Consider the following 54,250-nt stretch of genomic DNA (forward strand, 5'->3'; position numbering starts at 1 on the left):
GACCACCCGTGCTTAAAATCACAACGACCAAAATGTTCCCTCTCCAGGGGTGCCCACGATCGCCAGAATCGGTGCCCACGATCAACAGAATACGCACGCATGGACATAATCGTTGTTATCGACCTGCACCGCGTGGTCAATGGAACGGACCGTATCGGCATGGGCCAGCAAGGGCAAACCGGCAAGAATGATACTGATCAAGGATGAAACGCTGCTTCGGTGCTTGGGCTGTAATTTGTGAATCATGTTGATTTGGCTCCGCAGGAGTGGGTGTGGCCAGATATTTATTCGCTATTACCAAGCACTTTATCAGAAGAATATGACAGTTTGATGAAAGCTGATCGGATCCGCCCAATTAAAGGACCCGTTTTGCACATTCAGGTCAGGATAGCTTGGGATCAATGGGTAGGTAGGCAAAAACGCCATAGGGGCGGGAGTAATTCAGCAGCAGCCGGGCCTGACTGAGGGCGTTTTCGCTCCCTTGAGGCAAAGAGGAGGCAAGGCTGGCCAGCGCCCAGGAATGGAATTGGGCAAAAGGTGACTCTCCCTCGGGGCGAGGCAGGTAATCGAGCTGGTAATGACCGTTTTTGAGATGGGCGAGCCGGGCCACGGCTTTTTCCGCCTCAGCCATACCACCCAGACCATCCACCAGACCCAGGTGATACGCATCAACACCACTCCAGGCGCGGCCCTGGGAGTCTTTCTCCACCTGGGCCACGGGCAAATGTCGGGCTTTGGCTACCAAATCCACGAAATGCCCATAAATGTGGTTCACCACCGCCTGGAAAGCCTGTTGCTCAGATTTGCTCAGCGGGGCATAGGGGGAGATGGAGGGTGCATCGGGTACACTGCTGACACCGGAATAGCCAATACCCAGTTTCTGCAGCAAGCCGGAGAAATCAGGGAAAAGCACGAAAACACCAATGTCGGCGGCGATGGTGGTGGGTTCGGCATAGATCCGGTCTGCGCCTGTGGAGAGCCAGTAGGCGCCCGAAGCGCCCAGAGTACCCATGCTGACCACCACCGGCTTGCCCGCCTCGCGCAGGCGGACAACGGCCCGGCGGATGGCATTGGCGGCATTGACATCGCCGCCGGGGCTGTTGACCTGGAGGATGACTGCTTTGACCTCGTCATCATGGCGGAGGCGATCCAGTTGGCGAACGGTGGGTCCCGAGGCTACGACGCCCTGCTCTTCATTGTTGCCAGGGACCAGCATGCCATCGATGGGAACCACCGCAATCTCCGGCCCATGTTGGTGCTTGTGTTTGGCAAAACTCTGGTAATAACGACGATAACTGATGGTATGCAGTTTTTTGGGTTTTTCACCCATGACCTTGGCCACGGCGTTGCGAAAATCTTCGGCATCACCCAGTTGGGTAACCAACTTCTTACTGACCGCCAACTGCGCGGCATTCCCCTGATACTGCTGCAGCAGTTGCGGCAACTGCGCGGCGTAGTTCTGCAAATCGGCGGTCGAAATGCCACGCCCCTTGCTGATGGCCTGCCCATAGGACTGCCACCAGGTAGCCAACCAGGCCCGGTTTTCTTCCTGGGCCGCCGCCGACATGTCCGTGCGGGTAAGGGGTTCGACGGCAGACTTGTATTTTCCCTGGCGAAACGCTGCTACCGTCACCCCGATTTTGTCGAGAAGGCCCTTGAAATACAAATGATGGTCGGAGAAAGGCGTGACCAGCGCCATACCCAGAGGCGGCAAAAAGACCTCATTGGCCTGAGCAGCCAGCACATAATTGCCATTGGCGTATTCGGGAGCGTAAGCGTAGATGAGTTTACCCTGGGCCCGAAAATCCTGCAGAGCGTGGGCCACACTGAGCAATTGCGTCAAGCTGCCGCCGTTGAATTTGCTCAGATCCAGGGCGAGAACGCGAATATGCGGGTCTTTGGCCGCATGATCGATGCTTTCGACCAGATGACGGAGTAGGATGGTATTTTGACTGGGATGAATTTTTTGCAGCAGATGGTTTTCCCAGGTATTGCTGCGGCTATAGACCAGGCTTCCCTGGGGTTCCAACCAGAGCACCGCCTTATCGGGGACGGAAATCGTTTTCTGGGTAAAGTAGCCGATCAGGCCAATGATGATGGCTGCCAGCACCAGCAGGGTCAGCAGATTGAGGACGCCCAAGCGAATCCAGTGCAGCAGCCTTCCCAACCAGATAAAGGGTAAAAAGAGAAAACGCATGTCTCAGTCTCCGCTGGGTACCCCGCAAATCATTGGTTTTGAGCCTAGCAGAGGCTGCAGCGCGGGGCAAATCCCAGCAATGGCTGATTGACTCGGGCTGCTCATCAAGGCAGCAGCGGCAGACCGAGTTCCTTGAGAAAGGCATTGTGTTCGGCGGTTGCGCTTTTGATGGCCTGCTCGATGTCCATCAGGCAGGCATGGGTGGCCGCGAGGTCGATCTCTTCCTCGGCCACCGCCGTGCTGATGTAGCGCGAGATGTTCAGGTTGAAATCGTTCTTCTCGATCTCCGCCATCTCCACCCGGCGTGAGTAGCGCGCTTCTTCCTCGCGGTACTGGTAGGTCTTGATGATCTTGGCGATGTGCTCGGGCGCGAGTTGGTTCTGGCGCTTGCCCTTCACGAAATGCTCCGCCGCGTTGATGAACAGCACATCGTCGGGCTTCTTGCACTTTTTCAGCACCAGCACGCACACCGGAATGCCGGTGGAATAAAACAGATTGGCAGGCAGGCCGATGACGGTGTCGATGTGGCCGTCCTTGAGCAGCTTGCTGCGGATGCGCTCCTCGGCGCCGCCCCGGAACAGCACGCCGTGGGGCAGGATGATCGCCATCACGCCTTCGTCTTTCAGAAAGTGGAAGCCGTGCAGCAAAAAGGCGAAATCGGCGGCGGACTTGGGCGCGAGGCCGTGGCTCTTGAAGCGCACGTCGTCGGCCAGCGCGTCGGTTGGCTCCCAGCGGTAGGAAAACGGCGGATTGGCGACGATGGCGTCGAAGCCCGGCTTCTTCGCCGGGTTCTGCTCGCGCAGCATGTCCCACTCGTTGAGCAAAGTGTCGCCGTGGAAAATTTCGAACTCGGTGTCCTTCACCCCGTGCAGCAGCATGTTCATGCGCGCCAGGTTGTAGGTGGTGATGTTCTTTTCTTGCCCGTAAATCTTGCCGATGCTGCCGTCCGCCTTGCTCACCTTCTTGCGCACATTGAGCAGCAGCGAGCCGGAACCGCAGGCGAAGTCCAGCACGCTCTCCAGCCGCTTCTTGGTGCCGGTTTTCGGCTCCTGGCTGTCCAGCGTGACAATGGCCGAAAGAATGTCGGAAATCTGCTGCGGGGTGTAGAACTCCCCCGCCCCTTCTTGCCGCTGCCTGCCGCAAACTGGCCGATCAGGTATTCGTAGGCATCGCCCAGCGCGTCGATGTCGGTGGAAAACGCCGCCAGCCCTTCGGCGATTTTCTGGATGATGGTACAGAGCTTGGCGTTGCGGTCAGCGTAGGTCTTGCCCAGCTTGGGCGAACTGAGATCAATCTCGGAGAACAGCCCCTGAAAAGTGCTCTCGAAGGATTCCGTCTCGATGTATTTGAATCCCGCCTGCAGCGTGTTCAAAAGCTCCGGGTTCTGGGTGCGCGCCAGGTTGGCGATGCTGTTCCACAGATGCTGGGGCTCGATGACATAATGCACCTTGCGGCGCATCTGCTTCTCGAACTCGGCGATGTCGGCGGCGTTGTCGGCATACCAGCGCGCCAGCGGCACGGCGCGCGCATCGCCGCACACATCGGGATAATCCCGCCCCAGCTCCTTCTTCGCCGCCGTTTCGTAGTTGTCCGAGAGATAACGCAGGAACAGGAAGGACAGCATGTAATCGCGGAAGTCGTCCGCATCCATCGCCCCTCGCAGTTGGTCGGCAATGGCCCAGAGGGTGTTGCCCAGTTGTTTTTGGTTGGCTACGGTCATGCGCCTTTCTTACTCCACCTGCTGCATGTGTTTTTGCAATTTGGCATCAAAACTAAATACATCCCGCCTTTCGATTTTGTGATAGGCCCAGAGCAGGCAATCGACAAAATCCAGCGTGCTGTCGGCATAGCATCCGAGCGCTTTCACGAAAATATCGGGCTTATCCATGCTCACCAGCCCTTCTTGCAGCAGGTCAGTGAGCTGTTGCCGAATATCCCGGCGCGCCACGGCGTACACCTTCTGCAGTACATAGACCACTTCGCAAGCCACCTCGACAGGCAAGGTCACAGACTGCCGTTCGAGAATGTCCGCCGCCTTGGCGGAAAGCGTCTCATGGTCATCCAACAGGTAGCGAAGAATGACATTGGCATCAACGAGGCTCATATTTTGTTCCAAGTGCCAATACCCACGCATCGTCTTCCTGTGCCATCAGCCCGGGATTGGCATACGCCTTCAAGCCGCCGCGCAAACTCCGCTTGGCGGGGAAGGCGGATTCAGCGACGCGGGGTGCGGACAGAACAATGATCTCAACCTCCTGCCCCCAGAAGCGCTGCGGTAGCCGAAGGTGAATCTCGCCGTTTTCTACGGATTGAATATGACGAATGGCTTCCATGAATGAAATCCTCTTGCAACGTGGACGACAGGTGCCTGATGTAACATCGTAATCTTGAACGCTTGCAAGACATAAAACCAGAGGAGCCCCCATACGCTCATACCGCCAACGCCTCCGGGGATGGGAAAAGCTGCTGGATCAGCCCTTGCTTGTGGGTCTTGAGGGCGTCGAGCATGTAATCGCGGAAGCCATCCGGCATCCATCGCCCAGTGCAGTTGGTCGGCCATGGCCCAGAGGGTGTTACCCAGTTGTTTTTGGTTGGTTTCAGTCATTTTGTGTGGGACTATCCTCTTGCATGTTTCGGCGAAGTTCCTCGGGGGAAATCCGCAGCAATTGTCCGTTTTTCATAATCACAAGATTAGTGTTGGTCTGAATGGCCGTATGACGGGCAATCAATGCGGCGCGCTGCATCGCAGCCACAGATGCGCGTAAATCAGGATCTTTAGCCTCGGCAATGTTTTTCATAGTCATTGATTTTCTCCCCACGCCAAAAGTAGCGGAATGTCACCGACGCAATCATATCGTCGAAGTAATCCGGGCGGCTGTCAGGGTTCTTCAGCCGCTCGTCGTCCATCACGAAACCCTTGGTCAGGAATTCCTTCAGGATGGTCGAGGCCCAGCGGCGGAACTGCACCCCGCGCGGCGAGCGCACCCGGTAGCCCACGGCCAGAATGGCGTCGAGGTTGTAGAGCGTGACGGGGCGCTGCACCTCCCGCCCCCCTTCGGTTTGAACTACCGAGGATTCCTCGGTAGTTGCCTCCCTGCTCAGTTCCCCGTCCTCGAAGATGTTCTTGAGATGCAGCCCCACGTTGTCGGTGGTCACGTCAAAGAGCTGGGCCATCTCCCGCTGGGATAGCCAGACGGTTTCGTCCTTGGCCCGCAGCTTGATCTGGCTGTGTCCGTCTTCGGTGGTGTAGAGAATGAGGTTGTTCATGTTTCAACCGCCTCCGGGGAGGGGAAAAGCTGCTGCATAAGCCCTTGCTTATGGGTCTTGAGGGCGTCGAGCTTTTGGGTTTCGGCCGTGATGAGGGCGTCGAGGCTGCTCAGGCACGAGGCGATTGATCGTTCCCACGCTCCAGCGTGGGAACGCCGCCTTCGACGCTCCAGCGTTGAATCCTCAGGAACGCCGCCCCTGCTGCGCCAGCGACTCAGCACCATGAATCAATCTCCATCAGTCCGCACTGTCCGGCATAGTCGCGCGCGCTCGAATAGCGCCAATGCTCCGGCAAATCCACATACCCGCGTTTCACCGGGTTCTGGTGGATGTAATCCAGCTTCTGCCGCATCACCGCTTCGCTGAACACCATTTCCGCGTGCGAGCCTTCCTGCCAGAACTGGTATTCGCGATCTGTTTTGTGGGCGCGTTTGGCAAAGCGCAGGCGCGCCAGCAGCCGCTCAGCCTTGCTCGTCTCCAGCAGATCAATCAGCCGGGCCGCCGTAAAGGATTTGAAGCTGCTCACACACTTGTCCAGACGCGGGGCTTGCGCCACGAAATGCAGATGATTTTCCAGAACCACATAGCCATAAAGCCGCAAGCCGTCATGGGCGCGCTGGTGGCGCCAGCTATCCAGCAGAATCTGCACCGCATCCGGGCGGGTGAAAACCGGCAACCATTCCACCACCGTACAGGTCAGGAAATGCGGTTTGTCAGGTTCCAGAATCACATAGCGGCTGCGGCCCATGGGTCAGGCTCCGTCATCACGGGACGCTGGAGCGTCGGGGGCGGCGTTCCCACGCTGGAGCGTGGGAACGATCATTCCCGGCCACCTCATCGCTCCCACGCTCCAGCGTGGGAGCGCCCAGCGTGCGCGCATTCCGCGCGGGCAGAGCAGAGCAGGTCTCGCCCGGGCTCATGCGGAGGCCGCCTCCGGGGAGGGGAAAAGCTGCTGCATCAGCCCTTTCTTGTGGGTCTTGAGGGCTTCGAGCTTTTGGGTTTCGGCGGTGATCAGGGCGTCGAGGCTGCTCAGGCAGCCCACGACTACTTGTTGTTCATCTGCGCTGGGTAGTCTCAGAGGGAGCGCTTTAATTTGAACCACAGAGACAACATTTTGAATTGCACCACCGGCCGATTGCGAAAGAAGCTTGTGCTGGACGTTTGGTAATTCGAGGAGCTCTTTAAGAAACTTTGTATTACAGAAGCCATTGGGTGTCAGTTTCAGGAGCGCTTGATTGATTACGCCAGGCGCTGCGCCGTCTGGGATTATCGCGAATTTTCCCATCGTTCCCGAGCAACTCATGATGATGTCATTGGCAGCAACTGCGAACCGTCTTAGCTCGTGAAACTTCTCTGCGGTGATGTGGTATCTGAAGGAGCTGAAGTCAGAATAGATAGCGTGCTGCTGCTCGTAAACTGCATAGCCGCTGGCGACGAATATCTCCTTTTTGAGACTGCCCCCAAATGGCCCACGAACCAGTTTGGCGAGTTGACCAAGAGTTGTTTCCTCCCACTCCCCGGCGTTTTGGAATTCGGGGAAGCGGAGGCGGGGTTGGGTTTCGCCCTCGGTGGGGAAAAGCTGCTGCATCAGCCCTTTTTTATGGGACTTGAGCGCGTCCACTTTCCGCGCTTGCGCGGCGATCAGCTCGTCCACCGAACTCAGGCACTCGGCGATTTTTTGTTGTTCGGCAAGGGAGTGCGGCAGCGGCAAGCGAAGGTTCCTCATCCGATTGGCAGAAATGCCCAAGACCTTCGCCCCTTGAGCCTCCTTCTGAATCTGAGTGCGAACCCATCCCGATTTGAAGATGTGTCCGCCAAACCCCAAAGCGATTCGTTCTCCTATCCGTCGGGCGAGAATCGTGTGCAGTCCCGAAACCACACGCTCCCCGTTCAGGCGGACAATCTCGATACTCTTGCCGATGTCTGCCAAATCCTCGGAAGCGTCTGCAAAAATCATGTCGCCCTCGACGCACAGGTTTTCAGCGCGAACGATGGCTTCCTCGGACTCATTGATGAATGGAACAAGCTCCTTCGTGATGTCGAAGTGGGTCGAGAACTTGGTGTGAATGTCGCCGTAATGGATGTTCTTCACTGAACCAGCCACATAGTTCAGCTTGTCGCGTGAGAGTGAGTTGTTGCCCTTGAACGAATAGACTTCGCCCATCGGCTCGGGTGCCCAACCCTCCGCCCCCCGAAACTCCGGAAACCGCAGCTTCGGCACCCGCGCGGGTCTTGCCCCTTCCTTCGTGGCGGTGGTTTCCTGATCGTTCCCACGCTCCAGCGTGGGAACGCCGCTGGAGCGGAAGGGCGCGGGCTCCCACGCTGGGGCGTGGGAGCCATCGGCGGCGGGGTTACTGCTCATAGGCGCTAAGCCCTGAAATGTCGCGGCCAGCGGCGCGTCGGGTGAGCAGGGGGTGCAGGTCGGCCATCAGGTCGGTTTCTGCGGCGGCGCGGGCTTTCCAGCCCAGTTCCAGCGGCGCGAACAGGTCGCTCAAGCGTTCGCCGTCGAAGATCATGCGCTCCAGAATGCCGTCCACAAAGGCTTGCAGGGCGGCGGTGGCAAGACCATGTTTGGCGGCGAGGGCGGCGATTTCCTGCGCGTTCTTCTCGGCCTTGAAACGGGTGTAGCCCTCGCGGATGGCGGCCTCGGACAGCCCCGCGCCGGCCTGGAGGGTGCCGATGTAGGCGGCGATGTCGTCGCGTTCGTCCATGAACTTGGCGTCGCTGCTGATGAGGCCGATGAGTTGCTCGCGGGTCATCCTGGCCTTGCCGGGTTCCTTGGCGGAGAAGCTGGCCATCAGCTTCATGATGTAGTCGTAGTCGATGACGGCGGAGGCAAAGAGCACGAACTCGAAGTCGAGCTGGTTGGCCGGGTCGTCGCCGGGTTTTTTGTCTGCGGGCGGGCGCGGCTCGCGCAGTTGGCGGGCGGTTTCGAGATATTGCCCCTTGAAGCCGCGCAGGGCTGCTTCGGGCAGCACCTGTTCGATGGCGGCCTGGTTGTCGGCGCTGAGGTCGGTGTATTGGTCGAGCTGGGTCTTGAGGCGCTGCACTTCCTTGAAGCGCTCGATGAACACGGTTTTGGCCGCGTCGCCTTTCAGATTCGCCACGGCGGAGGGGGTGCAGTCGAGGTCTTGGGACTGTAGGAAGGCTTCGAGCTTGCGCATGGCGGTTTGCAGCTTGTCGATGACCACCGGGGCTTTGTCCACCAGCCAGATTTGCCGCGCCTGCTCGCCGGTTTTCTCGCCGGAGAACAGGGCGATGGCGGCATCGACGGAATCTTGTTGCTGGCGGAAGTCGAGGATGTTGCCGTAGGGCTTGCTGGCGTTGAGCACGCGGTTGGTGCGCGAGAAGGCCTGAATCAGGCCGTGATGCTTGAGGTTTTTGTCCACGTAGAGCGTGTTCAAAAACTTGGAATCAAAGCCGGTGAGCAGCATGTCCACGACGAGGGTGATGTCGATTTTCTGCGCGGCGGGCAGGTCGGCATTCGGCCACTGCTGGTCCTTGATGCGCTTTTGTACGTCCTGGTAGTAGAGGTCGAACTCAGCGATGCGGTGATTGGTGCCGTAGCGGGCGTTGTAGTCGGCGAGGATGGTTTTCAGCGCGGCCTTCTTGCCCTCGGGGTCTTCTTCGTTGTCGGCCTGTTCCTGCGGCAGGTCTTGCTGCAGTTGCTTCACATCGGCATCGCCCTCGGCGGGCGGCGAAAACACGCAGGCGATGTTCAGCGGCTTGAAGTCGGGGTCGGCGGCCAGCTTCTCGGCCTGCACGGTCTTGAACAGCGCGTGGTATTCGATGGCGTCGTTGATGGACGCGGTGGCGAGCAGGGCGTTGAAGCGGCGGCCGCCGGTGGCGGTGTCGTGCTTGGCGAGGATGGCCTCGATGACGGCGCGTTTGGCGATCGGCTCGCCGGGCTTGGGTGGGTTCTTTCCTTCCGGCTTGAAGTAATCGACGTGGAAGCGCAGCACATTGCCGTCTTCGATGGCGTGGGTGATGGTGTAGGCGTGGAGCTGCTTCTGGAACAGGTCTGCCGTGGTGCGCATCGACGCGGTGTTGTCTTCGATTTTCTGCTGCGCGGCGTTGGCGTCGAAGATGGGCGTGCCAGTGAAGCCGAAGAGCTGGGCGCGCGGGAAGAAGGCTTTGATGGCCTTGTGGTTCTCGCCAAACTGCGAGCGGTGGCATTCGTCGAAAATGAAGACGATGCGCTGGTCTTGCAGGGCTGCGAGTTGCTCTTTGTAGGTGGCCTGCCCGGCTTTGCTGCGCAGTTTGTTGCGCGTGCTGTTTTCGTCGAGCGCGAGGCCGAGCTTCTGGATGGTGGTGACGATGACCTTGTCGGCGTAGTCCTCGGAGAGCAGGCGGCGCACCAGCGCGCCGGTGTGGGTGTTTTCTTCCACACAGCCTTCCTGGAAGCGGTTGAATTCCTCGCGGGTCTGGCGGTCGAGGTCTTTACGGTCCACCACGAACACGCATTTGTGGATGTGCGGGTTCTCCTTGAGCAGGGTGGCGGCCTTGAAGGAGGTGAGCGTCTTGCCGCTGCCGGTGGTGTGCCAGATATAGCCGTTGCCGTTGTCCTCGTCGATGCACTTGACCATGTGCTGCACGGCGTAAACCTGATAGGGCCGCATCATCATCAGCTTCTGCTCGCCGGCGAGCAGCACCATGTAGCGGCTGAGGGTCTGGCCGAGGGTGCATTTGGCGAGGAATTTTTCGGCAAAGGCGTCGAGCTGGGTGATCTTGCGGTTGTCCTCGCCCGCAAATTCGTAGATGGGCAGAAAGCCCTCGTCGGCATTGAAGGCGAAGTGGCGGGCGTTGTTGTTGGCGAAGTAATACGTGCGGTCGCGGTTGCTGACGATGAACAACTGCATGAAGCAGAGCAGCGTCTTGGTGTAGCCGTTGCCGGGGTCGTGCTTGTATTCGACGATCTGCTCCATCGCGCAACGCGGATTCACACCGAGCGTTTTCAGCTCGATTTGCACGCAGGGGATGCCGTTGACCAGCAGGATGACGTCGTAACGGTGGTGGCTGTAGTCGGTATTGATGCGCAGCTGATTGACCACCTCGAAGGTGTTTTTGCACCAGTCCTTGAGGTTGACCAAGCTGTAGTTCAGCGGCGTGCCGTCATCGCGGGTGAAGCTGTTGATGCTGCGCAGGGTGCGCGCGGCGGTGAACACATCGGGGCTGACGATTTCTTCCAGCAGGCGGGCGAACTCTGCATCGGTGAGGCGCACGCGGTTGAGCGCCTCGAACTTCTCGCGGAAATTGGCCTCCAGCGTGGCACGGTCGCGGATGTCGTCGCGGTAGTCGTACTTGAGGTTTTGCAGCGTGCCGATGAAGCCGTATTCGATGGTGTTCTCGCGCACGGCGGACTGCGGGCGATCAGCGGGCTGACTGTAGGTGCTTGGGACATTGACTTGTTTCCGCGTGCGGCCTACCGTTTTCATGGATTCTCCAGCGAGATTTTTTTGAGCATTCTACGCTGCCGGGTTTAAAGGGCAAAATTTCAAGCCATTCCGGTGCGCTGTTGGTCGCCCATAGCGTGATATTGGCATTGCCAGCAAATTTCATCTATGCCAAGGTCTATGCCTCTAAAATATCCGAGTGCCTCCATGCAGATCTGGGTCGATGCCGACGCCTGCCCCAATGTCATCAAGGAAATTTTGTTTCGCGCCAGTACGCGTCTGAAACTACCCTTGATTCTGGTCGCCAATCAGCCTCTGCGCGTGCCCCCATCGGCACATATTCGCAATATAGTGGTGCCGGGCGGCTTTGATGTGGCCGATGATGAAATTGTGCGCCGAATTGAAGCCGGCGATCTGGTCATCACCGCTGACATTCCTCTTGCCGCTGCCGTGCTGGAGAAAAACGGCCATGCGCTCAGCCCACGCGGCGAGCGGTACTCTCCCGAAACCATCCGCGAGCGCCTGCGAATACGAGACATGATGGAACAGCTTCGGGATTCCGGCACACATACCGGCGGTCCCGCCACCCTGAACCAAGCCGACCGCCGGGCCTTTGCCAATGCTCTGGACCATTTGTTGTCCCGCGCTTGAGTGTACAAGGCATGACCATCCAGCTTAACCGACTACTCGTTATGATGTTCGAGAATCTTTTCCTGGGCATTCTGCGCAACAAAATCGCGTTGCACATAATGATTGAATAGATCGTTGACGATCTGCAAATCTTCGGCAATAACGGCCCTCGGCTCACTGAACTGTATGACGGTTTCACGCGACTTAATCACTTCAGCAAACAGGGTCTCAGCAAATCTTTTTGGCGTTTTTATTAATTTTTCAGCACGCACAAAAACAATGCTAAGGCGCTCCAGTTCGTCATGCAAATTTTTCATTGTGGCTATATAAGCTGTCGTATCGAATGGCTCGAAAAAATTTGTGACCCGATCATATTCCTGCAATAGTCTAAACCCAAAAAGCATCTTTTCAGGTGCAAACAACACAATACCCACATTGGCAAACTCACCTGTTTCCACAAAGGGCGTGAAGCGAACGATAGCGTATATACAGGTAAATTTCTTCATTTCAAACTCCAAAATCCATTTTCCTGGTAGCGCAGCAACGTTTGCTCACTGTCCAAAAACCACCACTCAGCAGGAACAGTACTACAGATGGCATCCCATTCTGACATTGCCTGAGCAAAACGTTGCTCATATTCTTGTTGAAGCACCTTGTTCTGGAGAAGCTCATCGGCGCGGCCCCAGAAGACATGCCCAGAAAACTTCTCCGCTGAAAAATTAGAATCAAAGGCGGGGTTGTGGTCAATAACGACAAGCTGTTTTTGGCTATTGTCCCATAGAAGATTAGGATTACCACAAAGCTCGTTCAAATTCCGATCAGCATTGCTCACCCACCAGTCGAAAACCAGCACATCACGCTGTACCTGCTCAGGGACAAGAGCAAGTTGACTGATAGTCAATTCAATTCCCGGCAATTTCCGCGAACCAAATGCGGGCCCGGCACCCAACTCACCCAGATCATCCCGAAAATCAATAGATACAAGCTCTGTGGCAATATTTAACAGATCAAAGGGTGCAATCGGCAATTCCAGTCGCAAGGCCAACTGTCCAGCGATCCATTCGCAAATTTGACTGCGCCTACCAGCACCACGCCCCTTTACGAAATAGATAAAACCATTTTCAGCACGACAAATAAATGGTTGAGTCATGCCTTGTACAGAACGACCAATGATTTCGACAAGTTCAATGGTCACACGCCCACCTCTTCACCATTGTGAATGCTATATGAATGCACCACGATTCTAAATGTCAACCAACGGTCAGATGCCGTTCAGTCATTTTCAAAATCAGTATGATACCATAGCTGAGACCAATCAACTGCTTCCCCAGTACTGACTACTGACCACACCCCGAAAATAATCGCCTTGTCCTCTTGCGTTAATAGACTGATAACGCTATCCTTGCGAACTTTTCCGGGCAGTACCGGGTAAAATCCTTGCTGGAGGTTGGTGATGTACGCGGTCATTGAAAATGGTGGCAAGCAGTATCGAGTGGCAGTGGGCGACAAGCTCCGGCTCGAAAAGATGGAAGCAGAGCCGGGTGCGGAACTCGCGCTGGACCGGGTACTCATGGTCGGCGTTGGCAGTGACGTAGTGGTCGGTCAACCGCTGGTAGCAGGTGCCGCCGTCAAGGCCACCGTGCTCAGTCAGGGACGGGCTGCCAAGGTGCATATTTTCAAGATGCGTCGGCGCAAGCATTACCGTAAACAGCAGGGACATCGTCAGTATTTTACTGAAGTCCGCATTACCGGCATTGAAGCTTAAGGAGCACAGTCATGGCACATAAGAAAGCGGGTGGTTCTTCGCGCAACGGACGCGACTCCGAATCCAAGCGCCTGGGCGTGAAGCGTTACGCCGGACAGGTGGTCATTCCCGGCAACATCATCATTCGTCAGCGTGGCACCCAGTTTTATCCGGGCAGCAACGTCGGCATCGGCAAGGATCATACCCTCTTTGCCACTGCAGAAGGCGTCGTCAAATTCGAGCGCAAGGGACCGCGCCAGGTACGTACTGTCAGCGTCGTAGCCGTGGCCTGAACCGGCCTCTGCGTAGAGGGACCCCGCCCCGTTTTTGCGGGAGCGGGGTTTTTTTATGAAGTTTATTGACGAAGTACGCATTCATGTTGCTTCGGGAACCGGCGGCCATGGTTCCCTGAGTTTCCGCCGGGAAAAATTCATTCCCTTTGGTGGTCCCGATGGCGGCGACGGCGGACGCGGCGGCAGCGTTTATCTGGTCGCCCAGGCCAGTCTCAACACCCTGATCGATTTCCGCTATCAGCGCCGCTACCGGGCGGAAACCGGACATGGCGGGGCGGGACGGCAAATGACCGGCCGCGCGGGACTGGACAAGGAAATTCACGTCCCGGTGGGCACCCTGGTTTATGACGATGATACCCGCGAGCTGCTGGGCGATCTCCGCGAAGACGGCGAACGTCTGCTGGTGGCCCAGGGCGGGCGCGGCGGTCATGGCAATTTGTATTTCAAGTCCAGCGTCAACCGGGCGCCCCGCCAATATGAAAAAGGCACCCCCGGCGAAGAACGCAATCTCCGCCTGGAACTGCGGGTGCTGGCCGATGTCGGCCTGTTGGGTCTGCCCAATGCCGGCAAAAGCACCCTGATCCGCGCGGTCAGCGCCGCCCGCCCGAAAGTGGCGGATTATCCGTTCACGACCCTTTACCCCAACCTGGGGGTGGTGCGGGTAGCTACCCATGAGTCGTTTGTGCTGGCCGACATTCCCGGACTCATTCCCGGGGCCTCCGCAGGCGCCGGTCTGGGGACCCGCTTCCTCAAGCATCTCAGCCGCACCCGTCTGCTTCTGCACATGGTCGATATGGCGCCGGTGGATGACAGTGATCCTGCCGAAAACATTCGCGCTCTGGAAGAAGAACTGCTGGCTTACAGCCCCTCCCTGGCCCAACGTCCACGCTGGCTGGTAGTCAACAAAGCCGATTTGTTCAGTGCCGAAGAAGGCGAGGCGCACTTTGCGGCCATTCGTTCGGCCCTGGATTGGACAGGCCCGGCGTTTTTGATTTCGGCGGCCAGCGGCGCGGGCTGCAATGCCCTCACCCACGCCATCTGGCAGGCCCTCCCCGATCTGCCACCCGCCCCCGACCCGGTCCAGTCTGAAGACTGGGGCGACGAAGAGGAAGAATACCTCGAAGAGTGGGAGGGTGATGATCTCGATGCAGACTGGGATGACGACGCATGAGTCGTGATCTCAAAAATGCCCAGCGCTGGGTGGTCAAAATCGGCAGCAGCCTGCTGACCAACAACGGTCAGGGCCTGGACCTTCCCGCCATTGAGGCCTGGGTCAAACAATTACTGGTGCTGCGCCGTCATGGCCTGGAAATTGTGCTAGTTTCCTCCGGCGCGGTGGCCGCAGGCATGGAACGTCTGGGCTGGACGACCCGCCCCACTGCCCTGCACCAACTCCAGGCCGCAGCCAGCGTCGGACAGGCCGCCCTGATTCAAGTCTACAATGACTTTTTGCGCCGGGGCGGGGTGCATGGCAGCCAGGTCCTGCTGACCCATGAAGATCTCCAGGAACGCCAGCGTTATCTGAATGCCCGCGCGACCCTGCGCACCGTTTTGGAACTCGGGGTCATTCCCATCATCAATGAAAACGACGCCATTGCCAGTACGGAAATCCGTTTTGGCGATAATGACACCCTGGCCGCCATGGTCGCCAATCTCCTCGAAGCCGACGTGCTGGTGATTCTGACCGATCAGGCCGGGCTCTACGATCAGGACCCCCGGCGGGTGCCCGATGCCCGTCTGCTGCCGGAAGTGGAAGCCGGAGATCCCGCCCTGCTGAGTATGGCCGGCGGTACCGGCACGGCCATTGGCAGCGGCGGCATGATCACCAAGGTGCGGGCGGCCAGCCGGGCGGCCCAGTCGGGTGCCGCGACCATTGTCGCCCCCGGCGGGGTGGAGGATGTGCTGTTGCGCATCTGGGGTGGAGAAGCCCTGGGCACCTACTTTCGGCCCACGGTGGCCAAACTGGCTGCGCGCAAGCGCTGGCTGGCCGGACAGCTGCGGCCCAATGGGATTTTGCATCTGGATGCCGGAGCGGCCAAGGTGCTGCGGGAAAAGGGCAGCAGCCTGCTGCCGGTGGGAATCACTGGCGCCGAGGGCGACTTTCAGCGCGGGGATTTACTGCGCTGTCTGGATCCACAAGGTCAGGAAGTGGCCCGTGGCCTGGTCAATTTCTCTCAACACGAGGTACTGCTGAGAATGGGCAAAAGCAGCAGAACCCTGCTGGAACTATTTGGCGATATCGACGAAGCGGAAATCATTCACCGGGATAATCTGGTGCTGAGTAACTAGCCGGCGGGCGCGACCGGAACTGCCCGTTATTCGCTGGCCGGCGCTTGCAGGGAGCAGACCCCGGATTCCTGCATACCCAGACAGGTGCCATATAAGTACAGACTGTGGTCACTGATGAAAAAACCCTGGGATCCGGCGATTTCCTTTTGCCGACGCTCCAGCGCTTCATCAAAAAATTCCAGAACCTTGCCGCAGGCGGTGCAGACCATGTGATCATGGTGACCGGTTTCGTTCATTTCAAAGACAGCCTTGTCGCCTTCAAAATGATGACGGCGCACCAGACCGGCCATCTCAAACTGGGTCAGGACCCGATAGACCGTGGCCAAGCCCACCTCTTCTCCGGCATCCAGCAACTGGCGGTACACTTCTTCTGCTGTCAGGTGACGGGTATCCGTATCTTCAAAAATCCGGAGAATCTTCAACCGGGGCAAGGTGGCTTTCAGCCCGGCCCGCTTCAATTCGTCACTGTTCAGTTTTTCGTGGTTCATATGCTCGTAGCAATTCCCATGCGTAATGGTTTAGGATAGTTGCACCTGAAGCTTAAGACAAGGACTATGAGAAGCCTCCGCCTGATTTCCCTGATTACCTTTTGTGCCCTCTCCCTCGGAGCCTGCAGTATTTATCGGGTTGCCGTCCAGCAGGGTAATGTTGTCACCAGCCAGGAACTGGCAGAACTGCATCCCGGTATGGATGCGCTGCAAGTCCGAACCATTTTGGGTTCCCCCCTGCTCAAGGACCCCTGGCACCCGCATCAGTGGGTTTATGCCTACAGCTACAAGCCTGCCTACAGCAGTACCGAAGTGCGCAAAGTGATTGTCCTTTTTGATAAGGACGACAAACTCATCGGTGTGCAGGGCGATGTCAAGGGAACCAGCCCGGAAAAACCAGCAGCTAAATCCTGAAGCCGCTTAAACGGCAGAAGATTTATCATCTGCGGATGACTTAAGCGCAACGGGTGGACCGTATACGGTTCGCGCCCGTTGCGCGAAGCGCTGCACCATGGTTTCCGCCGCCTGCTTGAAAATCGGCTCCAGAAAAGCGCCCACCAACCGCGAGGCGAACTCAAAACGCATGTCCAGGGTCACCTTGGTGCCCTTGGGATCCGGTTCCAGTTGCCACAACCCTTCCAGAAAGCGAAAGGGGCCATTCACCAGGCGAACCTCGGCCAGCTTGGGGCGCTGATAGCGATTTTTGGTGGTGAAGGACTTGCCGAAGGCGCCGTGGGCAATCGTGATTTCGGCGACCACTTCTTCGTCCCGATCCTGAATGACCCGGGTCCTGCCACACCAGGGCAAAAACTGGGGATAAGAGCGGATGTCCTCGATCAGGGCCATGACCTGACTTGCGCTGTAAGGCAATACAGACGTTTTACAAATATGATGCATGCAACCTCTCAATAACGGCGTTGACCCAGGGCGCGGGCCTGTACCCAGCGATCCAGCTGAGCCAGACACCATTCCGGCAGGCGTCGCCAATAGGGGCGGCGCTGCCAGGGTTCCGGGTCGATTTTTCGGGATCTGGCAAATTCCCGCACAAACAGCCCGTGCAGGAGCAGAGATACCCGGGACAAACGCAGTTCCAGATTCAGTTCGTGATTAAACCACAAACTCAGAAAATCAAAATTGGCTGAGCCCAGTGTGGCCCAGCTTCGATCCACCAAAACGTATTTGGCATGGAGGAAAGCATCCTGATACTCATATATATGCACACCTCTACGCATCAGTTTTTGATAATACGCCTGAATCCCGAATCGCAAAAGTGGATGATCGGTAATCCGCCCCGCAAGAAGCAGGCGCACATCCACTCCCCGCTGCACCGCCCGGTAAATACTGCGCAGCACAATCGGGTCCGGATTGAAATAAGGCGTGGCTATCCAGATGCTCTGGCGCGCCCCGCGAATGGCCGCCAGCAAGCGTCGGCGCACCGCATAACCATTGGGCGGGGTACCCTCCAGAAAACGTCCTTCGCCCCAGGAATGCGCCGCTAGCGTGGGCTCTGCATCAGGATCTGCGGGCAGGGACGGCAGATGCTCGGGACGATGACGAAAAAATATTTCCCGCCCCCCGGCTACCAGCGCTCCCTGACAGGCAAAGAGCAGATCCCGATAAGGGGGATTGCCCGGCTTGGCCTCCAGCCACTCATCATCAAAAGCAAATCCACCCACAGCCAGCCATTGCCCGTCTATGGCGACAATGCGTCGATGGGTCCGGCGCAGACGCTTTTCCAGCCCCTTCAACTGCAGACGGTGATAGAAATGCAGATGCGCTCCGGCTTCCCGGAGCGCATTGACCCAACTTTCAGGGAATCCTCTGCTGCCCAGAGCGTCGAGAGTCACATAAACGGCAACACCGGCGAGAGCCTTGTCGCAAAGCAGGCGCAGAATCCGCTCGGGCCAGGAACCCGCCGTAAAAATGTAATTCTCCAGCAGGATTTCCCGGGAAGCGGCGCTGAGCCGGGTTTCCAGCCAGTGAGCTATGGGCTGCATGTCATTGAGCAGCACCCAGTCAGGAATCGTCTCCTGTTGCCGGATACGGCGGTGCAGCAGGTGCCCCGTCAACAAGTTGGATTCCACCGTTTTCCTCCCTCATCCCCGCGCCAAAATTTCACAGGAGGAAGGGTAAAGTCAATGCCACTTGCTGCGCCACTTTCTGTCAGGGCCTTCTTTCACGTACAATGAGCGGCTGACTGGCACAGGAGTTGTGCAATGAGCAGCACCATCGCCCTGAATCGCGAGGCGAAACACGATTATTTCATTGAAGAGCGCTTTGAGGCCGGCATTGTCCTCGAAGGCTGGGAGGTCAAGTCCCTGCGTGCCGGGCGCCTGAACCTCAAGGATAGTTATGTCATCGTCAAGGAGGGTGAACTCTGGTTACTGGGTGCCCATATCAGCCCCCTGCTGACCGCCAGCACCCATATTCATCCCGACCCCACCCGCACCCGCAAGCTGCTGATGCACCGGGAACAGATCAACCGCATGATCGGCAGCGTCGAACGCAAGGGTTTCACCATGGTGCCCCTGGCTATGTACTGGAAACAGGGTCGCGCCAAAACCGAAATTGCCTTGGTGAAGGGCAAACAGGAACATGACAAGCGCGCGACGATCAAAGATCGGGAATGGCAACGCGACAAGGCGAGAATCATGAAGGGCGGCTCCAGAAATTTCTGAGGCCGCATTTCTGGGGGTCACTAGCGGATGCCAAATTTCCAATGAAATTCATACGGAGTAAACAGGGAATGTTCTACTGCAAGAAAGCATGGCGTTATTCTGTCGGGATTATCGGCATCCTACTCGGGATCCTGCTTTTGCAGAGTGTCGTGTCTGTTGCCGTGGCCAGCCCTGCGACCAGCGATGGGGATCTCGACTACTGGCAAGCCCTGGCCCATACCCGGTACATCCAGGAAGGTAGCAAGGGACCTGTTATTTATGATTTTTACGACCCCAATTGCCCCTATTGTCATGAAATCTATACCTGGCTGCAAAATCCCATAACCAGCCGGCAAGTTCGGGTGCGTTTCATTACGGTCGGCTTTCTCACCCCCAGTAGTGCCGGCAAGGCGGCTGCCATTCTCGCCGCCTCCGACCCGCTGGCGGCCATGAAAATCAATGAAGACAAGTTCAGCACCGAGGGTGGTCCGGAAGGCGGTATTCCCCCTGCCTCTGCTGCCGTGCAAAAAAAGATGCGTCCGGCGCTGGATTTCAATGCTTCCCTGTTGATCAACAAGGAAGCCGAAGTGCTGGGGATTCCCGGAGCCAGCGTACCGTTTTTAGTCTTTCGTGCGGGCGGCAAAACCCACTATGTCGCCGGACTTCCGGACAATAGACAATGGGCAGAAATCATTCACGCACAATGACTGTCACGCGTCGCGCTTCCTGGCTGGCAGGGTTGGTGATTTGCGCCGGGATCCTGGCCTTTGCGCTGGTGCTCTGGCTGCAGTTCGCCCGTGCCGAACAACCCTGCAGCCTGTGTGTGTATCAGCGTCTGGCGGATCTCGCCGTGATCCTCATCGTAGCCATGGGGTTTTTCTGGCAGGGCGGCATACGCCGGGGTTTATGGATACTGGCGGCCCTCTATGCCCTTGCCGGTGCGGCACTGGCCGGCTGGCAGTGGCATCTGGCGCTAATGGCCAAGGCCCGGTTAGATTCTTGTGCTGCAGTACAGGTATTTCAAGGCAATCCGGCGCTGGGAAGCTGGGGCAAAGCTTTTGCGGCGACCCTGTCGGGACATGGCTCCTGCGCATTGGCCGGCACCCGAACCCTGGCCGGATGGCCGGTTACCCACTGGAGTATCGTATTTTTTCTGGGCTGCGCGGTGATTTTACTGATTGCCCAGCATTTGCTGGGCCGCGCCCGATCCTGAACTGTCAACGCGGCCAGTGCCAGTCCTGACGCAGGGTTTCCAGAACGGACAAAGCCCGCTCCGCTTCAGTGCTCAGGGCATTGACGTGACCCATTTTGCGGCCGGGACGAGCCGCTTTTTTCCCATACAGATGCAGCTTGATCTGGGGATGCTGCAGCAGCTGCTGCCAGTCGGGCTCTCCGGCTTCCCATAAATCTCCCAGCAGATTCATCATGACCACCGGGCTGATCAGACGGGTATCAGCCAGGGGCAAGCCGCAGAGTGCACGCACCTGCTGATCAAACTGGCTACTGACACAGGCATCGATGCTGTAGTGACCACTGTTATGGGGACGGGGGGCCATTTCATTCACCAGTAATTGCCCTTTCGCAGACACGAAAAATTCGACGGCCAGCACCCCCACATAATCCAGCGCGGTGGCGATGCGCGCCGCACTGTGGCGGGCCTGGGTCTGCAGGGCTTCAGGGACCCGGGCCGGAACAATGCTGAGATCCAGCACGCCCTGGTGGTGGATGTTTTCAGCCGCCGGATAAAACACCATCATGCCGTCCACAGCCCGCGCCAGAATGATGGAAAACTCCTGTTGCAGCTGAATACGGGATTCCAGAATGGCTTCGGGCGTATTCAGGCTTTGCCAGGCGGCAGCCAGTTCGCTGGCCGTGGTCACATCCCTTTGCCCCTTGCCATCGTAACCAAAGCGGGTGGTTTTCAGAATGGCGGGAAAGGGTAAAGGTTCCGTCGTGGGCTGTGCCGCTGAGTTCACGTCCTCCATCTGCCGTAACACGGCGAAAGGAGCAGTTTCCAGACCCAGTTCCTGAAAAAAGGATTTTTCCCGCGCCCGATCCTGGGCAATGGCCAAGGCCTCGGCACCGGGACGCACGGGGATGCGCTTTTCCAAATAATGCATGGCCGAAGCCGGGACATTTTCAAATTCAGCCGTGACCGCTGCACAGTGATCCGCCAAAGCCTGCAAGGCGGCAGGATCATCGTAGGCCGCACAAAGATGCTGGTCAGCTACTGCTGCCGCCGGGCAATCCGGGTCGGGATCCAGTACCCACACCGGGTACCCCATGCGTCGGGCCGCCAGTACGAACATCTGTCCCAGCTGCCCTCCCCCCAAAATGCCGAGGGTGGCACCGGGCAGGATCACGAAGGGGACTCCGGTAAGGTCATACCCAGGACCATCGCCTCCTGGTGCTGGCGAAACTCCTGCAGGCGTTGAGCCAGGGAAGCATCCGTTGCAGCCAGCAAAGCCGCCGCAAAAAGGCCGGCATTGGCGGCCCCCGCCGTACCGATGGCAAAAGTTGCCACGGGAACACCCTTGGGCATCTGGACAATGGACAGAAGAGAATCCATGCCGTTGAGATGCCGGGACGGAACCGGAACACCCAATACTGGCAGTATCGTTTTGGCCGCCAGCATCCCGGGCAGATGCGCCGCCCCCCCCGCTCCGGCGATAATGCAGCGCAACCCCCGGGAGGCGGCCGTGGCCGCATATTCAAAGAGCAGGTCCGGGGTGCGATGCGCCGACACGACCCGTTTTTCATGGGAAATATGCAGCGCCTGCAGCTGTTCTGTCGCAGCGGCCATGACCTCCCAGTCACTGTTGCTGCCCATTACCACCCCAACCAGGGGATGTTCCATGCCTGTTCTCCTCTCTGGGCCTTTACATTAAACGGGTTATAATGCCTGTCATGGAAGAAGCGCTCAATACCAGACACCGCCCGATTCGCAGCTTTGTGCTGCGTCAAGGGCGTATTACGGCGGCACAAAGCCGCATTATCGACAACCTGCTACCGGCCCTGAAAATACCGGTAGAACAGCCCTGGCAGGATCCCTGGAACGGGCAACGCGCCCTCACCCTGGAAATCGGCTTTGGTAACGGCGAACATCTTGCCGCCTTGGCGGCCGCTCATCCCGAGCAGGGATTTATTGGCGCTGAAGTCCATACGCCGGGGGTGGGATCGTTGTTGCTGCAAATGGATAATGCCGGTATCAACAATATCCGCATTGTCCATGATGATGTGGTCGCCTGGATGAAAACCCTGCCCGATGCCCTGTTCCAGCGCATCATCATTCAGTTTCCCGACCCCTGGCCGAAAACCCGGCAACAGAAGCGCCGCCTGATTCAGCCGGAATTTGCGGATATGCTGTGCCGGCTCCTCCAAATAGGCGGAGAATTACAACTGGCTACTGACTGGGCGGATTATGCCGAGCAAATGCTGACCGTCCTCAATCAAACCCGGGGCCTGCACAATATCCAGCCAGATAAAGGTTTTGCCGGGCGCCCCGCCAACCGCATCCCGACACGCTTTGAAAGGCGCGGCGAAAAACTCGGCCATAGCGTTTATGATCTGGTCTTTTGTCGGGTGAATGGATAATTTCATACAAAACCATCAGTGAGGAGGCAACATGCACAAAGTCAGCATTATCGGAGCAGGCTTCGGGGGTTTGACGGCAGTGCGGCAAATGCGGCGGCAGCTACCGGATGCGGAAATCACCCTTATCGCACCCCGGGCAGAATTCATTTATTACCCCAGCTTGATCTGGATTCCCACTGGATTACGTCAGGGCGAGCAGCTACGTATTCCCCTGGAGCGCTTTTTTCAGCGCAAAAAGGTGCAGTTTCATGCCGGAAGGGTCACCGGACTGCGCGATGCTGGTCGAACCGTCATCACCGATCAGGGCGAAATCGACAACGATGTGCTGATTATTGCCAGTGGCGGACGGGGGCTGCGCAAATTGCCGGGCATCGAACACAGCCTGGCCATTTGTGACGGGATCGAAGTGGCGGAGCAAATTCGTGATCGCCTGGCGGCCCTGGATAAAGGCACCATTGCTTTTGGCTTTGCAGGCAACCCCCAGGAACCGACAGCAGTGCGCGGCGGGCCGGTTTTTGAACTGCTCTTTGGGATTGACAGTTATCTGCGCAAAATCGGCAAGCGCGAACAAATCCAGCTGGTGTTTTTCAACCCCATGACCGAACCCGGTAATCGCCTCGGTGCCAAGGCCGTGGCGGGATTGCTGAGCGAGATGGAGAAACGCCATATCCAGACCCACTTGGGCCACAAAATCACCGGATTTGCTGCCGACAAAGTGATGACCGAAGGCGGCGATATTGACGCCGACCTGATTCTGTTTATGCCCGGCATGACCGGCCCCGATTGGGCAGCAGCATCGGGATTGCCGCTATCTGCTGGCGGCTTTATTCAGGCGGATGAATACTGTCAGGTCCCTGAGCATCCGGGGGTTTTTGTGGTGGGAGACGCAGGTTCTTATGCGAACAGTCCCGACTGGCTTCCCAAACAGGGACATACCGCCGACCTGCAGGCGCAAGCGGCTGTTCACAACGCGCTGTTACATCTCACCAACAAGCCTTCTGATAAAGCCTTCCGGGCGGAACTGGTGTGCATTGTCGACACCCTCGACAGTGGCATCATGGTGTTTCGCAACAAGGACCACGCAAGTGTTTTACCCAATCCCCTCTGGCACGCCGCCAAAATGGCTTTTGAGTGGCGTTATCTGCTGCATTATCGCTAACGTTCAAGGTCCCGATCAGGGACGTTTTTCGCCAGACTGGTCATAGTGGCGCCCCTTCCAGGCGCCACCCCGGCCCAGATAGTGACGGCGAGCGGAATCCAGGGTCATCAGCGTATAGAGCATGGCGGCCACGGGCAGAGTCAATACCCACAGACCGTTCAAAGCATACAATCTGACGCTGGGAGCATAAGCCCAGGCCATCAGCCCCAGGGCGAGCCCTGACAACGTCGTCCAGAGCCATTGCGGCAAAACCAATCCGGCGACCAGCATAACCATCGGAAGCGCATAAAGAAATATCATCCCAAGAGTGGCCTCCAGCAGGCGCCAGGGGCTGAATTGCAACTGCACGTAAGCCGAACGCGTCACCATCCGCCAGATTTCGTCCAGAAACCGATAATCGCGCAAACTATGGCTTTCAGTTCCCAGCCCCAGCCAGATGGGGCCTTGTTTTTTCATCAGGGCAGCCAGGGTGCAATCATCAATCAGTGCCCCGCGCATGGCGGCAAAACCACCCGCCTGCAATAACAGATCCCGACGCAGCAACATACATCCGCCTGCAGCCCCGGCCAGCGGGCGGCGCCGGTCATTGACCCAGGGAAAGGGATAGAGCATCTGAAAAAAGAAAATAAAGGGAGGAATCAGCAGGCGCTCCCAGAAACTGCGGCAGGACAGCATCACCATCAGGGAAACCAGGGCGCGATTATCGCGCTGCTGGTGCAGCACCAGCTTTTCCAGCACATCCGGACCATGGACGATATCGGCATCCGTAAACCAGAGGAGCGGCGCCTCCCCGGCGGCGGCAACACCCTGCTGCATGGCCCAGACCTTACCCGCCCAACCTTCGGGAAGCGCCTTGCCCGCAAGAATCAGCAGGCGCCCGGCGGCACCGATGCTTTCTGCCGCTGCCTGAGCAATATCTGCGGTCCCGTCCGTACTCTGATCATCTACCACCATCACCCGCAAGGCACCTGGATAATGCTGACTGAGCAGGGCGCTGACACAGGGGCCAATGCCTTCAGCTTCATTGCGCGCGGGAACAATGGCAACGACGCCCGGCAGGCACGCTGACGAAGCCTGCTGATGATCCGCCAAGCTTGCTGGCGGCAAGGCTGGGAGGCGCTGATCAGCGCGCCAGAAATAACCCCGACCAAAAAACAGGACCAGCCAGGCGAGTAAAACTCCACCCACCAGAATATCTAGGAGCCACAGCAAGGAGGTTGCCGTCAGACCTGCCACTTGGCTTCGGCAGAATGCGTTGCCCCCGGGTCGTCCAGTCCCCGGCGCAGACAATCCTGTTTGATGGCCAAGCGCAGATCATTCTGGGAATCGGCAGCGCGGAGTGCATCTTCATACTCTACCAGGCCATCGGCATAAAGTCTGAGGAGACTTTGATCGAAGGTTTGCATACCCACGTCGTTGGTTCGACCCATGGCCTCCTTGAGCAGGCCCACCTCACCTTTATAAATCAGATCGGCAATGGCCGGGGTATTGATCAGCACTTCCATCGCCGCAATACGTCCCCCCTGGCCCTTGATGGGCAACAGGCGCTGGGAAACGACGGCTTTCAAGTTCAGAGACAAGTCCATCAGCAATTGTTTTTTGCGGTCTTCTGGGAAAAAGTTGATGATGCGCTCAACTGCCTGGTTAGCGTTATTGGCATGCAGGGTGGACATACACAGATGGCCGGTTTCTGCATAGGCCATGGCATGATCCATGGTATCCCGATTGCGCACCTCGCCGATCAGAATCACATCGGGGGCTTCGCGCAGGGCATTCTCCAGAGCTCTCTCATAATTGAGGGTATCAATCCCCACCTCGCGCTGATTGACGATGGATTTGCTGTTTTTATGAATGTACTCAATGGGATCCTCAATGGTGAGGATGTGCCCGGCGGCATTCTGGTTACGATACTGAATCATGGAGGCGAGAGAAGTACTTTTGCCCGAACCCGTCGCCCCGACAAACAGCACCAGGCCCCGGGAAGTCATGGCGAGGTCCTTGAGTACCGGCGGCAACTTGAGTTGCTCCAAAGTCGGGATCTGGGTTTTGATGGCGCGTAAAACAAACCCCAGCTCGCCGCGCTGATAAAACCCATTGACGCGAAAGCGCCCGATCCCCGTGGCCGAAATCGCCATATTCACTTCTTTTTCATGCTGGAATTCCTGGAGACGCTCCATCCCCAGAATTTCCTTGGCCAGACCCAGCACCTGACCGGGCTTCAACATGTCCGTACCCAGGCTCACTGCGCGGCCGTCAATTTTCATGACCGGCGGGGAACCTACCGTCAGATAAAGATCCGAACCATTTTTTTCGACCATCAACGCCAACAAATCATCCAGTACCGACATGCAATCGTCCTCAGGCCACGTTCATGAAACTGTCTTTGTTTTGCACCCGGCGCATGGCTTCTTCGCGGGTGATTTTATGCGCCCGCACCAGATCCGCCAGACACTGATCCAGGGTTTGCATCCCCTGATTCTGTCCGGTTTGAATCACCGAATACATCTGCGCCACCTTATTTTCGCGAATCAGATTACGGATGGCGGGAGTGGCGATCATGATTTCGTGGGCGGGTACCCGGCTCTTACCGTCGGCAGTTTTGAGCAGGGTCTGGGAGATGACCGCCCGCAAGGATTCCGAGAGCATGGCGCGAACCATGTCTTTTTCACCCCCCGGAAAGGAATCGACAATACGGTCAATGGTTTTGGGTGCAGAACTGGTGTGCAGGGTGGCGAAAACAATGTGTCCGGTTTCTGCGGCGGTCAGGGCCAGACGCATGGTTTCCAGATCCCGTAATTCGCCCACCAGAATGATGTCCGGATCTTCACGCAGGGCCGAGCGCAGGGCGTTTTCGAAGGAATGGGTATTGGGACCCACTTCCCGCTGGTTCACCAGCGACTTTTTCGCCGTATGGATAAATTCAATGGGATCTTCAATGGTAATGATGTGATCCGGCCGATTGGCGTTGATGTGATCTACCATGGCCGCCAGTGTCGTGGACTTTCCTGATCCGGTCGGCCCCGTCACCAGCACGAGCCCACGGGGTATATTAATGATTTCCGTGAAAGATTTCGGGGCATTCAATTCTTCCAGGCTCAGCACCTTGGCGGGAATGGTCCGGAATGCCGCCGCCGGTCCCCGGTCCTGGTTAAAGGCATTGACCCGAAACCGGGCGATGCCCGGTAACTCATAGGCAAAATCGATTTCGAGATTTTCTTCATACCATTTGCGCTGGGAATCCGACATGATGTCATAGATCATCGCGTGGACGGCCTTGCTATCCAGCGCCTCCACATTCAGAGGACGCATGTCGCCGTTGATGCGCAGCATGGGGGCCAGCCCCGCTGAAATATGCGTATCCGAGGCATTGTTTTTCACGGCAAAGGTGAGCAATTCTGCGATATCCATTTATCCACTCTCCACTGGGTATGGGGATTTCATCATCTGGCCATCATTTGGGCGTTATTTGGGCATCAGGTCCTTTGGGCGTTACTATAGTCGACATTGGCCATTTCGCCCACGTTCGGGAGTCTCATGTCACTTGCTGAAAATCTTGCGCAGGTCCAACGTACCCTGACTGCATCTGACCGCACCACCTTGCTGGCAGTCAGCAAGCGGGTTCCCGCCAATGTTCTGAGGGAAGCCCATGCTCTGGGACTGCGCCATTTCGGTGAAAACTATGTGCAGGAAGCGCTGGAAAAACAGGCCACCCTGCAGGATCTACAGCCTGTTTGCTGGCATTTCATCGGCCGGATTCAGCGCAATAAAACAAGCGAGATTGCGCAACATTTTGACTGGGTTGAAAGTGTGGACCGCCCCCTCCTTGCCCAGCGTCTGAATGCGGCAAGACAGGGAGCCGCCACAAAGCTCAATGTTTTGGTTGAAGTAGCGGTCAGCGGGGAAGACAGTAAAGGCGGATGCCTGCCAGCCGCTCTGGAAGCCCTGGCAAACGAGATCGAGAAGCTGCCCCATCTGCGCATGCGGGGACTGATGGCCCTGGTGCATCCCGACCCTGATCAGGCCCGGGGCAATTTTACCCAGATGCAGGCTTTATTTCACGCGCTGCAGAACACCGGGAAATACCCCGATCTGGACACCCTTTCCATGGGAACCTCAGCGGACTACATCCAGGCTTTGGCTCATGGTGCCACTGAAGTCCGGCTGGGCACCATTTTGTTTGGCCGCCGTCACCAGGAGAGCTTATGACTGAACAACACATTGTTTTTATTGGTGCAGGCAATATGGCCCGCGCGCTTATTTCCGGCATGCGCCAACAGGGTATTCCTGGCGAGAGTATTCAGGTACATGCTCCCAGCACTCTGCATCGGGGAGCCCTTGCCGAGGAATTCGGGGTCCGCAGTCGTCCTGCCCAAGTGGAAAAGCTACCGGAAAACAGTGTCGTGATTTATGCTGCCAAGCCCAAACAGATGCCTGCCATCCTCCACGAATGGGGTGATACCTTGCGCAGCGGGTCCGCACTTTTTGTCTCTGTGGCAGCCGGCATCTCCAGCACACAAATCACGGCTTTACTGGGCGAAGAAATCTCCGTCGTCCGCGCCATGCCTAACACCCCTTCCCAGATCGGTGCTGGCGCCACTACCCTGTTCGCCAGAGCAAACGTCGGCGCCAGCCAATGTGACACGGTACAGCAGATTTTTTCCGGGGTCGGCAAGGTCTTCTGGCTCCACGATGAAGCCTTGATGGATACGGCTACGGCACTGGCTGGCAGCGGTCCGGCCTACGTGCTTTTGTTTCTGGAAGCCCTGGAAGACGCAGCCGTACTCCAGGGGCTGGATCGGGTCACGGCCCGGGCGCTGGCTTTGCAAACCGTCCTGGGTACGGCCCAGATGGCTGCCGCCAGCCCGGCCAGCCCCAGCGAACTGCGCCACCAGGTCACCAGCCCGGGAGGAACCACGGCGGCGGGATTGGCTGTCTGGGAAGAACAGTTGCGTCCCCTCGCCCAGCGCGCCCTCGCGGCTGCCGCTGAACGCGGGCGGGCACTGAGCCAGTTACTGAAGAAAGACGCATGAATAGCATCAGCATTGAAATGGCGCGACTGACCGATCTGGTCCTTACCCTGTTGTTCTGGGCCATCCTGATTCGTGCCATTTTATCCTGGGTGCAACCCGATCCCCGCAACCCGATTGTGCATTTTCTCGATCGGGTGACCGGGCCGATTCTTTATCCTCTGCAACGCATTATTCCGCCCCTGGGAGGAATGGATCTCAGCCCACTGGTAGCCCTTTTACTCATCGAGTTATTGAAAGGTCTGCTGGTCAATGCCATTCTCAATCTGGGCGGCGTATAAAGCGCCGGCATTATTCAAAACCAACCGGAATCCACCATGACATCAACTTCCCACGCTTATAGCCTGGACGGCATTCTCGACATCTATGCACGGCCTTTCAATGACCTGATTTTTGCGGCACAGCAGGTCCATCGCCAGCATTTTGACCCCAATACCATTCAATGCTCTACCTTGTTGTCCATCAAAACCGGAGGATGTCCGGAAGACTGCGGTTATTGCTCACAAAGTGTGCATCATGCCAGCAACCTGAAATCCGAAGCGCTGATGGATATCGAAGCGGTGCGCAGCGCTGCCGCTGCCGCCAAAGCCAATGGTGCGCAACGACTATGTATGGGTGCAGCCTGGCGCTCCCCCCACGACAAGGACATCGAAAAAGTCGCTGCCATGATCCAGGTCGTCAAGGAACATGGTCTGGAAAGCTGTGTCACCCTGGGCATGCTGAAAAGTGGACAGGCCGAGCGACTGCAGGCGGCCGGACTGGATTATTACAATCATAACCTCGACACTTCGCCGGAATTTTATGGGGAGGTGATTCATACCCGCAGTTTTCAGGATCGTCTGGATACTCTGGAAGCGGTCCGCGATGCCGGCATCAAAATCTGTAGCGGCGGGATTCTGGGCATGGGTGAATCGCGCCGGGATCGGGCGCGCATGTTGCAGGTACTGTCGCAACTTCCCCAGGCCCCGGAGAGTATTCCCATCAATGCCCTGGTACCCATTCCCGGTACGCCACTGGAATCGGTCACACCCATTGATGGACTGGAATTTGTGCGCACCATTGCGGTAGCCCGGGTGATGTTTCCCGAAGCCTATGTGCGACTCTCTGCGGGACGGGAAAGCATGAGTGACGAGTTACAGGCTCTGGCTTTTCTGGCGGGCGCCAACAGCATTTTTCTGGGCGACCGCCTGCTGACCACCGATAATGCCAGCAGCGGTCATGACCAGATGCTCTTTGAAAAACTGGGACTTCACGCCGGATAATCTGATTCTCTAAACATCAATGCTCCCCGAAAGACAGGGGCATGGAGTAATTGAGCATGATTTCATCTTCGCCCGGATCACTTTCCTTGATGTAGGCGTTAGAAATATGGGCAATTTTCAGCCCAAAACGGGACTGATTGGCAAACTGATAATCCAGACTCAGCTCCAGACGAAACTGAAAAGTACCATCCAGATACTTGCCACGGCCCTGATGATATCCACCCATGGCGAGCACCGGGGTCAGCACCCAGTGGTCCCAGGCCACATCCGTATAAAAACCGGTATAGCCCATGAAACCGCCATTGGTGTTGGCCATCAATCCATAGACAGCGCCAATACCGAATAATTTGGCCCCGGTCTGATATTCCAGGTTGATCATCGGCAAAGTGGAATTTGTATATCCGGGGCCTGGGGTCACACCCGCCGCATTGAAAGCCCCCAAACCAATATTAAAATATGAGGGGCCGCCCTGAATAATATGCAGCCCTTCACCATCCGCCATGGCCGGGGCTGAGATCATCAGTCCGAAAATCGCACCGCCGAAAGCCCAGACCCACTGCTTGTTTTTCATGATTACTCCTTTAGATCTATTTGTTGCATCATCTTGCCGACATCCAGTGTTTAGGTTAAGGTGTCAACCGAACGGTCAGTATGCGATTTACTGCTTATCCTGTCAAAAATGTACAACAGGTGGATGCAGCAAGTCGTCCTGATGAAAACCGCTGAAACACAGTATATACGGAATGTTTCGATTGTTTTATGGCCCGGTTCTGGAATCGGCTGCTGTCATTGCAACAAAGGATAGTTATGCGCTGGCTCAAACGCTTTGTAGTCCTGATCATCCTCATTATTGTCGCTTTCGGTGCCTATGCCTATTTTCAGATTGCCGACTATTATCCCAGTACCGATGATGCCTATATTCACGCCCATGTGGTCAACATTGCCCCCCGGGTAACCGGACATATTGTCGATATTTATGTCAAAGACAATCAAGTGGTCAAAGCCGGGCAGCCCCTGGTCAAAATAGATCCGGAGGCCTACCACTACGACGTACAAAAAGCCGAAGCGGAACTGGCCCAGGCTGAACGTCAGACCAGCGCCATTCAGGCCAATATTGCGGCGGCCGAAGCACGGGTCAGTGCCGACCAGATTACTTATCAGAACGCGCAACGCAATGCCCAGCGGGCGGCGGCTCTGGCGGCGCAAAAATATTTATCCGCCCAGGAAGCCGATAACCGGATGACCGCAGCCAAAGGCGCCATGGCACAATGGCAGGCCGAAAAAGCCAACCTCTCAGCCACCCGTGCCCAGCAAAGCCTCAATGCTGCCCGGATTGCGGCGGCCAAGGCGGCCTTGGGTACGGCCCAAATGTATCTTTCGGAAACTACCCTCTACGCCCCCATCACCGGGGTGGTCAGCAAGGTCGATAAAATTCATGTGGGTGATGTGGTGAACATCAACCAGGATCTCTTTCCGCTTATTGGCAACGGCGAATACTGGGTGGAGGCGAACTACAAGGAAACCGATCTCAACCGGGTGCATCCCGGTCAGAAGGCTGATGTGCAAGTGGACATGTACCCCAACCATTCCTTCAAGGGGAAGGTGGTGAGTCTCAGTGGCGGGGCTGGAAACGCGTTTTCTCTGCTGCCTCCGGAAAATGCTACGGGAAACTGGGTAAAAGTCACCCAGCGCGTACCAGTGCGAGTGATGATCACCAATCCCGATCCCAAGCTGCCTCTGCGCATTGGCACCAGCGCATCGGTGACCATCAATACCGGCGGAGCGCCAGATTGGGTCAAATTTCTGAAACCCATTCTTTGAAAACCAAAACGGCGTGGCAAAAATCTTCCATTACTGCTTGCAGCGGGAGCACAAGCAACATCCGCGAAAGTTTAAACTAACGTCCTTTATCTGAAGGTTTTCGGGGAAACTGTGCAGTGCTCCCAGCTCAGAAGTGCATGCACCTGCTGATGTGCACTGCGCGCTCGCCTGCGCTTTTTTTCGATATGCACAGTCTGCATCCCCATCCAGCGGGCCGTGCGTAGATTGACCAGGGTGTCATCAAAAAACACGCAGCGCCAGGCCGGAATGCGCAGCCTTCTCAGCACCTGACGATAAGCATGGTGATGCGGCTTTCCCTGAAACCCGGCGCTTTCCATGTCGAAGACCTCTTCCACCAGATCCTCCACCTGCAAACGCTCCAGTACCCGCCAGGCATGGCTGGCCACACTGTTGGTAAACACATAAATGGGACCGGGCAGGCGGATCAGCCAATGACGCAATGGCATATTTTCCGGGACATCGGCTGACAAGGCGGGAGGATGAATGGCTTCGAGAAATACCCGGGGATCAACCGGGTGATGCCGCAGCAGACCGGCAAGCGTGGTGCCATAACGACGCCAGTAATGGTGCCTGAGCTGATCTGCCGCTTCCGGTTCCAGGCCCAACTCCCGCATCAGGAAGGCATTGATGTGGGTGTGCATCCAGGGAAAACAGTACCGATCAGCATCATAAAGGGTATTGTCGAGGTCAAAAAGAAAAACCGGCAGGGCTTTGCGTCGCCAGGCAAGCAGGCGCAGCTTGCGGGACCCGGCAGAAGAACGTCGGCGGTTCCGCCCTGAAGGTGCGGGAAGCGTTTTCACAAAGTATTGGCAATCAGCGTCCCGACCCCGGCATCGGTAAATATTTCCAGCAACAAGGCGTGAGGGACTCGACCATCAATAATATGGGCAGCCTGAACGCCCGCCGCCACTGCATCCGACAACACTGAATTTTGGGTAGCATACCTCCATATATATGACCTTCGGCAATCATCTGCGCGACCTGGTCCGCTTTCAGCTGAGTGCGCAAGGTACCATCCTGATCCAGCACACCTGCCACGTTGGTCATCAAAATGAGTTTTTCCGCCTTCAGGGTAGCCGCCAGAGCACCCGCCACCAGATCGGCATTGATGTTATAGGACTCCCCACGGGAACCCACGCCGATGGGCGCCACGACCGGAATAAAATCACCCTGATCCAGCCAGTGAATCACCTCGGGGTTGACGGCGGCGACCTCCCCCACCAGGCCCAGATCCACCGCGTCATTGCGCAAGGGCCGGGCGCGAATCAATGCCCCGTCTTTACCGGTCAACCCTACGGCCCGTCCACCGGCGCGGTTGATGCCCTGAACAATTTCCTTGTTGACGCGACCCCCGAGGACCATTTCCACCACTTCCATGGTCGCCGCGTCAGTCACCCGCATTCCGTCCACAAAGTGCGTTTCCACCCCCAGGCGCTGCAACATGGCACCAATTTGCGGCCCGCCACCGTGGACGACCACTGGATTCATACCCACCTGCTTCATCAAGGTCACATCATAGGCGAATTGTTCCTGCAGATGGGCCTCCGTCATGGCATTTCCACCATATTTGATGACGATGGTCCGGCCGTGGAAACGCTGCATATAGGGCAGGGCTTCTACCAGAACATGGGCTTGCAGTTGGGGATTTTTATCCATGGAAGTCTCGTGCTGTCTTGCTCAAAAATCAGGCCGTAGCGGGTGCCAGTCCGCGCAACAGGATTTCAACAATACCGGCATCATATCCGGCAGGATCATCCGCGAAAGTAATGGGAGGATAGTGACGTAATATATCCCGTGACTGGAAAAAAAACACATTGGCGCCGAGCAGGAGAGTGGCCACCAAGGCCGGATCAAAATCCGGCCGGAACTCCCCCCGGGTTTGTCCCAGTTTGAGCACATCGACCAGGGCCGAAAACATGTCGGCAAAACCCTGTTCCGCAAATTCCTGCGCCCTGGGTGCGCCTTTTTCCAATATTTCCCGCCAGACCAGGCGCACCAGCTCAGGTCTTTTGAGGAGCGCCTGGAGGTGATTATGGGCAAAATGACGCAGCACGTCCCGCACTGAACCGTGGGCACTGACAGATTCATTGAGGACGGCCCGAAGATTATGACTGGCCATGCGCAACACGGCGAGATACAACGTGTCTTTGTTGGGAAAATAGTGATAAATATTGGCCTTGCTGATCCCTGCTTCACAGGCAATGGCACTCATGGAGACTGCGTCAAAAGCCTTATCGGAAAACAGCTTTTCTGCAGCGGCCAGAATACGCTGGCGCCCATCTCCTTCTGCTATTGCCTGGATATTATCCATGAATTTCCTCAGTCATTCCTTTTCATCTATTATCAGGCACTTGATAAGCACCTGACCAATCGGTCAATATCTGGTCAGTGTACCATCACCGAAGGTGAATGTCGCTTTACAGTAAAATTCCAACCATTATGCTTGTCCAAGTGATGGCCTTTGATCGCCGAATAAGGAAATCTGCATGTTTAGTCATTCTCCCAGCCACGGAGACCTGTCATTTTCACTGTTGTTGCGCGCTTTACGCGGTATCACGCTCTGGCAACCGATTCTGGTTTATATTCTCGCCGTTTTTATCGGCATGGCGGGCCTGGAATTTTTTGTGCAGTGGCCGGGCGGGGTAATAGGTGCCGGTATTGGCCTGCTGATTCTGTTTGTCAGTTTTGGCGTGGGCTATCTGGGTGCTGGCGGTGTATTACTCCATGAAGCCCGGGGAGATGCCTTACCCGGTATTCTGCATAGCCTGCGCTTTGGGTTGAAAACACTCCCCCGCCTGATTGGCCTGCTAGTTATTGAGAGTCTTCTGCTTTTGGGTATTTTTGTGGTGGAACTGCTGGGCTTTCTGGCCTGCAAAATACCGGGAATAGGGGCTATTCTATTTGTACCTTTGTTTCCGCTGGCCATGTTGATCAATGCCGTGGTTTTTGTTCTGGCCATTATTGTTTTTAATTTGTCTGGTCCAGCTCTGTGGCATGGTGAATCGGTAAGCAATTCTCTGCGCCATACCCTCAGCATTGCCCGCAACAAACCCGGTTCCATCTTGCTGATGATGTTATTACTCGGTGCCCTGTCAGCCGGCTTGGCCATCATCATCGCCATCATCCTCTATACCGGTTACAGCATGGCCCTGTCTGCCGCTGCCCCGGCGCTGGCCAGCGAACTCAGTCGCAGTGCCGACATGTTCTGGCAGATGATGGATGCTATTTCCGGTCATCCTTTTATCTCCCATAGCGCTGCTCCTATCGGTACCCCAGGAACGATGGCTCTGTATAATATCGGCCTGAGTATGGGAATGGGCGTCGCCACCGCCCTGGTTTTCATTATCCCGAACATCGTTTTCCTGCTGGGCATGGCACATATTTATATTGAAGCCCTTGAACTGGTAGCACCTGAGGATGTCTAATTTGCTTATGAAAAAATGGTTACAGCAACTGGAAATTGAAAAAAACCGCTGCCAGAGTTGCGGCATGCCCTTACAGTTTGATCCGCAGGGCGGCGGCACGGAAAGCGACGGCAGTCACAGTCCAATTTATTGCAGCTACTGCTATGCCGAAGGCGCTTTCAAGGATCCTGAATTGACGCTGGAGGCCATGCAGCAGCGGGTGCGGCAATTGATGCGCAAACGTAATGCGCCTTGGTATATTCGCGCCTACATGGCGCACCGGGTTCCCACCTTAAAACGTTGGCGGAGTTGTAAACGCTAAAAAATTGACATGAGAAAAAGCCCCCGAATCCTGAGTTCCGGGGGCTTTACTGGTTAAACTATCGGATTAGAGGGCGCTGCGCGGACGCCGACCCCGACGTGGCTTCAATTCCTGCATCAAGGCATTGCCTTGGGCTTCCAGTTCCTGCAGGGCGTGGTGATTTTCCCCCACCCTATCCCGGACTTCGGCAATAGCTGCGAGGATTTGGGTAGGTTCCCAATCAGGCACTAAACGGGAAACACGATCCATCAGCGAACGCCGCTGGGCTTCGCGTTCGCGTTTGGCGCGGGGATTTTCCTGCAAGGACTTTTTCTGCTGCTCAATTTTCGCCAACTGCTCCCGCAGGCGCATTTCCGTTTGCCGTTGCTTTTCTTCGAGATCGGCAAGGCGTTCTTCGGCACTACGACGATGACGTTTTTTTGTTTGGGATTCCATACTCGCTCACTCCTGAAAAATAAATTGACATTTTGGCCTGAGAAGCCAATAAAAAAGATTATGTCAGCTTGTTTTTGCTTTGGCAAATACAAATGCATCGGCGAATATATGTTCCGAATCCAGCCCGGCCTGTTCTAAAACCGCCGATAAAGAAAAAACCATATCCGGATGACCACAAATATAAGCATCAAACGCGCTGGCATCCGGAAAATCGTGAACGACCTGCTCCGTCACATAGCCGGTAGGACCAGACCATTGATCATCAGGCTGGGAAACAATTTTGGTCAGGTTAAAATGGCTGTATTGTGACTGCCATTGCTGTAGTAGTGATTCATAATAAAAATCTTGCGCATGACGGACTCCCCAATAAAAATGAATCGGGCGAATGGAGCCCTGGGCAAACAGGGATTCCAGCATCCCCTTGATGGGCGCAAAACCGGTACCTGTAGCCACCATCAGCAAAGGCCGGGTAGATTCCTGACGAATAAAGAAAGTCCCCAGCGGGCCCTCAAAACGTAAAATGTCTTTTTCTTTCATGCCCGAAAAAACATGCCCGGTAAAGGCTCCGCCTGCCACTTTTTTGATATGCAATTCCAGGAGAGCGTCGTCATTGGGCGTATTCGCCAGAGAAAATCCGCGCCGGCTACCGTCCTTCAACAGGATGTCGATATATTGTCCAGGCAGAAACTGCAAACGCTCCGTACTGGGTATTTTGAGAAACAGCGCGCGTACGTCGGGAGCAACATCTTCAATTTTTGCCACCCGGGCGGGTAGAGTTTTAATCTGGATATCCTTGGCGGCGCCGATCTCCCGCACTTCAATTTTCAGGTCGGAAAGAGGCATGGCCTGACAAAAAAGCGCCAGCCCCTCTGCCTTTTCGGCATCACTCAGCACTTTTTCTTCAACATCCCCGTAATCTACCGCGCCACTTAAAATACGTCCTTTACAGGTGGCACAGGTACCGTTGCGACAACTGTAGGGAATATTGAAGCCATGCCGCAGTGCCGCCTCGAGAATGGTTTCATCACTGTCACAATCCAGTTCGTGACCGCTGGGTTCAATGGTTAGACGATAAGGCATCGCTTGCCCCTCTTAAGTAAGGTAGTTGCGGATATTCTAACAGAAGCCGATGAGGTTGACTGCTGGCCGAACCGTCTCAGGGATATATGCGGTTTAGATCAAAACTATTGACTATTTTGCAAAACAATTCGGCGGTTTGCTGCGCATCATACAAGGCGGAATGGGCCTGGGCATGATCCCAGGACAAACCGGCCGCCAATGCGGCTTTGGCGAGGACCGTTTCCCCGTAGGCGAGGCCGGCCAAACTCACCGTGTCAAAGGTACTGAACAAATGAAACGGATTATTTTTTACACCGGAACGCTTTTCCGCCGCCTTGATAAAAGACAGATCAAAGGCAGCATTGTGACCCACTAGAATAGCCCGGCGGCATTGCGCGGCTTTTACCGCCGTGCGCACTGCACGAAAAATACCGCGCAGCGCATCTTCTTCAGAAACCGCTCCGCGCAATGGCTGAAAAGGGTCAATGCCGGTAAAAGCCAGAGCCGCCGGGTCAAGCACCGCTCCGGTAAAGGGCATGACGTGAAAATGATGACTGGCGACGGGTTTGAGTTGCCCTACCTCGCCGCCAATGATAACCGCAGCCACTTCCAGCAAAGCATTGCGTTCCGGATCAAAACCCGCCGTTTCCACGTCCACCACCACCGGCAAAAAACCCCGAAACCGTCCCGCCAGTGCGGCCATGTGCATTATCCCTCTGTTCGTTGTGCGAATGTCAGGGCATATGGTGCCGCTAACAATACTGCGGTAGAAACACTCAAGGTGACGGAAGCCGTCAGCATCAACATCACCACCAATTGCATGGAAACAGCGGCAAGGGGCGCCATACCGGCCAGAATCATGCCCGCCGTAATTCCGGGTATGTGGATCATACCCACACTTTTCAGGCTATCTATGGTTGGTATCAGTGAACCGCGCACCACCATGGCATAGAGGCTGCGCATGGCCTGCCGATGCCCGGCGCCCAATGCCAGCATGGCCAGCAGCATGTCCTCGCGTTGATCCACTTCACTGCGCAAGCGGTTCAACGCCAGAGACACGGCATTCATGGCGTTGCCGATAATCATCCCGCCAATGGGCACCAGGGATTCCCCGCGCCAGAATACCAAGCCGGAAAACAGCATCCAGGCCAGGGTAACCGTGGTCGCAATGCCGATACTAACCACCCCGATCCAGTAGGCGTGGGGAATACCGGCACCCCGCTTGCGATTGAAGCGCCCCGCCATCAGGATCATCAGCACCAGAAAAACCAGGAGCAGGAGTGGCTGATGTTGGCGGAACAACCAGCCCAGCACAAAGCCCATGATGCCCAGCTGCACCGTGGCACGCAGCGCCGACCAGAGCAGGTCCTTGCCTACCCCGAGCTTCTGCCAGGCCGAGAGCGCCCAGGCGCTGCCCAGCAGTCCCAGAACCCCAGTCAAAGCCCAGGGCGAAAATGTACGGAATATGTCCGGTGCGGCATTGTGCATGAATGCGTCTTTCTGTGTGAATCAGCGGGCCACAGAGAGAGGGCGCCATCGTCCGGCCATAAATCCCTCCAGGGGCGAAAAACGTCTTTTATAATCCATTTTGGGACTGCCTGCGACCCAATAACCCAGATAAAGGTAAGACAGTCCTTGACGACGCGCCCAGTCAATCTGGCTCATGATGGCAAAAATGCCCAACCCGCGTTGCGGCAGATCTGGCCGGAAAAAGGTATATACCGCAGAGAGGGCATTGTCCACCAGATCAACCAGGGCAACCGCGAAGGCTTCACCGGCCTTTTCAAATATCAGCAGACGTGCCTCGACATCACCCGTTTCCGTCATCATTTCTGCGTATAAACGTTCTGCCTCCAGGTCCATACCGCCATCAGGATGTCGTTGCCGCTGGTAATCGGCAAATAACCGGGCATGCTGCGCATCCTGATATGGTGTAGTCACGCGCAGTTGCAGGTCTTGATTACGCGCCCGGGTCCGTTTTTGGCCTCTGTCCGGCTGAAACCGCTCCACCGGAATGCGCACCGAAATACAGGCATCGCACTGCGGACACATGGGGCGATAGGCCAGAGGTCCGTTGCGCCGAAACCCATTCTGGAGCAGTTGATGATATTCCTGCCCACCCAGCTTGGCATACGGATCGCTGAGCACCAGCAGCTCATCCTGACCGGGAAGATAAGGACAGGATTGCAGGGGCGACAAAAAAAAGTTCATGGCCAAAATACATCATCCCAGGATAAAAACGCTTGCCAGGCATGGGGCGTCGGCTGATTTTTCAGCAAAGTCAGGTGCTGCAAAAATTCAGCACGGGTCATTTCGCCTGCCCCCATACTCTGCAGGTGGGGGGTCAGAAACTGGGTATCGATCAATCCGAAATTCCAGTAGCTGAGATGTTTCGCCAGCCAGACCAGGGCGATTTTTGAGGCATCGGGAACCCGGCTGAACATGGATTCGCCGAAAAACAATGCGCCCTGGGCAACACCATACAACCCGCCCACGCGCTGGCCATGCTGCAAAACTTCCACACAATGCCCATGCCCTGCGGCGAACAGGTCCAGATAGGCACTGCGCATTCCATCAGTAATCCAGGTACCCCCCTGGCCGGAACGCGGCGCCGCACAGTCATCGAGAACGCCCGCAAAATCCCCATCCAAACGTACTTGCCAAGCGCCAGCGTCGGCATGTTTACGCAAACTGCGGCTGATATGCACGGCATCCGGTTTCAGCACGTCGCGCGGATCCGGAGACCACCACAAAATAGGGTCTTCTTCTCCAAACCAGGGGAATATCCCCTGTGCATAGGCCTGAAGAATCCGCTCGGGAGACAAGTCTCCACCCACCGCAATCAGAGGACTTTCGGCATGGAGCGGATCCGGAAAGACTACGGAAGGATCCGTGCTGTTGAGGAGAACGGGTCTTGCCTGCTCAGGACGCAATACGATGAAATCCTGAATGCCGTTTCACAAGCCACCCCCGTCAGATCAGAAACTAGGGATAACTATACCCCTTTTGCAGCGCCTGCAAAGCCGCCACCCGCGCTTCCAGACTCGGATGGGTGGCAAAAAGACCCTGCCAGCTTCCGGAAATATAAGCCGTTGCCATGGGATCACGTACGGCATCATGCTCGACATGCAGGGCTGTGGCACGTTGATGCAGCTTTTGCAGGGCAGAAATCATTGCTGTAGCCCCGATTTGTTCGGCCGCAAAACGATCGGCTGCAAATTCCCGGCGCCGCGAAAACCAGGTGATGGGAATCAATGCCAAAAAAGACAAGGCTACCTGCAGGGTCATGGAAACCGCAAAGGCGATCATGGGACGATCATCAAACTGACGTGCCGCCAGCATCGACAACCAGAATACAAAGGTATTCATCAACCCCTGGAGCAAAGTCGTGCTGACCATGTCACCGTTATAGACATGGCCCATTTCATGGGCGAGCACCGCCTGGACTTCTTGATCATTGAGCAGATTCACCAGCCCGCTACTCACCGCCACCATGCTGTGGTTGCGTCCGGGTCCGGTGGCGAAGGCATTGGGATCATCATTCCAGTACACCCAGACTTCCGGCATTTTAATACCCAGACGGGTGGAGAGTTGGGCCACGGTGTCATAGACCAGGCGCTCCTTGGCGGACTGAGGTTGCTCTATCCTTTGCATCTGCATCCCGGCCCTGGCGAGGTGCTTGGACAGCAACAAGGAAACGAAGGCGCCGCCAAAGCCGATGACCAGAGCCCAGAGTAAATCGGCCATACCGACCATGCCGCGCAGGTCCACCCCGAAAGCGGGTAAAACCCAATTGACCAGAATGGTAAAAGTAATGGAAAGGGCAATAAAAATGAGTAGGTTGGTAAACACCAACAAGGCTATGCTCTTGAATGATTTCATGACATTCACGCTCCATCAGAATATCGACTGATCACTATCCCGGCTCCTACGATAATACGCGCCGCGCTGTGACACACTGCCTTCTGTTTTTATGACAGTTCGCTGAATCGTAACATCAATGCCATCCGGTCGGAAGAGTCAGAAACTGACTTCTCCAGGTGCTGGATGCTTCTACCTGAAAAGGAATTTCACCAAGGCAAGGAATGGGCATAAGGCGTTGCAATGTTTCCAGGGTCCCCGGCGCAAGATCGGGATGCAGGTGATTGGCCACCCAACCCGCCATGGGCAAGCCCCGGGCGAGAATGGCCTCGACAGTGAGTAAGGCGTGATTGATGGCGCCGAGGCGCAAACCTACTACCAGCAACACCGGAAACTGCAGATCAAGGGCGAGATCCGCAAAACCCCAGTCTTCTCCCAGGGGTACGAGAAAGCCCCCGGCCCCCTCTACCAGAACCGCATCCATACCAACCGCCTGGGTCATGATAAACTGTTGAATATGCTGACGATTCAATACCAGCCCGGATTGCGCGGCCGCCCAGTGCGGAGCGATGGGCGGGTCCAGGGCATAGAGACAGGTTTCCGCAAAAGAACGGGGCGGCATCGATGCGCCGCGCAGTATTTCCACATCCGTCCACTGCCCGGAAGCTTCGCTACCGGAGACGATGGGCTTTAATGCCGCAACCCGGGCCATTATCTGCAGGCAGCGTTGCGCCAGGGCTGCGGTGACCGCCGTTTTGCCGACGCCGGTATCGGTCCCGGTGATAAACAGCCCGCGCCGCTGTGGAGCAGCGCAACTATTTTGCAGCGCTTTCATGAGCGTCTCGGGATGCGGGTCAAAGGCAGGAGCACGGCACCATCTTCACGGGTTACTGCTCGCGGGCCGCTACTCCAGGCATGCCCGTAAACCACTTCGTAAGTAGCGGGCAAACGTTCCTGACTACGGAAGGTTTCATAGGCATCGCGGAGTTGCTGCAAGCGGGCCGGCGTCAATAATCCCCGGGGCCGTCCCGCCCTGGCATTGGTGGCTCCCACTTTGCGTAAATCCTGTAAAAGATCGTCCAGGGTTGTATAGGTCAATTGATAATGCTCCACGTCCAGCACCGGCATTTCATAGCCCTGGCGAACCAGCGCATCACCAATATCGTGCATATCCAGGAACTGACTGACATGAGGGTGAGCATCGAGGCTGGCAAAGGACTGGCGGAGTTCGGTCAGGGTGTCCGGCCCCAGAGTGCTGAACATCAACAGTCCTCCGGGGCGCAAAACCCGGGCAAACTCACGCAGCACCTGATCCAGATCATTACACCACTGGATGGACATGTTGGCGTAGAGCAGGTCCATGGAAGCCGTTGCCAGGGGCAGATGCTCCGCATCTCCCTGACAGTAATGCTGGCGCTGCCGCCAGCGTTTGCGTTGGCGCGCCACCTGAAGCATCCCGGCGGCCAGATCCAGGGCCAATACCCGCGCCTTGGGGTAACGCGCATTGAGTCGGCGGCTTTGCAGCCCCGTACCACTGCCCAGATCCAGGATCCATTGGGGTTCCAGCTTGACCAGATCAAGGCGCTCAAGCAATTGCTGACCGACCTGATCCTGGAGCACCGCGCTGGCCTCATAACTGTCTGCAGCCTGGTCAAAGGCGCGGCGAATGGCGCGCTTTTCCAAATGATCGGCTATCGGCAGCGAAGGATTCATGTCCAATGCTCCAAAATGGCATCCCGGCAGAGTTCCGGCCGGGATAAAAAGGGTGCGTGTCCCGCCTGTTCGAGCATGGTCAGTTGGCTGCCGACAATATGCTGGTGCAGGTAAAATGCGGCCTCTGGAGGCACAATGCGGTCCTGGGCGCCGTGAATCACCTGCACCGGCAGGGTCAAGGTACCCAATGCAGCGCGCAAATCCACTTCCTGGAGCAGTTTCAGCCCATCAGCCAGACAGGCGGGATCCGGGCTGGGCCACGCGGCCATGCCATCCAGCGCGCGCCGTCCTTGCGGATCGCCTAAAACCTGCAACGCCAGAAAGCGCTTGCGGGTGCCTTGGGGATCAGTTTGCAGACGCAAACCAAAATCCTCCAGGGTCGCAGCAGGAATGCCCGCCGCCCAGTCAGCCCGCTGGCGAAAACTCGGGGAACTGGCCATCAGCACCAGCCCCCTGAGGAGCCCGGGTTGACGCAGACACTGGTTCAGGGCCAGGCCCAAGGCCAGCAGCCCACCCAAAGACCAACCCAATAAAATGGGGGGTGTCGCTTCCCGGGAAAGCAGGTCCTGCAACTGCTGCAGCAACTCCGGCCAATGCATGCCGGTGGCCGTACAGGGGCTGCGCCCATGGCCCGGCAAATCATAGCTGATGCAAGTAAAATAAGGCTCCAAAAGGGCACGCCAGCCGGCAAAAACCCGGCTTTCCATGCCCCAACCATGCAAAAGCAGCAAAGTCGACCCTTGCCCGCTCTGTTCTCGAAACCAACTCATCCCTTAACCTGGTTCATATTATCTCCCGGAGGGCCGTCACTAGGGCCTGCAGATCTTCGCGCCGATGCGCGGCACTGAGGGTCACCCGCAAGCGGGCGCTTCCTTGGGGAACCGTCGGAGGGCGCACAGCGGGGCAGTATAGGCCAAGCCCACGCAGTTGCCCGGACACCCGCATAGCCCTTGCGGCATCGCCTAAAACCAGCCCCTGTATGGGCGTTTCACTGGGAAGCCAGGGAGCATCAGGAAGCTCGGCGCGCAACAAAAGACGATGAACATGCAAGCGGGCGCGGCGGACTTCGCCCGCTCGCAACAACTGCAAGGAAACCCGTGCCGCTGCCGCCAGCGCCGCCGGCAAGGCTGTATGATAAATAAAACTGCGTGCCCGGTTGCGCAGCAGATCAATCAGATCCTGACTGCCCGCCACAAAGGCGCCATATACCCCAAAAGCCTTGCCCAGGGTGCCCATGATCACGGCCACGTCGGCATTATCCAGATGGTAGTGGGCAAGGGTGCCCCTGCCCTGGTCGCCGAGCACCCCCAAAGCATGGGCTTCATCCAGAATAATCCGGGCTTGGTACTGGCGCGCAAGCGACACCAGCTCAGGCAGCGGCGCCAGGTCACCATCCATGCTGAAAACCCCGTCGCTGATGATCCAGGCCCGCCCTGAACCACCGCGTACCAATAGCTGCTGCAAATGCGCCATATCCCCATGCCGGTAGCGCTGTAGACGCGCCCCGCACAAACGGGCGCCATCCACCAGGGAAGCATGATTGAGGCGGTCGGCATAAATCCGGTCATGGCGGCCGACCAGGGCTGAGATAATGCCCAGATTTGCCAGATAACCACTGCCAAACAGCAGAACTGCTTCCACGCCCAGCCAGTCGGCCAAATCGGCAGCCAATCCCTGGTGTACTGGTCGCTCGCCACCCAGCAGGGGTGCCGCACCCGCACCGAGGCCACTTGTTTCGAGTTCGGCAATGGCCGCGCGCTGCAGGGCAGGATTTCTGCTCAAACCAAGATAGTCATTACTGGCAAAAGAAATGAACGCACGTCCTTCGCTGTCTATAAATTGAGGGTGGTCGGCAGCGGGATCGGGTTGCAGGGGCAACAATTCCCGCCACAACCCCTGGCGACGGATATCCGCCAGCTGCGTACTCCAGTCACTTTCTACGGTATCAGGCATAGCTTCTTATAAGGAGGGGGTTCTGCCTTGTCAATGCAGGCCTGAAAGGTGAGAATCAGGAAGATCAAATCTTCCCGCCCAGCAAAAGGTCCGCCCATTCCCTTGTCCGTTCTGCAACAAATCTTCAGAAACAGCCAGCGCATCAGTCAATGGTTGTTTCCCGAACATTGCCGCAGCTGTGGAGCGGTGGGTGCGGCCCTCTGCTCAGCCTGTACCGGCGATTGGCCCCGCCTGCCCGATGCAGTCTGCGGTTATTGCGCCCTGCCCCTGCAGATCAATGGTGATTGCCCGGTCTGCGCGGTGGAAGCGCCACCCTATGATCATGTCTACACCCCTTTTGTATATGCTGAGCCATTGAGTGCCGCCATCCTCGCTTGGAAATTTCACCAGCGTCTGGACTGGACCCGGGCTCTGGCCCAGACTTGGGCGGAAAGCTGGGGAGGTCAGGCGCCTTCTCGCCCTGAATGCCTATTACCGGTACCCCTGCACGCCCGTCGACTGCGCGAACGCGGCTATAACCAGGCGTTGCTCCTGGCTCGCCACTGGGGAAAGCGCTGGCGCATTCCAGTCCGCCCCGGCGCCCTGCGCCGCTGTCGAAATACCCGCCACCAAACGGGTTTGAGTGCCGCTGCGCGCCGGGAAAACCTGGATGCGGCTTTTAGCCTGCACGGCAAGCTACCCGCCCACGTCGCCATTGTCGATGATGTCATGACTACCGGAACCACGGCCGCGCAACTCGCCGAATTGCTCCGCCAGGGTGGGGTGCAGCGCATCGATATCTGGGTGCTGGCGCGCGCGCTCAGAGAAACGGTCCCGACCCATGCCTGATCCCCTTTTGCATGTCATTCTTTTTGAGCCGGAAATCCCGCCCAATACGGGCAATGTCATCCGTCTCTGTGCCAACACGGGCACCCGGCTGCATCTGGTCGAACCCTTGGGATTTGCCTGGGATGATCGTCGCCTGCGTCGCGCCGGACTGGATTATCATGAATTTGCCGAGGTCTTGCGCCATCCGGACTGGGCACATTGCCGTGATGCACTGGCCGACGCACGGGTTTTTGCTTTCAGCACCAAAGGGAAACACCTGCATCACCAGACGCTTTTTCAGGAAGGCGATGCCTTGCTGTTCGGGCCGGAAACCCGGGGGCTGCCTTCGCATATACTGGATAGCCTCCCCGCCGGACAGGTACTGCGCTTACCCATGCGTCCGGGACAACGCAGCCTGAACCTATCCAACGCCTGTGCGGTGGGCGTTTTTGAGGCGTGGCGACAGCTGGGGTTCAAGGGCGGCGCTTGAACCCGAATCCCCGGCGCAGGCCACTTATTCAGCATTTTCTGGGTATTACAGCCAGTATAACGGGGCGCTGGATTGTGCTGATACTGGGGAGCTTGCTGCTGAGCTATTGCTTCACGCTTGGACAGATTCCCGCCGCCCCCCTTTTTGCCGGGGTCATGACAGCCATCGCCATCAATAGCTTGGGCGGATTGACTTATCCCCGTCACTTTTCCCGAGCAGGACAAAGCATCCTGGGTATAGCTATTGGCCTGATGTTTACCAGCGCTGCCCTGGGCGCTATTTCCGGCCATTGGCTGCCCATCTTGCTGGTCACGGCCGCAACCTTGATATTGAGTCTGGTTTCGGGACTGCTTTTCAGTCGCTGGGCGCAGATCAAGGCCAGTACCGGCCTGCTTTCCATGACTGCCGGGGGCGCGGCGGGCATTACGGCCATTGCCCAGGAATATGACGCCGACGTGGGATTGGTGGCCATCATGCAATACCTGCGGGTTATTCTGGTCATGGCCAGTCTTCCTTTGGTGGTTCTGTTTGTGTTTCAGGATCATCACGCCAGTCCGTTCGCCTTGGCGGGCAAACTCCCAGCGGTATCCTGGGGCGGCAGCCTCCTGTTGATAATGTTGGGCGGACCCATCGGCGTCTGGCTGGCTCGTAAAATCCACATCACCGCCCCCTATTTGCTCGGTCCCTTGCTTGTTACGCTGCTGCTGACCTTGCTGAAAACCAGTCCCACCCAGGCCATTCCCGGCCCGATTCTGGAGGGTGCTTATTTGCTGATTGGCTGGCAGGCCGGACTGCAACTATCCATAAGTCGTATTCGCCAACACTTCCGTCTGATCCCCCGGGCATTACTCATCATTGTCGTCCTGAATCTGCTTTGTGCCCTGCTCGGAATATTTCTGGCCCATCTGGTTGGCGTCAGTGACCTGGACGGATACCTGGCGACGGCGCCCGGTGCGCTCTATGCTGCGGTCGCGGTCAGCATGGCTGCCCATGGCAACGTGCTTTTTGTCCTCGGCGTGCATCTCATGCGTTTGCTGATGATGTTGTTGATCATGCCGCCTCTGGCGCGCAGGATGCTGAAAGCTGTCGGCAAACCCTGACCCCTTCCCAAACATCCGACCGGACGGTATCTTGTGGGAAACGGACATATCCTCAACAGACAGAGCACAAAGGGGCAAACATGGCGCGTACACGCATTACTCCACTTCGTTTGGACGGTGAGAATGCTGAACAAAAACGGGACGAAATTCGCAGGGTGTTTCATGAAACATTCTCCCTGTATGAATCCCTGTTTGAACACCTGCAAGACTCTGCAGCCTGGATGGAAAAAGCCATTCCCCTGCGCCATCCCCTGATTTTTTATTTCGGCCACACGGCCACTTTTTACGTCAACAAGCTGCAATTTGCCGGACTGATCAACGCCCGCCTCGATCCGCATCTGGAATCCGTGTTTGCCGTCGGGGTGGATGAGATGTCCTGGGATGATCTGGATGAGACCCACTACGACTGGCCTAGCGTCGAAAGCGTCCGTCAGTATCGACAGCGGGTGCGGCAGATGGTGGATCAGCTGATTGGCGAATTGCCCCTGACCCTCCCCATTACCTGGGACTCTCCCTGGTGGGTCATTTTGATGGGAATCGAGCACGAAAACATTCATCTGGAAACCAGTTCGGTACTGATCCGGCAATTGCCCTTGTCACAGGTGGCTCCCGTCGCCGCTTTCACGCCCTGGAATCAGGCGGGTCCGGCCCCTATTAACCAGCTCCTGCCGGTAGCGGGGGGGGAAGTCCATCTCGGCAAAGCCCGGGATGACCGCCAATATGGATGGGATAACGAATATGGCAGCCACGAAATCACCCTGCAACCGTTCAAAGCCAGTCAATTTCTGGTAAGTAACGAAGAATATCTCGCCTTTGTGGAGGAGGGTGGTTACCGGAATCCGGATTGGTGGAGCGCGGAAGGCGATGCCTGGCGGCGCTTCAGTCGGGCGGAACATCCCAGCTTTTGGGTACCTCACGCCACAGGCTGGCAGCTGCGATTGCTTGCTGAAGAGCGGCCCATGCCCTGGAACTGGCCCGTTGAAGTCAACGCCCTGGAAGCAGACGCCTTTTGTCGCTGGAAATCGGCCCGGACCGGAGAGGAGCTCCGCTTGCCCAGTGAAGAAGAATGGCGCCATCTGCGCGATCTCAGCGGATTGGATGACAGTGATAGCTGGGAAGAGCATGTCCCGGCCAACATTGGCCTGATGGCGGGGTGCTCACCCTGCCCGGTGGATCAGTTTCCCCAGGGGGATTTTTATGACCTGGTGGGTAATGTCTGGGAATGGACCTGCACCCCGATTTATCCTTTCCCCGGCTTTGAAGTCCATCCGGTTTATGACGATTTTACGGTGCCGACCTTTGACCAGCAGCATAATCTGCTCAAAGGCGGCTCCTTCATCAGCCTCGGTAATGAAATGCAGCGTGAAGCCCGTTATGCTTTCCGGCGTCACTTCTTTCAGCATGCGGGATTCCGCTACGTGGCATCTGCCAATGTTCTGCCCGATATCCCCATTTATGAGAGCGATGCGCTGGTATCCCAATATGCTGAATTTCATTACGGTCGGAGCTATTACAACGTCCCCAACTTCGCACTGGCAGTGGCGGAACTGGCGGTGCAGGCCCGGGCCGGGAAACCCCTGCGCAAGGCCCTGGATATTGGCTGCGCGGTTGGACGTTGTAGTTTTGAGTTGGCGCGGCACTGTCCGAATGTCACCGGCCTCGATTTTTCGGCACGCTTTATCAGTGTAGGAGTGCAGTTGCGGGAAAGGGGGCATGTTTCCTATACCTTGGCCGAAGAAGGCGATCTCAGCAGCTACCAGTCTATCGATCTGGCAGCGCTGGACCTGCGGGAAACCGCCGACCATGTGCATTTTTTCCAGGCCGATGCCTGCAACCTCAAACCCTTATATCGGGATTATGATCTGGTAATTGCCGCCAATCTGATTGATCGACTGCATCATCCCCGCAAGTTTCTGGAGGATATCCGTGAGCGCATCCTACCGGGCGGGCTCTTGCTGATCACCTCTCCCTATACCTGGCTGGAAGAATATACGCCGCGCAGTGAGTGGCTGGGGGGCTTCAAAAAAGATGGTGAAAACCGCACGACATTGGATGCCCTCAAAGAGATTTTATTGCCCCATTTCCGCTTGCGCGAAGAAAGCCCACTGGATTTACCTTTTGTGATACGGGAAACTGCCCGTAAATATCAACACAGCATCGCGCAGGTGACGCTCTGGGAACGCTTATGAAGAATCAGGAAGGGGCCATTTTCGACTTCGACACGCCCATTCAACGCATGGGCAGTGGCTCCCTGAAATGGGATGACGCTGCCCATCGTTTTGGCGGCGAAGTCTTACCCATGTGGGTTGCCGACATGGATTTTGCCATACCGGAATGTATCACTTCCGCATTACAGCAACGTCTGGAACACCCGATTTTTGGTTATCCCAGCGATGGGCCAGTGATGCTAGAGGCTGCCGAGAACTGGATGGAAGCCCGCCACGACTGGCGTCCAGAACCCGGCGCCACTGGCAGTATCAGCGGCGTGGTTCCTGCCTTGTTTGCCGCAGTACGGGCTTTTACCCAGCCGGGGGATAGCGTCATCGTCATGCCCCCTATTTATCCGCCGTTCATGACGGCCGTGCAGAAAAACGGGCGGGAACTGCTCCTCGCGCCACTCCAGAGAGGCGCAGACAATAGCTACTCCATTGATTGGCCGGCGCTGGAGGAGGCTCTGGCCCGCTCCCGATTGTTATTGCTGTGCTCGCCCCATAATCCCGTAGGACGGGTCTGGTCCGCCGAAGAATTGCAGCGTCTGGCGGATCTTTGCAGCGCCGCCGGGTGCGTGGTAGTCAGCGATGAAATTCACGCGGATCTCAGTTATGCCCAACACATTCCTTTTCCGGTTTTTTCTTCTCGCTCCGTACTGCTGAGCTCGGCTGGTAAAAGCTTCAATATTGCAGGCATTGGGGGCGGCATAGCCATCATTCCCGATCCAGAACTGCGCCAGATGTTTCGGGATGAGCTGTATCGCAGCCAGATCCATCAGACCAACACCTGTGCCCTGAAAGCCATGACCAGCGCCTGGCAGCTGGGAGCAGAATGGCAGTCTGCACTCAGGCAGTATCTGCTGGCTAATGCCTCGTTTATTCAGGATTTTCTGCAACGGGAATTACCCGATCTGGGCTATCGCATTCCTGAGTTCGGCTACCTGGCCTGGCTGGATGTCAGCGCCTATGGCGACGACGTCACTATTCAGGAGAACCTCCTTAAAGCTGGACTCGGACTCAATCTTGGTCCCAGCTTCGGGCCGGGTGGAGCAGGTTTTGTGCGCCTAAATTTTGCCACGCCCCGAGCTACTCTGGAGGAAGGTCTGTCGCGACTGCAGAAGGCTTTGTTGTCCTAGATCCGGCAACGGTCCTGGAAGCTTTGCAGCGACTTTGGCCCGAGCCGTTGTTGTTCTTGGCGAAATCCAGCGCCCGTCAGGAGAGTTGTTTGAGCCCGCAGGGCGAGTTCTCTCCTGACAGCAGGATAAGCCTTAGAACAACAGGCAAGGGACGTTGGAGCAAAAAGCTTCCAGGACCGTTGCCGGATCTAGGACCAATCCAGCTCATCCAGAAGCTGCATAATTTTTTCCAGGGAGCCACGCTGCTGCTGGACAAAGGCCAACGCCCTGTTCCCCTGTTCCCGAGCGCTTTCCGGGTGCCGCAACCACAGCTGTAACTGTTGCGCCAGGGCATTGGCGTCATCCACCTGAACGGCTGCATCTCCGTCCAGCATATCCCGGACAATGCGCCGAAAATTTTCCATATGCGGACCAAAAATAACGGGACAGGAAAGTACGGCAGCCTCCAGTGGATTATGTCCGCCAACAGGGACAAAACTGCCGCCCATCGTCACCAGATCAGCCGCCGCATAAAAATCCATCACCTCTCCCAAGGTATCCACTAGAAAAACACTTTTACGCGCCGTTTCACCATTCTCCGAGCGTAAGGCATAGGGAACACCAGCTGCTTGCAGTTCCGCCTCCACTTCGACGCGGCGAGAGGGATGCCGGGGAATCAGCACCAGCAAAAGGTGGGGCCAAGCTATCTGTAATTGTTTGAAAACGTCTATCGCCATTTTTTCTTCGCCGGCGTGGGTGGAGGCAAACACCCAAACCTGACGGGTGGCCAGATGCTGTCGCCAGAAGCGACCTTTCTCCAAAGCCTCCAGTGGTTCCGGAAGGTCATATTTGATATTTTCGATGACGACCACTTTTGCCGCTCCCAGTTGCCGGAAGGACTCGGCATCTTCAGGACTTTGTGCTGCTACGGCGCTCATACTGGCAAGCGCGGGACGGAACAGCCGCGAAAAGCGTCCATATCCTTTCAGCGAGCGCGGAGATAAACGGGCATTGATCAATAATACCGGCACCTGAAACTGCGCGGCCCAGTAGCATAAATTCGGCCAGATTTCCGTTTCCATGATGAGACAGACACGCGGCTCCTGGCGCTGCAAAAAACGCCGCATCGCCGCAGAAGTATCATAGGGCAGGTAATGGCGGCGCACGCTCGTGCCGAGGCGCTGGGCGACAATTTCTGCGCCCGTAGGCGTCGTACTGGTCACCAGAACCGGAATCCTTGGATAGCGTTTTTGCAGGGCATGAACGAGTGGGACTGCGGCAATGGCTTCACCCACGCTGACCGCGTGTATCCAGATGGGGCGGTCATGATGGATGTCTCCCCAACCAAAGCGCTCCTGCCATCTTTCATCATAGGGAGGACGCCGCCAGCCCCGCCACCGGGTGAATATCCAGAGCAGCGGTGTCAACAGGAAGAGGATTCCTGCATAAATCCGGCGCGTTATCATTCGCGATGCAGCAGCCGATCAGTCAGCCAGTCCAGACGGTACCAGGGTCGAAAACTTTTCAGCAGCGCAAGGCGATCGTAATCGCGCTCAATCCACTGGCGCAGGGACAGATCCGGTTCATTCGCCAGAGCTTGACGATAACTGGTGAAAAACCAGTCGAGTATTCCGGTATTGGCATGACGAATGTGACCAAATGGCCAGAGCCGCAACTGACGCTGGGCGGTCTTCATGGGCTGCGCCATCACCAGATGCATATAGAGAACGCTCATGAAACCGGCGCGATCCGCCCCCGATTTGCAGTGCAGCAAAAAAGGTCTCGGTAATTCGGTCAAAAGGTCTATGGCTTGCAGCAACCGCTCTTTTTCGGGTAGGTCCCGGGAGCCAATACCGTGCAGGACGATATGCTGCATTCCCGTGGCGTCACAAACCTCCTGTTCCAGTCGGTAATGGGGCTCATGGGGAGCAGGTGCCCGTAAATTCAACACCGCCCTGAGGCCATAGTGCTGCTGCCAACGCTTTAACTGGCGGGGTGAAGGCTGGGCGGAACGAAAAACGCCCGGAACCATTTCATGAAAATTCGCATAAAAACATTCGCGGAAAATGCCATGATCTGTCCAGAACTGATGACGACGATAACGGCGCCGTTCTTCCGGCAAGAGTCTGAGAGGCGAATTCATGCGGCGGGGGACTCCAGTAGGGAAGATAAAGCAAGCCAGACACGCCCAGGATCCAGCGCCTCCTGGCAAAGTATCCGGCCATTTTGCGCCTCGGGCAGCGGGCAGCAGGGTTTGCCACAAGGCGCGCAGGATTGCGGACTTTGCAGGCTGATTTGCTGATCAATCTTCACAAACAATCGTTCAGCGGAAGTGGACCCGTAAAGCGTCACTCCACGCAATCCCAGCGCAGTCGCCAGATAAGAAAGTCCGGTATCCATCCCCACAAATGCCTGCGCCCGACTCGTCACTTTGGCCAAGCCCTCCAGACTCAGAGGCGGAAGAGCCAGGACATTATCGGCGCCGATTTGCAGACGCGCCACCCGCTGCCGCTCGCGTTCATCGGCAGCAGGCAAGAGCAGATTCAAGTCCTCATCCTTTAAACGTGACGCCAGGGCTTTCCAGTGGATCTCCGGCCATTCCTTGGTTTTCCAGACGGCAGAGGTCGCGTGAAAACCGATCACATAGGGTTTAACAACAAAGGGCTGTAATGCATCGTCCAGTGCTTGCTCCTGCCATTGCGAGCGGCGGCAGGCCAAGGCAAAGTCCGGGGGGGTACTGGGCAGTGGATATTGCAGAGCCAGGGCAAAAAGTTGTCGATTACGCTCTATGGCAGAGCTGGACCAGGGGACGCTAAAACGCTGCTGATACAAGCGGGACGCCCCCGGCTCCCGGGCGCTTTGCGCATCCAGCCCAAGCACCGGCACCCCCGCCAGACGCGCCAATAGGGCACTTTTATACAAACCCTGGGCATCCAGGACCAAGTCATAGCGGCTGGTCCGTAGCACCCTGCGTAACGAGAAAAGGGCCTGCGGCGTAGCCAGTGGTTTTTTTTTGAGGGCGCGCAGCGAAAAAGGAACAGCCTGATGCACCCCAGGATGCCAAGCCACTATGGGCGCAAAGGCGGGTTCTACCAGCCAGTCTACCTGCAGATCCGGTCGTTGCATCGCGAGATCGGAAATGGCGGGCAAGGTATGCAGCACATCTCCCAGAGAACTGAGGCGCAGGACCAGTAAATTCATGAAGCATCCTTATCTTGCGCCTGCATTTCCAGAGCAATGGCGTACTTCATGAAAGCACCCAAGGCGGTGGTCCAGGCAATGGCTGCGCCTTCGACACCATCCAGGATTCCCAGACGGAGAAAATAACTGCGTGTAAAGGCTGCAATTGCATGGGTCATTGGCATATGGGCACGCAAGACGCTGCCTTTCTGCCTAAGCTGTTGGGCGTTAAGCATGGCATAGCGCCGCATTTTCTCAATAAGTTCAGAGTAATCTTTATATGAATAATGAAATAGTGAAATGCCAGGTAAAGTTTTTTTGGGGGCACAAGTTTCCCATGCTTCATGTACCAAATTATCCGTGTATTTCCCCTGACGACGATCAAACAAGCGCAGAACACGATCACGACCCCAATCGCCATGAAGAACTTTTTTATCATGAAAAATACTCAGGCGACGCAAAAAATAGGCTGAAACATCAGAAGGATAGGAGAGTGCTTCAACAATCATCTGTACACCTGATTCGGTTAAAATCTCATCCGCATCCAGCATCAACACCCAATCGCAACAAGCCGAATCCACAGCAAACTGTCTTTGCGCAGCAAAGCCCTCCCAAGTTCTGGGTATAACCTTAACTTTAAGCTTTTGAGCAATGGATAAAGTTTGATCCGTAGAGCCGCAGTCGACAATCAAAATTTCCTGAGCAATATTTTTAACGCTATCCAGAGATTTTTCTAAATACTTTTCAGCATTCAAGGTT

64 protein-coding genes (1 of these 64 cut by a window edge) are annotated in these 54,250 nt (G+C 56.7%); 23 read left to right on the plus strand and 41 right to left on the minus strand.

Annotated features, from left to right (window positions below; genetic code table 11):
- Window positions 1–81 precede the first annotated feature (81 nt).
- From AC2VLR_RS00160 to AC2VLR_RS00215, 12 genes are all read right to left on the minus strand, one after another.
- Entirely contained in the window at window positions 82–246 is a 165-nt protein-coding gene (locus tag AC2VLR_RS00160; protein ID WP_486880317.1) for a hypothetical protein, read from the minus strand.
- A 136-nt stretch (window positions 247–382) separates the two neighbouring features.
- Window positions 383–2,197 carry a signal peptide peptidase SppA gene (sppA, locus tag AC2VLR_RS00165; RefSeq protein WP_486880318.1) on the minus strand — a complete coding sequence of 605 codons (1,815 nt, stop codon included), beginning with the start codon at window positions 2,195–2,197 and terminating at the stop codon, window positions 383–385.
- A gap of 104 nt (window positions 2,198–2,301) precedes the next feature.
- Window positions 2,302–3,267: a type I restriction-modification system subunit M gene (locus AC2VLR_RS00170; protein WP_486880384.1), complete on the minus strand. Its 966-nt coding sequence runs from the start codon at window positions 3,265–3,267 to the stop codon at window positions 2,302–2,304.
- On the minus strand, window positions 3,153–3,917 hold the full coding sequence (locus AC2VLR_RS00175; RefSeq protein ID WP_486880319.1) for a type I restriction-modification system subunit M N-terminal domain-containing protein: 765 nt from the start codon (window positions 3,915–3,917) through the stop codon (window positions 3,153–3,155). Before AC2VLR_RS00175 ends, AC2VLR_RS00170 begins: the two co-directional genes overlap by 115 nt.
- Before the next feature lie 9 nt (window positions 3,918–3,926).
- Entirely contained in the window at window positions 3,927–4,301 is a 375-nt protein-coding gene (locus AC2VLR_RS00180; protein WP_486880320.1) for a type II toxin-antitoxin system VapC family toxin, read from the minus strand.
- Window positions 4,288–4,530 (minus strand): hypothetical protein, encoded by a 243-nt coding sequence (locus AC2VLR_RS00185; RefSeq protein ID WP_486880321.1) that lies wholly within the window; start codon window positions 4,528–4,530, stop codon window positions 4,288–4,290. Before AC2VLR_RS00185 ends, AC2VLR_RS00180 begins: the two co-directional genes overlap by 14 nt.
- A 264-nt stretch (window positions 4,531–4,794) precedes the next feature.
- A complete protein-coding gene (locus AC2VLR_RS00190) occupies window positions 4,795–4,995 on the minus strand; it encodes a hypothetical protein (protein ID WP_486880322.1) in 201 nt (66 codons plus the stop codon).
- Window positions 4,973–5,464: a virulence RhuM family protein gene (locus tag AC2VLR_RS00195; protein ID WP_486880323.1), complete on the minus strand. Its 492-nt coding sequence runs from the start codon at window positions 5,462–5,464 to the stop codon at window positions 4,973–4,975. Before AC2VLR_RS00195 ends, AC2VLR_RS00190 begins: the two co-directional genes overlap by 23 nt.
- Window positions 5,461–5,688, minus strand: coding sequence for a hypothetical protein (locus AC2VLR_RS00200; protein ID WP_486880324.1), 228 nt, complete (start codon window positions 5,686–5,688; stop codon window positions 5,461–5,463). Before AC2VLR_RS00200 ends, AC2VLR_RS00195 begins: the two co-directional genes overlap by 4 nt.
- A complete protein-coding gene (locus tag AC2VLR_RS00205; RefSeq protein WP_486880325.1) occupies window positions 5,679–6,212 on the minus strand; it encodes an REP-associated tyrosine transposase in 534 nt (177 codons plus the stop codon). The genes AC2VLR_RS00200 and AC2VLR_RS00205 overlap by 10 nt, the downstream gene beginning before the upstream one ends.
- A 168-nt stretch (window positions 6,213–6,380) precedes the next feature.
- Window positions 6,381–7,826: a restriction endonuclease subunit S gene (locus tag AC2VLR_RS00210; protein ID WP_486880326.1), complete on the minus strand. Its 1,446-nt coding sequence runs from the start codon at window positions 7,824–7,826 to the stop codon at window positions 6,381–6,383.
- Window positions 7,816–10,899: a type I restriction endonuclease subunit R gene (locus AC2VLR_RS00215; RefSeq protein ID WP_486880327.1), complete on the minus strand. Its 3,084-nt coding sequence runs from the start codon at window positions 10,897–10,899 to the stop codon at window positions 7,816–7,818. The genes AC2VLR_RS00210 and AC2VLR_RS00215 overlap by 11 nt, the downstream gene beginning before the upstream one ends.
- A gap of 165 nt (window positions 10,900–11,064) precedes the next feature.
- Between AC2VLR_RS00215 and AC2VLR_RS00220 the strand changes: the two genes are divergently transcribed.
- Window positions 11,065–11,508, plus strand: coding sequence for a YaiI/YqxD family protein (locus tag AC2VLR_RS00220; protein ID WP_486880328.1), 444 nt, complete (start codon window positions 11,065–11,067; stop codon window positions 11,506–11,508).
- Between the two features lie 32 nt (window positions 11,509–11,540).
- Here AC2VLR_RS00220 and AC2VLR_RS00225 read toward each other — a convergent pair whose 3' ends face one another.
- Both AC2VLR_RS00225 and AC2VLR_RS00230 read right to left on the minus strand, forming a co-directional pair.
- Window positions 11,541–11,993 carry a DUF3037 domain-containing protein gene (locus AC2VLR_RS00225; protein WP_486880329.1) on the minus strand — a complete coding sequence of 151 codons (453 nt, stop codon included), beginning with the start codon at window positions 11,991–11,993 and terminating at the stop codon, window positions 11,541–11,543.
- A complete protein-coding gene (locus tag AC2VLR_RS00230; protein WP_486880330.1) occupies window positions 11,990–12,682 on the minus strand; it encodes a HipA family kinase in 693 nt (230 codons plus the stop codon). Before AC2VLR_RS00230 ends, AC2VLR_RS00225 begins: the two co-directional genes overlap by 4 nt.
- A gap of 258 nt (window positions 12,683–12,940) precedes the next feature.
- Between AC2VLR_RS00230 and rplU the strand changes: the two genes are divergently transcribed.
- The 4 genes from rplU to proB are packed head-to-tail and all read left to right on the plus strand — an operon-like array spanning window position 12,941 to window position 15,813.
- A complete protein-coding gene (rplU, locus tag AC2VLR_RS00235) occupies window positions 12,941–13,252 on the plus strand; it encodes a 50S ribosomal protein L21 (RefSeq protein WP_101536581.1) in 312 nt (103 codons plus the stop codon).
- An 11-nt stretch (window positions 13,253–13,263) separates the two neighbouring features.
- Complete coding sequence (gene rpmA, locus AC2VLR_RS00240; protein ID WP_101536580.1) at window positions 13,264–13,524, plus strand: 50S ribosomal protein L27; 261 nt, start codon at window positions 13,264–13,266, stop codon at window positions 13,522–13,524.
- A gap of 55 nt (window positions 13,525–13,579) precedes the next feature.
- Window positions 13,580–14,695, plus strand: coding sequence for an Obg family GTPase CgtA (gene cgtA, locus AC2VLR_RS00245; RefSeq protein WP_486880331.1), 1,116 nt, complete (start codon window positions 13,580–13,582; stop codon window positions 14,693–14,695).
- Window positions 14,692–15,813 (plus strand): glutamate 5-kinase, encoded by a 1,122-nt coding sequence (gene proB, locus AC2VLR_RS00250; RefSeq protein WP_486880332.1) that lies wholly within the window; start codon window positions 14,692–14,694, stop codon window positions 15,811–15,813. Before cgtA ends, proB begins: the two co-directional genes overlap by 4 nt.
- A gap of 26 nt (window positions 15,814–15,839) precedes the next feature.
- On the opposite strand, the gene fur is transcribed toward proB, so the two are convergent.
- Window positions 15,840–16,301 carry a ferric iron uptake transcriptional regulator gene (fur, locus tag AC2VLR_RS00255; RefSeq protein WP_486880333.1) on the minus strand — a complete coding sequence of 154 codons (462 nt, stop codon included), beginning with the start codon at window positions 16,299–16,301 and terminating at the stop codon, window positions 15,840–15,842.
- A 66-nt stretch (window positions 16,302–16,367) separates the two neighbouring features.
- Here fur and AC2VLR_RS00260 point away from each other — a divergent pair, with 66 nt between their 5' ends.
- On the plus strand, window positions 16,368–16,715 hold the full coding sequence (locus AC2VLR_RS00260) for an outer membrane protein assembly factor BamE (protein ID WP_486880334.1): 348 nt from the start codon (window positions 16,368–16,370) through the stop codon (window positions 16,713–16,715).
- A 6-nt stretch (window positions 16,716–16,721) separates the two neighbouring features.
- On the opposite strand, the gene AC2VLR_RS00265 is transcribed toward AC2VLR_RS00260, so the two are convergent.
- Window positions 16,722–17,198, minus strand: a complete 477-nt coding sequence (locus AC2VLR_RS00265) for a type II toxin-antitoxin system RatA family toxin (protein ID WP_486880335.1) — start codon at window positions 17,196–17,198, stop codon at window positions 16,722–16,724.
- A gap of 8 nt (window positions 17,199–17,206) precedes the next feature.
- Window positions 17,207–18,385: a phospholipase D-like domain-containing protein gene (locus AC2VLR_RS00270; protein WP_486880336.1), complete on the minus strand. Its 1,179-nt coding sequence runs from the start codon at window positions 18,383–18,385 to the stop codon at window positions 17,207–17,209.
- Between the two features lie 132 nt (window positions 18,386–18,517).
- Between AC2VLR_RS00270 and smpB the strand changes: the two genes are divergently transcribed.
- The 3 genes from smpB (at window position 18,518) to AC2VLR_RS00285 (ending at window position 20,171) form a co-directional block, all read left to right on the plus strand.
- Window positions 18,518–18,979 (plus strand): SsrA-binding protein SmpB, encoded by a 462-nt coding sequence (smpB, locus tag AC2VLR_RS00275; RefSeq protein ID WP_215842997.1) that lies wholly within the window; start codon window positions 18,518–18,520, stop codon window positions 18,977–18,979.
- A gap of 68 nt (window positions 18,980–19,047) precedes the next feature.
- Entirely contained in the window at window positions 19,048–19,665 is a 618-nt protein-coding gene (locus AC2VLR_RS00280; protein ID WP_486880337.1) for a thiol:disulfide interchange protein, read from the plus strand.
- Window positions 19,662–20,171 carry a disulfide bond formation protein B gene (locus AC2VLR_RS00285; RefSeq protein WP_486880338.1) on the plus strand — a complete coding sequence of 170 codons (510 nt, stop codon included), beginning with the start codon at window positions 19,662–19,664 and terminating at the stop codon, window positions 20,169–20,171. The genes AC2VLR_RS00280 and AC2VLR_RS00285 overlap by 4 nt, the downstream gene beginning before the upstream one ends.
- Before the next feature lie 4 nt (window positions 20,172–20,175).
- Here the strand turns inward: AC2VLR_RS00285 and AC2VLR_RS00290 are convergent, their stop codons facing one another.
- Both AC2VLR_RS00290 and purE read right to left on the minus strand, forming a co-directional pair.
- The gene (locus AC2VLR_RS00290; RefSeq protein WP_486880339.1) at window positions 20,176–21,321 is read right to left on the minus strand and encodes a 5-(carboxyamino)imidazole ribonucleotide synthase; all 1,146 of its coding nucleotides are present in this window, start codon (window positions 21,319–21,321) and stop codon (window positions 20,176–20,178) included.
- A complete protein-coding gene (gene purE / locus AC2VLR_RS00295) occupies window positions 21,318–21,815 on the minus strand; it encodes a 5-(carboxyamino)imidazole ribonucleotide mutase (RefSeq protein ID WP_215842993.1) in 498 nt (165 codons plus the stop codon). Before purE ends, AC2VLR_RS00290 begins: the two co-directional genes overlap by 4 nt.
- A 41-nt stretch (window positions 21,816–21,856) precedes the next feature.
- Between purE and trmB the strand changes: the two genes are divergently transcribed.
- Together trmB and AC2VLR_RS00305 are read left to right on the plus strand one after the other, a co-directional pair.
- Window positions 21,857–22,552, plus strand: a complete 696-nt coding sequence (gene trmB / locus AC2VLR_RS00300) for a tRNA (guanosine(46)-N7)-methyltransferase TrmB (RefSeq protein WP_486880340.1) — start codon at window positions 21,857–21,859, stop codon at window positions 22,550–22,552.
- A 31-nt stretch (window positions 22,553–22,583) separates the two neighbouring features.
- Window positions 22,584–23,711 carry an NAD(P)/FAD-dependent oxidoreductase gene (locus AC2VLR_RS00305; protein ID WP_486880341.1) on the plus strand — a complete coding sequence of 376 codons (1,128 nt, stop codon included), beginning with the start codon at window positions 22,584–22,586 and terminating at the stop codon, window positions 23,709–23,711.
- Window positions 23,712–23,726: 15 nt separating this feature from the next.
- Here the strand turns inward: AC2VLR_RS00305 and AC2VLR_RS00310 are convergent, their stop codons facing one another.
- From AC2VLR_RS00310 to AC2VLR_RS00320, 3 genes are read right to left on the minus strand one after another with little or no spacing between them, the layout of a single operon-like run.
- Window positions 23,727–24,923, minus strand: a complete 1,197-nt coding sequence (locus AC2VLR_RS00310; RefSeq protein WP_486880342.1) for a glycosyltransferase — start codon at window positions 24,921–24,923, stop codon at window positions 23,727–23,729.
- Window positions 24,924–24,934: 11 nt separating this feature from the next.
- A complete protein-coding gene (locus AC2VLR_RS00315) occupies window positions 24,935–26,059 on the minus strand; it encodes a PilT/PilU family type 4a pilus ATPase (RefSeq protein ID WP_486880343.1) in 1,125 nt (374 codons plus the stop codon).
- A 10-nt stretch (window positions 26,060–26,069) separates the two neighbouring features.
- Entirely contained in the window at window positions 26,070–27,119 is a 1,050-nt protein-coding gene (locus tag AC2VLR_RS00320) for a type IV pilus twitching motility protein PilT (protein WP_486880344.1), read from the minus strand.
- A gap of 126 nt (window positions 27,120–27,245) precedes the next feature.
- On the opposite strand from AC2VLR_RS00320, the gene AC2VLR_RS00325 reads away from it, so the two are divergent.
- From AC2VLR_RS00325 to bioB, 4 genes are read left to right on the plus strand one after another with little or no spacing between them, the layout of a single operon-like run.
- On the plus strand, window positions 27,246–27,917 hold the full coding sequence (locus AC2VLR_RS00325) for a YggS family pyridoxal phosphate-dependent enzyme (protein WP_486880345.1): 672 nt from the start codon (window positions 27,246–27,248) through the stop codon (window positions 27,915–27,917).
- Window positions 27,914–28,741 (plus strand): pyrroline-5-carboxylate reductase, encoded by an 828-nt coding sequence (gene proC, locus AC2VLR_RS00330; RefSeq protein ID WP_486880346.1) that lies wholly within the window; start codon window positions 27,914–27,916, stop codon window positions 28,739–28,741. Before AC2VLR_RS00325 ends, proC begins: the two co-directional genes overlap by 4 nt.
- The gene (locus tag AC2VLR_RS00335; RefSeq protein ID WP_101536563.1) at window positions 28,738–29,019 is read left to right on the plus strand and encodes a YggT family protein; all 282 of its coding nucleotides are present in this window, start codon (window positions 28,738–28,740) and stop codon (window positions 29,017–29,019) included. Before proC ends, AC2VLR_RS00335 begins: the two co-directional genes overlap by 4 nt.
- Before the next feature lie 36 nt (window positions 29,020–29,055).
- A complete protein-coding gene (gene bioB / locus AC2VLR_RS00340) occupies window positions 29,056–30,000 on the plus strand; it encodes a biotin synthase BioB (RefSeq protein ID WP_486880347.1) in 945 nt (314 codons plus the stop codon).
- A 16-nt stretch (window positions 30,001–30,016) separates the two neighbouring features.
- Here the strand turns inward: bioB and AC2VLR_RS00345 are convergent, their stop codons facing one another.
- Window positions 30,017–30,571, minus strand: coding sequence for an acyloxyacyl hydrolase (locus AC2VLR_RS00345; RefSeq protein WP_486880348.1), 555 nt, complete (start codon window positions 30,569–30,571; stop codon window positions 30,017–30,019).
- Window positions 30,572–30,807: 236 nt separating this feature from the next.
- Here AC2VLR_RS00345 and AC2VLR_RS00350 point away from each other — a divergent pair, with 236 nt between their 5' ends.
- Window positions 30,808–31,821, plus strand: coding sequence for an HlyD family secretion protein (locus AC2VLR_RS00350; RefSeq protein ID WP_486880349.1), 1,014 nt, complete (start codon window positions 30,808–30,810; stop codon window positions 31,819–31,821).
- An 86-nt stretch (window positions 31,822–31,907) separates the two neighbouring features.
- On the opposite strand, the gene AC2VLR_RS00355 is transcribed toward AC2VLR_RS00350, so the two are convergent.
- Genes AC2VLR_RS00355 through AC2VLR_RS00365 form a run of 3 tightly spaced genes read right to left on the minus strand, consistent with a single transcriptional unit; the run spans window position 31,908 to window position 34,153 of the window.
- Entirely contained in the window at window positions 31,908–32,642 is a 735-nt protein-coding gene (locus tag AC2VLR_RS00355; RefSeq protein ID WP_486880350.1) for a pyrimidine 5'-nucleotidase, read from the minus strand.
- Window positions 32,643–32,655: 13 nt separating this feature from the next.
- On the minus strand, window positions 32,656–33,498 hold the full coding sequence (argB, locus tag AC2VLR_RS00360) for an acetylglutamate kinase (protein WP_486880351.1): 843 nt from the start codon (window positions 33,496–33,498) through the stop codon (window positions 32,656–32,658).
- Window positions 33,499–33,526: 28 nt separating this feature from the next.
- Window positions 33,527–34,153 (minus strand): TetR/AcrR family transcriptional regulator, encoded by a 627-nt coding sequence (locus AC2VLR_RS00365; RefSeq protein ID WP_215842980.1) that lies wholly within the window; start codon window positions 34,151–34,153, stop codon window positions 33,527–33,529.
- A 175-nt stretch (window positions 34,154–34,328) separates the two neighbouring features.
- Between AC2VLR_RS00365 and AC2VLR_RS00370 the strand changes: the two genes are divergently transcribed.
- Both AC2VLR_RS00370 and AC2VLR_RS00375 read left to right on the plus strand, forming a co-directional pair.
- The gene (locus tag AC2VLR_RS00370; RefSeq protein WP_486880352.1) at window positions 34,329–35,267 is read left to right on the plus strand and encodes a hypothetical protein; all 939 of its coding nucleotides are present in this window, start codon (window positions 34,329–34,331) and stop codon (window positions 35,265–35,267) included.
- Window positions 35,268–35,274: 7 nt separating this feature from the next.
- A complete protein-coding gene (locus AC2VLR_RS00375) occupies window positions 35,275–35,568 on the plus strand; it encodes a zinc ribbon domain-containing protein (RefSeq protein WP_226818650.1) in 294 nt (97 codons plus the stop codon).
- A 66-nt stretch (window positions 35,569–35,634) separates the two neighbouring features.
- Here AC2VLR_RS00375 and AC2VLR_RS00380 read toward each other — a convergent pair whose 3' ends face one another.
- The 11 genes from AC2VLR_RS00380 to AC2VLR_RS00430 form a co-directional block, all read right to left on the minus strand.
- Window positions 35,635–36,003 carry a hypothetical protein gene (locus AC2VLR_RS00380; RefSeq protein ID WP_486880353.1) on the minus strand — a complete coding sequence of 123 codons (369 nt, stop codon included), beginning with the start codon at window positions 36,001–36,003 and terminating at the stop codon, window positions 35,635–35,637.
- A gap of 63 nt (window positions 36,004–36,066) precedes the next feature.
- Window positions 36,067–37,083, minus strand: a complete 1,017-nt coding sequence (locus tag AC2VLR_RS00385) for a CDP-6-deoxy-delta-3,4-glucoseen reductase (protein ID WP_486880354.1) — start codon at window positions 37,081–37,083, stop codon at window positions 36,067–36,069.
- A gap of 76 nt (window positions 37,084–37,159) precedes the next feature.
- Window positions 37,160–37,765, minus strand: coding sequence for a ribonuclease T (gene rnt / locus AC2VLR_RS00390; RefSeq protein ID WP_486880355.1), 606 nt, complete (start codon window positions 37,763–37,765; stop codon window positions 37,160–37,162).
- Between the two features lie 5 nt (window positions 37,766–37,770).
- Window positions 37,771–38,550, minus strand: a complete 780-nt coding sequence (locus AC2VLR_RS00395; RefSeq protein ID WP_486880356.1) for an ABC transporter permease — start codon at window positions 38,548–38,550, stop codon at window positions 37,771–37,773.
- A 21-nt stretch (window positions 38,551–38,571) separates the two neighbouring features.
- Entirely contained in the window at window positions 38,572–39,273 is a 702-nt protein-coding gene (locus tag AC2VLR_RS00400; RefSeq protein ID WP_215842973.1) for an arginyltransferase, read from the minus strand.
- The gene (aat, locus tag AC2VLR_RS00405; RefSeq protein ID WP_486880357.1) at window positions 39,270–39,995 is read right to left on the minus strand and encodes a leucyl/phenylalanyl-tRNA--protein transferase; all 726 of its coding nucleotides are present in this window, start codon (window positions 39,993–39,995) and stop codon (window positions 39,270–39,272) included. The genes AC2VLR_RS00400 and aat overlap by 4 nt, the downstream gene beginning before the upstream one ends.
- Window positions 39,996–40,047: 52 nt before the next feature.
- Window positions 40,048–40,944 carry a protease HtpX gene (gene htpX, locus AC2VLR_RS00410; protein ID WP_486880358.1) on the minus strand — a complete coding sequence of 299 codons (897 nt, stop codon included), beginning with the start codon at window positions 40,942–40,944 and terminating at the stop codon, window positions 40,048–40,050.
- A 115-nt stretch (window positions 40,945–41,059) separates the two neighbouring features.
- Window positions 41,060–41,758 carry a dethiobiotin synthase gene (bioD, locus tag AC2VLR_RS00415; protein WP_486880359.1) on the minus strand — a complete coding sequence of 233 codons (699 nt, stop codon included), beginning with the start codon at window positions 41,756–41,758 and terminating at the stop codon, window positions 41,060–41,062.
- Window positions 41,755–42,636 (minus strand): malonyl-ACP O-methyltransferase BioC, encoded by an 882-nt coding sequence (gene bioC / locus AC2VLR_RS00420; protein ID WP_486880360.1) that lies wholly within the window; start codon window positions 42,634–42,636, stop codon window positions 41,755–41,757. Before bioC ends, bioD begins: the two co-directional genes overlap by 4 nt.
- Window positions 42,633–43,406: an alpha/beta fold hydrolase gene (locus AC2VLR_RS00425; protein WP_486880361.1), complete on the minus strand. Its 774-nt coding sequence runs from the start codon at window positions 43,404–43,406 to the stop codon at window positions 42,633–42,635. The genes bioC and AC2VLR_RS00425 overlap by 4 nt, the downstream gene beginning before the upstream one ends.
- A 13-nt stretch (window positions 43,407–43,419) precedes the next feature.
- Window positions 43,420–44,589, minus strand: coding sequence for an aminotransferase class I/II-fold pyridoxal phosphate-dependent enzyme (locus tag AC2VLR_RS00430; protein WP_486880362.1), 1,170 nt, complete (start codon window positions 44,587–44,589; stop codon window positions 43,420–43,422).
- A 102-nt stretch (window positions 44,590–44,691) separates the two neighbouring features.
- On the opposite strand from AC2VLR_RS00430, the gene AC2VLR_RS00435 reads away from it, so the two are divergent.
- The 5 genes from AC2VLR_RS00435 (at window position 44,692) to AC2VLR_RS00455 (ending at window position 50,332) form a co-directional block, all read left to right on the plus strand.
- Window positions 44,692–45,417 carry a ComF family protein gene (locus AC2VLR_RS00435; protein WP_486880363.1) on the plus strand — a complete coding sequence of 242 codons (726 nt, stop codon included), beginning with the start codon at window positions 44,692–44,694 and terminating at the stop codon, window positions 45,415–45,417.
- Window positions 45,410–45,886, plus strand: a complete 477-nt coding sequence (gene trmL / locus AC2VLR_RS00440; protein ID WP_486880364.1) for a tRNA (uridine(34)/cytosine(34)/5-carboxymethylaminomethyluridine(34)-2'-O)-methyltransferase TrmL — start codon at window positions 45,410–45,412, stop codon at window positions 45,884–45,886. The genes AC2VLR_RS00435 and trmL overlap by 8 nt, the downstream gene beginning before the upstream one ends.
- Window positions 45,883–46,986 (plus strand): AbrB family transcriptional regulator, encoded by a 1,104-nt coding sequence (locus AC2VLR_RS00445; protein WP_486880365.1) that lies wholly within the window; start codon window positions 45,883–45,885, stop codon window positions 46,984–46,986. The genes trmL and AC2VLR_RS00445 overlap by 4 nt, the downstream gene beginning before the upstream one ends.
- Before the next feature lie 80 nt (window positions 46,987–47,066).
- Entirely contained in the window at window positions 47,067–49,175 is a 2,109-nt protein-coding gene (ovoA, locus tag AC2VLR_RS00450; protein ID WP_486880366.1) for a 5-histidylcysteine sulfoxide synthase, read from the plus strand.
- Entirely contained in the window at window positions 49,172–50,332 is a 1,161-nt protein-coding gene (locus AC2VLR_RS00455) for a PatB family C-S lyase (RefSeq protein ID WP_486880367.1), read from the plus strand. The genes ovoA and AC2VLR_RS00455 overlap by 4 nt, the downstream gene beginning before the upstream one ends.
- A gap of 188 nt (window positions 50,333–50,520) precedes the next feature.
- On the opposite strand, the gene waaA is transcribed toward AC2VLR_RS00455, so the two are convergent.
- The 4 genes in view from waaA to AC2VLR_RS00475 are tightly spaced (each overlapping or abutting the next) and all read right to left on the minus strand, a layout consistent with a single transcriptional unit that may run on beyond the window.
- A complete protein-coding gene (waaA, locus tag AC2VLR_RS00460; protein ID WP_486880368.1) occupies window positions 50,521–51,777 on the minus strand; it encodes a lipid IV(A) 3-deoxy-D-manno-octulosonic acid transferase in 1,257 nt (418 codons plus the stop codon).
- Window positions 51,774–52,454: a fused DSP-PTPase phosphatase/NAD kinase-like protein gene (locus tag AC2VLR_RS00465; RefSeq protein ID WP_486880369.1), complete on the minus strand. Its 681-nt coding sequence runs from the start codon at window positions 52,452–52,454 to the stop codon at window positions 51,774–51,776. Before AC2VLR_RS00465 ends, waaA begins: the two co-directional genes overlap by 4 nt.
- On the minus strand, window positions 52,451–53,512 hold the full coding sequence (gene waaC / locus AC2VLR_RS00470; RefSeq protein WP_486880370.1) for a lipopolysaccharide heptosyltransferase I: 1,062 nt from the start codon (window positions 53,510–53,512) through the stop codon (window positions 52,451–52,453). The genes AC2VLR_RS00465 and waaC overlap by 4 nt, the downstream gene beginning before the upstream one ends.
- On the minus strand, window positions 53,509–54,250 hold the 3' portion of the coding sequence (locus AC2VLR_RS00475; protein WP_486880371.1) for a glycosyltransferase family 2 protein. It continues 44 nt past the right edge of the window; 742 of the gene's 786 nt are visible here — the last part of the coding sequence; the start codon falls outside the window, past its right edge; its stop codon occupies window positions 53,509–53,511. The genes waaC and AC2VLR_RS00475 overlap by 4 nt, the downstream gene beginning before the upstream one ends.

It is taken from the genome of Acidithiobacillus sp. TH-A117, assembly GCF_057473465.1.

Bases quoted from the DNA above. Each gene is read 5' to 3' on its own strand.
- AC2VLR_RS00160 (WP_486880317.1), bottom strand. From the start codon at position 246: ATGATTCACAAATTACAGCCCAAGCACCGAAGCAGCGTTTCATCCTTG.
- sppA (WP_486880318.1), bottom strand. From the start codon at position 2,197: ATGCGTTTTCTCTTTTTACCCTTTATCTGGTTGGGAAGGCTGCTGCAC.
- AC2VLR_RS00175 (WP_486880319.1), bottom strand. From the start codon at position 3,917: ATGACCGTAGCCAACCAAAAACAACTGGGCAACACCCTCTGGGCCATT.
- AC2VLR_RS00180 (WP_486880320.1), bottom strand. From the start codon at position 4,301: ATGAGCCTCGTTGATGCCAATGTCATTCTTCGCTACCTGTTGGATGAC.
- AC2VLR_RS00185 (WP_486880321.1), bottom strand. From the start codon at position 4,530: ATGGAAGCCATTCGTCATATTCAATCCGTAGAAAACGGCGAGATTCAC.
- AC2VLR_RS00190 (WP_486880322.1), bottom strand. From the start codon at position 4,995: ATGAAAAACATTGCCGAGGCTAAAGATCCTGATTTACGCGCATCTGTG.
- AC2VLR_RS00195 (WP_486880323.1), bottom strand. From the start codon at position 5,464: ATGAACAACCTCATTCTCTACACCACCGAAGACGGACACAGCCAGATC.
- AC2VLR_RS00200 (WP_486880324.1), bottom strand. From the start codon at position 5,688: ATGGTGCTGAGTCGCTGGCGCAGCAGGGGCGGCGTTCCTGAGGATTCA.
- AC2VLR_RS00205 (WP_486880325.1), bottom strand. From the start codon at position 6,212: ATGGGCCGCAGCCGCTATGTGATTCTGGAACCTGACAAACCGCATTTC.
- AC2VLR_RS00210 (WP_486880326.1), bottom strand. From the start codon at position 7,826: ATGAGCAGTAACCCCGCCGCCGATGGCTCCCACGCCCCAGCGTGGGAG.
- AC2VLR_RS00215 (WP_486880327.1), bottom strand. From the start codon at position 10,899: ATGAAAACGGTAGGCCGCACGCGGAAACAAGTCAATGTCCCAAGCACC.
- AC2VLR_RS00220 (WP_486880328.1), top strand. From the start codon at position 11,065: ATGCAGATCTGGGTCGATGCCGACGCCTGCCCCAATGTCATCAAGGAA.
- AC2VLR_RS00225 (WP_486880329.1), bottom strand. From the start codon at position 11,993: ATGAAGAAATTTACCTGTATATACGCTATCGTTCGCTTCACGCCCTTT.
- rplU (WP_101536581.1), top strand. From the start codon at position 12,941: ATGTACGCGGTCATTGAAAATGGTGGCAAGCAGTATCGAGTGGCAGTG.
- rpmA (WP_101536580.1), top strand. From the start codon at position 13,264: ATGGCACATAAGAAAGCGGGTGGTTCTTCGCGCAACGGACGCGACTCC.
- cgtA (WP_486880331.1), top strand. From the start codon at position 13,580: ATGAAGTTTATTGACGAAGTACGCATTCATGTTGCTTCGGGAACCGGC.
- proB (WP_486880332.1), top strand. From the start codon at position 14,692: ATGAGTCGTGATCTCAAAAATGCCCAGCGCTGGGTGGTCAAAATCGGC.
- fur (WP_486880333.1), bottom strand. From the start codon at position 16,301: ATGAACCACGAAAAACTGAACAGTGACGAATTGAAGCGGGCCGGGCTG.
- AC2VLR_RS00260 (WP_486880334.1), top strand. From the start codon at position 16,368: ATGAGAAGCCTCCGCCTGATTTCCCTGATTACCTTTTGTGCCCTCTCC.
- AC2VLR_RS00265 (WP_486880335.1), bottom strand. From the start codon at position 17,198: ATGCATCATATTTGTAAAACGTCTGTATTGCCTTACAGCGCAAGTCAG.
- smpB (WP_215842997.1), top strand. From the start codon at position 18,518: ATGAGCAGCACCATCGCCCTGAATCGCGAGGCGAAACACGATTATTTC.
- AC2VLR_RS00280 (WP_486880337.1), top strand. From the start codon at position 19,048: ATGTTCTACTGCAAGAAAGCATGGCGTTATTCTGTCGGGATTATCGGC.
- AC2VLR_RS00285 (WP_486880338.1), top strand. From the start codon at position 19,662: ATGACTGTCACGCGTCGCGCTTCCTGGCTGGCAGGGTTGGTGATTTGC.
- purE (WP_215842993.1), bottom strand. From the start codon at position 21,815: ATGGAACATCCCCTGGTTGGGGTGGTAATGGGCAGCAACAGTGACTGG.
- trmB (WP_486880340.1), top strand. From the start codon at position 21,857: ATGCCTGTCATGGAAGAAGCGCTCAATACCAGACACCGCCCGATTCGC.
- AC2VLR_RS00305 (WP_486880341.1), top strand. From the start codon at position 22,584: ATGCACAAAGTCAGCATTATCGGAGCAGGCTTCGGGGGTTTGACGGCA.
- AC2VLR_RS00315 (WP_486880343.1), bottom strand. From the start codon at position 26,059: ATGTCGGTACTGGATGATTTGTTGGCGTTGATGGTCGAAAAAAATGGT.
- AC2VLR_RS00320 (WP_486880344.1), bottom strand. From the start codon at position 27,119: ATGGATATCGCAGAATTGCTCACCTTTGCCGTGAAAAACAATGCCTCG.
- AC2VLR_RS00325 (WP_486880345.1), top strand. From the start codon at position 27,246: ATGTCACTTGCTGAAAATCTTGCGCAGGTCCAACGTACCCTGACTGCA.
- proC (WP_486880346.1), top strand. From the start codon at position 27,914: ATGACTGAACAACACATTGTTTTTATTGGTGCAGGCAATATGGCCCGC.
- AC2VLR_RS00335 (WP_101536563.1), top strand. From the start codon at position 28,738: ATGAATAGCATCAGCATTGAAATGGCGCGACTGACCGATCTGGTCCTT.
- bioB (WP_486880347.1), top strand. From the start codon at position 29,056: ATGACATCAACTTCCCACGCTTATAGCCTGGACGGCATTCTCGACATC.
- AC2VLR_RS00345 (WP_486880348.1), bottom strand. From the start codon at position 30,571: ATGAAAAACAAGCAGTGGGTCTGGGCTTTCGGCGGTGCGATTTTCGGA.
- AC2VLR_RS00350 (WP_486880349.1), top strand. From the start codon at position 30,808: ATGCGCTGGCTCAAACGCTTTGTAGTCCTGATCATCCTCATTATTGTC.
- argB (WP_486880351.1), bottom strand. From the start codon at position 33,498: ATGGATAAAAATCCCCAACTGCAAGCCCATGTTCTGGTAGAAGCCCTG.
- AC2VLR_RS00365 (WP_215842980.1), bottom strand. From the start codon at position 34,153: ATGGATAATATCCAGGCAATAGCAGAAGGAGATGGGCGCCAGCGTATT.
- AC2VLR_RS00370 (WP_486880352.1), top strand. From the start codon at position 34,329: ATGTTTAGTCATTCTCCCAGCCACGGAGACCTGTCATTTTCACTGTTG.
- AC2VLR_RS00375 (WP_226818650.1), top strand. From the start codon at position 35,275: ATGAAAAAATGGTTACAGCAACTGGAAATTGAAAAAAACCGCTGCCAG.
- AC2VLR_RS00380 (WP_486880353.1), bottom strand. From the start codon at position 36,003: ATGGAATCCCAAACAAAAAAACGTCATCGTCGTAGTGCCGAAGAACGC.
- AC2VLR_RS00385 (WP_486880354.1), bottom strand. From the start codon at position 37,083: ATGCCTTATCGTCTAACCATTGAACCCAGCGGTCACGAACTGGATTGT.
- rnt (WP_486880355.1), bottom strand. From the start codon at position 37,765: ATGGCCGCACTGGCGGGACGGTTTCGGGGTTTTTTGCCGGTGGTGGTG.
- AC2VLR_RS00395 (WP_486880356.1), bottom strand. From the start codon at position 38,550: ATGCACAATGCCGCACCGGACATATTCCGTACATTTTCGCCCTGGGCT.
- AC2VLR_RS00400 (WP_215842973.1), bottom strand. From the start codon at position 39,273: ATGAACTTTTTTTTGTCGCCCCTGCAATCCTGTCCTTATCTTCCCGGT.
- htpX (WP_486880358.1), bottom strand. From the start codon at position 40,944: ATGAAATCATTCAAGAGCATAGCCTTGTTGGTGTTTACCAACCTACTC.
- bioD (WP_486880359.1), bottom strand. From the start codon at position 41,758: ATGAAAGCGCTGCAAAATAGTTGCGCTGCTCCACAGCGGCGCGGGCTG.
- bioC (WP_486880360.1), bottom strand. From the start codon at position 42,636: ATGAATCCTTCGCTGCCGATAGCCGATCATTTGGAAAAGCGCGCCATT.
- AC2VLR_RS00425 (WP_486880361.1), bottom strand. From the start codon at position 43,406: ATGAGTTGGTTTCGAGAACAGAGCGGGCAAGGGTCGACTTTGCTGCTT.
- AC2VLR_RS00430 (WP_486880362.1), bottom strand. From the start codon at position 44,589: ATGCCTGATACCGTAGAAAGTGACTGGAGTACGCAGCTGGCGGATATC.
- trmL (WP_486880364.1), top strand. From the start codon at position 45,410: ATGCCTGATCCCCTTTTGCATGTCATTCTTTTTGAGCCGGAAATCCCG.
- ovoA (WP_486880366.1), top strand. From the start codon at position 47,067: ATGGCGCGTACACGCATTACTCCACTTCGTTTGGACGGTGAGAATGCT.
- AC2VLR_RS00455 (WP_486880367.1), top strand. From the start codon at position 49,172: ATGAAGAATCAGGAAGGGGCCATTTTCGACTTCGACACGCCCATTCAA.
- waaA (WP_486880368.1), bottom strand. From the start codon at position 51,777: ATGATAACGCGCCGGATTTATGCAGGAATCCTCTTCCTGTTGACACCG.
- AC2VLR_RS00465 (WP_486880369.1), bottom strand. From the start codon at position 52,454: ATGAATTCGCCTCTCAGACTCTTGCCGGAAGAACGGCGCCGTTATCGT.
- waaC (WP_486880370.1), bottom strand. From the start codon at position 53,512: ATGAATTTACTGGTCCTGCGCCTCAGTTCTCTGGGAGATGTGCTGCAT.